General features: G+C 66.0%; 56 protein-coding genes, 1 pseudogene and 1 riboswitch (2 of these 58 cut by a window edge). Of the genes and pseudogenes, 35 read left to right on the top strand and 22 right to left on the bottom strand.

Features of this window, described 5'->3' with window-relative positions; all coding sequences use genetic code 11:
- The 7 genes from KW845_RS09125 to KW845_RS09095 all read right to left on the bottom strand — a co-directional run.
- Nucleotides 1–194: the start of a putative DNA-binding domain-containing protein gene (locus KW845_RS09125; RefSeq protein WP_218368917.1), read on the bottom strand. It extends 622 nt beyond the left edge of the window; 194 of the gene's 816 nt are visible here — the first part of the coding sequence; the start codon lies at nt 192–194; the stop codon falls past the left edge of the window.
- The gene (locus KW845_RS09120) at nt 187–1,059 is read right to left on the bottom strand and encodes a DUF692 domain-containing protein (RefSeq protein WP_218368916.1); all 873 of its coding nucleotides are present in this window, start codon (nt 1,057–1,059) and stop codon (nt 187–189) included. The genes KW845_RS09125 and KW845_RS09120 overlap by 8 nt, the downstream gene beginning before the upstream one ends.
- Before the next feature lie 67 nt (nt 1,060–1,126).
- Nucleotides 1,127–1,621 carry an EF-hand domain-containing protein gene (locus tag KW845_RS09115; RefSeq protein WP_218368915.1) on the bottom strand — a complete coding sequence of 165 codons (495 nt, stop codon included), beginning with the start codon at nt 1,619–1,621 and terminating at the stop codon, nt 1,127–1,129.
- Between the two features lie 74 nt (nt 1,622–1,695).
- On the bottom strand, nt 1,696–2,328 hold the full coding sequence (locus KW845_RS09110) for a DoxX family membrane protein (RefSeq protein ID WP_218368914.1): 633 nt from the start codon (nt 2,326–2,328) through the stop codon (nt 1,696–1,698).
- The gene (locus tag KW845_RS09105; protein WP_218368913.1) at nt 2,328–2,768 is read right to left on the bottom strand and encodes a DUF4148 domain-containing protein; all 441 of its coding nucleotides are present in this window, start codon (nt 2,766–2,768) and stop codon (nt 2,328–2,330) included. Before KW845_RS09105 ends, KW845_RS09110 begins: the two co-directional genes overlap by 1 nt.
- Before the next feature lie 190 nt (nt 2,769–2,958).
- Nucleotides 2,959–3,477: a thioredoxin family protein gene (locus KW845_RS09100; RefSeq protein WP_218368912.1), complete on the bottom strand. Its 519-nt coding sequence runs from the start codon at nt 3,475–3,477 to the stop codon at nt 2,959–2,961.
- 18 nt (nt 3,478–3,495) lie between these two features.
- Nucleotides 3,496–4,185, bottom strand: coding sequence for a cytochrome c biogenesis CcdA family protein (locus KW845_RS09095; RefSeq protein WP_218368911.1), 690 nt, complete (start codon nt 4,183–4,185; stop codon nt 3,496–3,498).
- A gap of 218 nt (nt 4,186–4,403) precedes the next feature.
- Between KW845_RS09095 and KW845_RS09090 the strand changes: the two genes are divergently transcribed.
- Nucleotides 4,404–5,138: a response regulator gene (locus KW845_RS09090; protein WP_218368910.1), complete on the top strand. Its 735-nt coding sequence runs from the start codon at nt 4,404–4,406 to the stop codon at nt 5,136–5,138.
- 11 nt (nt 5,139–5,149) lie between these two features.
- Complete coding sequence (locus tag KW845_RS09085; protein WP_218368909.1) at nt 5,150–6,475, top strand: ATP-binding protein; 1,326 nt, start codon at nt 5,150–5,152, stop codon at nt 6,473–6,475.
- Nucleotides 6,476–6,578: 103 nt separating this feature from the next.
- Here KW845_RS09085 and KW845_RS29715 read toward each other — a convergent pair.
- Nucleotides 6,579–6,746: pseudogene (locus KW845_RS29715) on the bottom strand (Hint domain-containing protein); the annotation flags it as partial.
- 255 nt (nt 6,747–7,001) lie between these two features.
- Here KW845_RS29715 and KW845_RS09075 point away from each other — a divergent pair.
- A complete protein-coding gene (locus tag KW845_RS09075; protein WP_218368908.1) occupies nt 7,002–7,370 on the top strand; it encodes an EF-hand domain-containing protein in 369 nt (122 codons plus the stop codon).
- Nucleotides 7,371–7,565: 195 nt separating this feature from the next.
- Nucleotides 7,566–8,609, top strand: a complete 1,044-nt coding sequence (locus tag KW845_RS09070; RefSeq protein ID WP_218368907.1) for a LacI family DNA-binding transcriptional regulator — start codon at nt 7,566–7,568, stop codon at nt 8,607–8,609.
- Here KW845_RS09070 and KW845_RS09065 read toward each other — a convergent pair.
- Both KW845_RS09065 and KW845_RS09060 read right to left on the bottom strand, forming a co-directional pair.
- Nucleotides 8,576–9,919 carry an Nramp family divalent metal transporter gene (locus KW845_RS09065; protein WP_218368906.1) on the bottom strand — a complete coding sequence of 448 codons (1,344 nt, stop codon included), beginning with the start codon at nt 9,917–9,919 and terminating at the stop codon, nt 8,576–8,578. The genes KW845_RS09070 and KW845_RS09065 overlap by 34 nt on opposite strands.
- 85 nt (nt 9,920–10,004) lie before the next feature.
- A complete protein-coding gene (locus KW845_RS09060) occupies nt 10,005–10,874 on the bottom strand; it encodes a TauD/TfdA family dioxygenase (RefSeq protein WP_218368905.1) in 870 nt (289 codons plus the stop codon).
- A gap of 174 nt (nt 10,875–11,048) precedes the next feature.
- Here KW845_RS09060 and KW845_RS09055 point away from each other — a divergent pair, with 174 nt between their 5' ends.
- From KW845_RS09055 to KW845_RS09030, 6 genes are all read left to right on the top strand, one after another.
- On the top strand, nt 11,049–11,648 hold the full coding sequence (locus KW845_RS09055; RefSeq protein ID WP_218368904.1) for a hypothetical protein: 600 nt from the start codon (nt 11,049–11,051) through the stop codon (nt 11,646–11,648).
- Nucleotides 11,649–11,698: 50 nt separating this feature from the next.
- Complete coding sequence (locus KW845_RS09050; RefSeq protein ID WP_218368903.1) at nt 11,699–12,466, top strand: GntR family transcriptional regulator; 768 nt, start codon at nt 11,699–11,701, stop codon at nt 12,464–12,466.
- Nucleotides 12,466–13,314 carry a sulfite exporter TauE/SafE family protein gene (locus tag KW845_RS09045; protein WP_218368902.1) on the top strand — a complete coding sequence of 283 codons (849 nt, stop codon included), beginning with the start codon at nt 12,466–12,468 and terminating at the stop codon, nt 13,312–13,314. The genes KW845_RS09050 and KW845_RS09045 overlap by 1 nt, the downstream gene beginning before the upstream one ends.
- Nucleotides 13,311–13,613, top strand: a complete 303-nt coding sequence (locus tag KW845_RS09040) for a DUF1634 domain-containing protein (protein WP_218368901.1) — start codon at nt 13,311–13,313, stop codon at nt 13,611–13,613. Before KW845_RS09045 ends, KW845_RS09040 begins: the two co-directional genes overlap by 4 nt.
- 62 nt (nt 13,614–13,675) lie before the next feature.
- Nucleotides 13,676–14,926: a kynureninase gene (gene kynU, locus KW845_RS09035; protein ID WP_218368900.1), complete on the top strand. Its 1,251-nt coding sequence runs from the start codon at nt 13,676–13,678 to the stop codon at nt 14,924–14,926.
- A 179-nt stretch (nt 14,927–15,105) separates the two neighbouring features.
- The gene (locus KW845_RS09030; protein WP_218368899.1) at nt 15,106–16,956 is read left to right on the top strand and encodes an ATP-binding protein; all 1,851 of its coding nucleotides are present in this window, start codon (nt 15,106–15,108) and stop codon (nt 16,954–16,956) included.
- Here KW845_RS09030 and KW845_RS09025 read toward each other — a convergent pair.
- The 3 genes from KW845_RS09025 to KW845_RS09015 are packed head-to-tail and all read right to left on the bottom strand — an operon-like array spanning nt 16,946 to nt 19,227.
- Entirely contained in the window at nt 16,946–17,629 is a 684-nt protein-coding gene (locus tag KW845_RS09025) for an Hpt domain-containing protein (RefSeq protein ID WP_218368898.1), read from the bottom strand. The two genes, KW845_RS09030 and KW845_RS09025, sit on opposite strands and share 11 nt — an antisense overlap.
- A gap of 42 nt (nt 17,630–17,671) precedes the next feature.
- On the bottom strand, nt 17,672–18,298 hold the full coding sequence (locus KW845_RS09020) for a response regulator transcription factor (protein ID WP_218368897.1): 627 nt from the start codon (nt 18,296–18,298) through the stop codon (nt 17,672–17,674).
- On the bottom strand, nt 18,295–19,227 hold the full coding sequence (locus tag KW845_RS09015; RefSeq protein WP_218368896.1) for a LysR family transcriptional regulator: 933 nt from the start codon (nt 19,225–19,227) through the stop codon (nt 18,295–18,297). The genes KW845_RS09020 and KW845_RS09015 overlap by 4 nt, the downstream gene beginning before the upstream one ends.
- 166 nt (nt 19,228–19,393) lie before the next feature.
- On the opposite strand from KW845_RS09015, the gene KW845_RS09010 reads away from it, so the two are divergent.
- Both KW845_RS09010 and KW845_RS09005 read left to right on the top strand, forming a co-directional pair.
- Nucleotides 19,394–20,011, top strand: a complete 618-nt coding sequence (locus KW845_RS09010; protein ID WP_218368895.1) for a nitroreductase family protein — start codon at nt 19,394–19,396, stop codon at nt 20,009–20,011.
- Nucleotides 20,012–20,022: 11 nt separating this feature from the next.
- Nucleotides 20,023–20,931 (top strand): EamA family transporter, encoded by a 909-nt coding sequence (locus tag KW845_RS09005; protein WP_218368894.1) that lies wholly within the window; start codon nt 20,023–20,025, stop codon nt 20,929–20,931.
- Here KW845_RS09005 and KW845_RS09000 read toward each other — a convergent pair.
- From KW845_RS09000 to KW845_RS08990, 3 genes are all read right to left on the bottom strand, one after another.
- On the bottom strand, nt 20,873–21,595 hold the full coding sequence (locus KW845_RS09000; RefSeq protein WP_218368893.1) for an SDR family oxidoreductase: 723 nt from the start codon (nt 21,593–21,595) through the stop codon (nt 20,873–20,875). The genes KW845_RS09005 and KW845_RS09000 overlap by 59 nt on opposite strands.
- Nucleotides 21,596–21,603: 8 nt before the next feature.
- Nucleotides 21,604–22,584, bottom strand: a complete 981-nt coding sequence (locus KW845_RS08995; RefSeq protein ID WP_218368892.1) for a tripartite tricarboxylate transporter substrate binding protein — start codon at nt 22,582–22,584, stop codon at nt 21,604–21,606.
- A 67-nt stretch (nt 22,585–22,651) separates the two neighbouring features.
- Complete coding sequence (locus KW845_RS08990; RefSeq protein ID WP_218368891.1) at nt 22,652–23,476, bottom strand: TauD/TfdA family dioxygenase; 825 nt, start codon at nt 23,474–23,476, stop codon at nt 22,652–22,654.
- A gap of 114 nt (nt 23,477–23,590) precedes the next feature.
- Between KW845_RS08990 and KW845_RS08985 the strand changes: the two genes are divergently transcribed.
- The 3 genes from KW845_RS08985 (at nt 23,591) to KW845_RS08975 (ending at nt 26,740) form a co-directional block, all read left to right on the top strand.
- Entirely contained in the window at nt 23,591–24,505 is a 915-nt protein-coding gene (locus tag KW845_RS08985; protein ID WP_218368890.1) for a LysR family transcriptional regulator, read from the top strand.
- A gap of 107 nt (nt 24,506–24,612) precedes the next feature.
- Entirely contained in the window at nt 24,613–25,704 is a 1,092-nt protein-coding gene (locus tag KW845_RS08980; protein ID WP_218368889.1) for a tartrate dehydrogenase, read from the top strand.
- A 112-nt stretch (nt 25,705–25,816) separates the two neighbouring features.
- On the top strand, nt 25,817–26,740 hold the full coding sequence (locus KW845_RS08975; protein ID WP_255592626.1) for a tripartite tricarboxylate transporter substrate binding protein: 924 nt from the start codon (nt 25,817–25,819) through the stop codon (nt 26,738–26,740).
- A gap of 9 nt (nt 26,741–26,749) precedes the next feature.
- Here KW845_RS08975 and KW845_RS08970 read toward each other — a convergent pair whose 3' ends face one another.
- Nucleotides 26,750–27,667, bottom strand: a complete 918-nt coding sequence (locus tag KW845_RS08970; protein WP_218368887.1) for a LysR family transcriptional regulator — start codon at nt 27,665–27,667, stop codon at nt 26,750–26,752.
- A gap of 126 nt (nt 27,668–27,793) precedes the next feature.
- Here KW845_RS08970 and KW845_RS08965 point away from each other — a divergent pair, with 126 nt between their 5' ends.
- The 13 genes from KW845_RS08965 to KW845_RS08905 all read left to right on the top strand — a co-directional run bounded on the left by KW845_RS08965 (nt 27,794) and on the right by KW845_RS08905 (nt 41,908).
- Entirely contained in the window at nt 27,794–28,303 is a 510-nt protein-coding gene (locus KW845_RS08965; RefSeq protein ID WP_218368886.1) for a sigma-70 family RNA polymerase sigma factor, read from the top strand.
- Nucleotides 28,282–29,268: a FecR domain-containing protein gene (locus KW845_RS08960; RefSeq protein WP_218368885.1), complete on the top strand. Its 987-nt coding sequence runs from the start codon at nt 28,282–28,284 to the stop codon at nt 29,266–29,268. The genes KW845_RS08965 and KW845_RS08960 overlap by 22 nt, the downstream gene beginning before the upstream one ends.
- Nucleotides 29,269–29,380: 112 nt before the next feature.
- Nucleotides 29,381–31,987 carry a TonB-dependent receptor gene (locus KW845_RS08955; protein ID WP_218368884.1) on the top strand — a complete coding sequence of 869 codons (2,607 nt, stop codon included), beginning with the start codon at nt 29,381–29,383 and terminating at the stop codon, nt 31,985–31,987.
- 70 nt (nt 31,988–32,057) lie between these two features.
- Entirely contained in the window at nt 32,058–33,110 is a 1,053-nt protein-coding gene (locus KW845_RS08950; RefSeq protein ID WP_218368883.1) for a hemin-degrading factor, read from the top strand.
- 21 nt (nt 33,111–33,131) lie between these two features.
- Complete coding sequence (locus tag KW845_RS08945; RefSeq protein ID WP_218368882.1) at nt 33,132–34,010, top strand: hemin ABC transporter substrate-binding protein; 879 nt, start codon at nt 33,132–33,134, stop codon at nt 34,008–34,010.
- Entirely contained in the window at nt 33,997–35,001 is a 1,005-nt protein-coding gene (locus KW845_RS08940) for an iron ABC transporter permease (protein WP_218369967.1), read from the top strand. The genes KW845_RS08945 and KW845_RS08940 overlap by 14 nt, the downstream gene beginning before the upstream one ends.
- A complete protein-coding gene (locus KW845_RS08935; RefSeq protein WP_218368881.1) occupies nt 35,001–35,789 on the top strand; it encodes a heme ABC transporter ATP-binding protein in 789 nt (262 codons plus the stop codon). The genes KW845_RS08940 and KW845_RS08935 overlap by 1 nt, the downstream gene beginning before the upstream one ends.
- 74 nt (nt 35,790–35,863) lie before the next feature.
- Nucleotides 35,864–35,955, top strand: a riboswitch (TPP riboswitch).
- Nucleotides 35,956–36,025: 70 nt separating this feature from the next.
- The gene (locus tag KW845_RS08930) at nt 36,026–37,108 is read left to right on the top strand and encodes a long-chain fatty acid--CoA ligase (RefSeq protein WP_218368880.1); all 1,083 of its coding nucleotides are present in this window, start codon (nt 36,026–36,028) and stop codon (nt 37,106–37,108) included.
- Nucleotides 37,105–38,568 (top strand): acyl-CoA reductase, encoded by a 1,464-nt coding sequence (locus tag KW845_RS08925; RefSeq protein ID WP_218368879.1) that lies wholly within the window; start codon nt 37,105–37,107, stop codon nt 38,566–38,568. Before KW845_RS08930 ends, KW845_RS08925 begins: the two co-directional genes overlap by 4 nt.
- The gene (locus tag KW845_RS08920) at nt 38,565–39,329 is read left to right on the top strand and encodes an ABC transporter ATP-binding protein (RefSeq protein WP_218368878.1); all 765 of its coding nucleotides are present in this window, start codon (nt 38,565–38,567) and stop codon (nt 39,327–39,329) included. Before KW845_RS08925 ends, KW845_RS08920 begins: the two co-directional genes overlap by 4 nt.
- Complete coding sequence (locus KW845_RS08915) at nt 39,326–40,090, top strand: ABC transporter permease (protein WP_218368877.1); 765 nt, start codon at nt 39,326–39,328, stop codon at nt 40,088–40,090. The genes KW845_RS08920 and KW845_RS08915 overlap by 4 nt, the downstream gene beginning before the upstream one ends.
- A gap of 20 nt (nt 40,091–40,110) precedes the next feature.
- Entirely contained in the window at nt 40,111–41,127 is a 1,017-nt protein-coding gene (locus tag KW845_RS08910) for an ABC transporter substrate-binding protein (RefSeq protein ID WP_218368876.1), read from the top strand.
- A 13-nt stretch (nt 41,128–41,140) separates the two neighbouring features.
- Nucleotides 41,141–41,908 carry a 3-oxoacyl-ACP reductase gene (locus KW845_RS08905; protein WP_255592511.1) on the top strand — a complete coding sequence of 256 codons (768 nt, stop codon included), beginning with the start codon at nt 41,141–41,143 and terminating at the stop codon, nt 41,906–41,908.
- A 99-nt stretch (nt 41,909–42,007) separates the two neighbouring features.
- Here KW845_RS08905 and KW845_RS08900 read toward each other — a convergent pair whose 3' ends face one another.
- Nucleotides 42,008–43,174 carry a mandelate racemase/muconate lactonizing enzyme family protein gene (locus KW845_RS08900; protein ID WP_218368874.1) on the bottom strand — a complete coding sequence of 389 codons (1,167 nt, stop codon included), beginning with the start codon at nt 43,172–43,174 and terminating at the stop codon, nt 42,008–42,010.
- A gap of 130 nt (nt 43,175–43,304) precedes the next feature.
- On the opposite strand from KW845_RS08900, the gene KW845_RS08895 reads away from it, so the two are divergent.
- Both KW845_RS08895 and KW845_RS08890 read left to right on the top strand, forming a co-directional pair.
- The gene (locus KW845_RS08895) at nt 43,305–44,213 is read left to right on the top strand and encodes a LysR substrate-binding domain-containing protein (protein ID WP_218368873.1); all 909 of its coding nucleotides are present in this window, start codon (nt 43,305–43,307) and stop codon (nt 44,211–44,213) included.
- Between the two features lie 66 nt (nt 44,214–44,279).
- Nucleotides 44,280–46,088 (top strand): ABC transporter ATP-binding protein/permease, encoded by a 1,809-nt coding sequence (locus KW845_RS08890; protein ID WP_218368872.1) that lies wholly within the window; start codon nt 44,280–44,282, stop codon nt 46,086–46,088.
- Here the strand turns inward: KW845_RS08890 and KW845_RS08885 are convergent.
- Nucleotides 46,016–47,515, bottom strand: coding sequence for an amino acid permease (locus tag KW845_RS08885; protein WP_218369966.1), 1,500 nt, complete (start codon nt 47,513–47,515; stop codon nt 46,016–46,018). The genes KW845_RS08890 and KW845_RS08885 overlap by 73 nt on opposite strands.
- 77 nt (nt 47,516–47,592) lie before the next feature.
- On the bottom strand, nt 47,593–48,513 hold the full coding sequence (locus KW845_RS08880; protein WP_218368871.1) for a LysR family transcriptional regulator: 921 nt from the start codon (nt 48,511–48,513) through the stop codon (nt 47,593–47,595).
- A 79-nt stretch (nt 48,514–48,592) separates the two neighbouring features.
- Between KW845_RS08880 and KW845_RS08875 the strand changes: the two genes are divergently transcribed.
- The 4 genes from KW845_RS08875 to KW845_RS08860 are packed head-to-tail and all read left to right on the top strand — an operon-like array spanning nt 48,593 to nt 52,357.
- Nucleotides 48,593–49,525: an alpha/beta fold hydrolase gene (locus KW845_RS08875; protein WP_218368870.1), complete on the top strand. Its 933-nt coding sequence runs from the start codon at nt 48,593–48,595 to the stop codon at nt 49,523–49,525.
- 25 nt (nt 49,526–49,550) lie between these two features.
- A complete protein-coding gene (locus KW845_RS08870; protein ID WP_218368869.1) occupies nt 49,551–50,432 on the top strand; it encodes an alpha/beta fold hydrolase in 882 nt (293 codons plus the stop codon).
- A 37-nt stretch (nt 50,433–50,469) separates the two neighbouring features.
- A complete protein-coding gene (locus tag KW845_RS08865; protein WP_218368868.1) occupies nt 50,470–51,444 on the top strand; it encodes a tripartite tricarboxylate transporter substrate binding protein in 975 nt (324 codons plus the stop codon).
- A 52-nt stretch (nt 51,445–51,496) separates the two neighbouring features.
- Complete coding sequence (locus tag KW845_RS08860; RefSeq protein WP_218368867.1) at nt 51,497–52,357, top strand: polysaccharide deacetylase family protein; 861 nt, start codon at nt 51,497–51,499, stop codon at nt 52,355–52,357.
- Nucleotides 52,358–52,376: 19 nt separating this feature from the next.
- Here KW845_RS08860 and KW845_RS08855 read toward each other — a convergent pair whose 3' ends face one another.
- Nucleotides 52,377–53,249, bottom strand: coding sequence for an aldo/keto reductase family oxidoreductase (locus KW845_RS08855; RefSeq protein WP_218368866.1), 873 nt, complete (start codon nt 53,247–53,249; stop codon nt 52,377–52,379).
- A gap of 96 nt (nt 53,250–53,345) precedes the next feature.
- Here KW845_RS08855 and KW845_RS08850 point away from each other — a divergent pair, with 96 nt between their 5' ends.
- Nucleotides 53,346–54,242, top strand: coding sequence for a LysR family transcriptional regulator (locus KW845_RS08850; protein WP_218368865.1), 897 nt, complete (start codon nt 53,346–53,348; stop codon nt 54,240–54,242).
- Between the two features lie 204 nt (nt 54,243–54,446).
- Here the strand turns inward: KW845_RS08850 and KW845_RS08845 are convergent, their stop codons facing one another.
- Nucleotides 54,447–55,086, bottom strand: partial view of a hypothetical protein gene (locus tag KW845_RS08845; RefSeq protein ID WP_218368864.1) — the 3' portion only. Its footprint extends 596 nt past the window's final position; the window shows 640 of its 1,236 coding nt (coding positions 597–1,236); the start codon falls outside the window, past its right edge; the stop codon is at nt 54,447–54,449.

Here is a 55,086-nt window from a genome sequence, read left to right as displayed (position 1 = left end):
TGTTGCGGGCCCAGCAGCGACACCAGTACGGGAAAGGTGCCGCCCAGCATCGATGTCAGGTTGGCGGGGATCAGTTCGCGATAGACGCGGACCCGCGCGGCTTTCATGCAGGCCGGTGGCGGATGCCGCAACGGGTCGCGCAGGTGCCGGGTCAGCGCCCGCTGTTGGTCGTGCAAAGACGGCAGGCTAGGCACGACTGGCCTCTTGCGTATCGGCCAGCGCCTGCTGCTGCAGTTCGCGTATCAGGCCCAGTTCGGCAACCAGCTCGGCATAGGGCGGGAAATTGAAATCGCGCTCCAGCACAGTGGGCTGCACGCCGAAGCGCGCATGGGCATGCCGCAGCAGCGACCACACGGCCGGTTTGACGGCGGCGCCGTGGGTATCGATCTTCAGGTCTTCGGCCTGATCGTAATGGCCCGCGACGTGATAGCCCGCCACGCGGCCGGGCATCAAGCGGTCCAGGAATTCGTGCGGGTCGAAGCGATGGTTCACCGCATTCACGTAGACGTTGTTCACGTCCAGCAGCAGGTCGCAATCGGCCTCTTGCAGCACCGCATTGACGAACGCGGCCTCGTCCATATCCTGGCGCGGCGCGGCATAGTAGGACACGTTTTCCACGGCCAGCCGTCGTTCCAGGATGTCTTGCGCCCGCCGGATGCGCGCAGCGACGTGATGCACGGCTTCTTCGGTGAACGGCAGGGGCAGCAGGTCGTACAGGTGCGCGTCGTCGGTGCAATAGCTCAGGTGTTCGCTATATACCGGCACATGATGGTGATCCAGGAACACCCGGATATCGCGCAACAGGGCTTCGTCCAGCGGCGCGGTTCCCCCCAGCGACAGCGACAGGCCGTGGCAGTAGATGGGATAGCGTTCGGCCAGGCGGCGCAGCGCCCTGCCATGCGCGCCGCCGACGTCCAACCAATTCTCGGGGGCCAGTTCCAGGAAATCGAAATCGCCCGCCGGCGCGGCCTGCAGGGGCTGGAGCAGCGCACGGCGCAGGCCCAGCCCGGCCTGGGCGCGCACCTGGGGTTCGGATGGATGCACTGCGGGTTGCAGCATCGGGATACCTTTGCGGAAGAGCTTGCCAAGGCAGCCGGCGCTGCGGTCAGCCTTGGCGGGGAAAAGATCAATCGGGAATCTTGCTGAACAAGCCCTTGGGCATCGGTTTGCCATGGGCGGCGTAAGTGACGCGCAAGTATTCGTGGGCTTCCAGCTCAGAGATTCTTCCGTCGCCATCGGTATCGAGCTTGGCGAACTGGTCGGCGCGGGTCGGAGCTACTTTCAAGAACTCGGCGCGCGAGACGAAGCCGTCGCCGTCGGCATCGGTCTTGGCAAATGAAGCGTCACCGCATTTTCCCTCGCCGCACTTGCCTTCCCCGCACTTGCCCTCGGCCTCGGTGCTCTTGGCGCTGCCGCTGCCGGCCGTGGTGGCTACATCGCCACCGCACTTGCCTTCGCCGCACTTTCCTTCGGCGGGCTGGGCATCGCCGGCCGCGACCAGGTAGCCTTGCGCCAGTGGCTGCATGGCGAATGCGCTGCCGCTCAGCAGCACGCTGCCGGCCAACACGGCACCGATCATGCCCAGGGCGGTCTTGCGGGGGGACGTGGTAATGCTAGACATAGACTTCTCCATTGATGCACGGCAACGTGCGTGTTGTGTGCCACACCATGTGGCGGTTGAATAAACTCATTCGTTCATCGGGGCCGCAGGGCCGCCAACAGCACGGCCAAGCCGGCGGTAAACAGGGCGGCGCCGACCCACGGCAGCAGCAACGCCAGTGGCAACCCCAGCAGTACCAGCGTCGCGCTCCAGCCCCAGGGGCCGCTTGCCATACCGGCTTGCAGGCGGTGGCGGCCGATGAGCTGGTCCAGGCTGAAACGCCCGGCACCGTTGAGCATCAGTGGCAACAGCATCACCAGGTACAGCAGCGGCAGTTTGTAATTGCCGAAACCCTTGTTGGTGATGGCGTAGCCTTGCCACAACTCGCCCAGGCTGGCCCAAGCACCCGGCCAGTGCACGGCGTAAGTGGCCACGATGCTCAGTACCCACAACGAGTAAGCGGCCAGGCGCGTGCCCAGGCCCAGCAGCAGCGCCAGGCTGCCCAGCAACTCGAACCAGGTCGCCAGCGACCAGTTCAGGTTGGCGCCCAGCACCGAAAAGGGCCAGGGAAAGCGGTCGTCCAACTGGGCGAACCAGTTGGCCCCCTGCAACTTCTCGCGGCCGGACTCGAAGAATTCCCAAGCCAGGATCAGGCGCAAGCCCAGCGGGGCCAACCAGTGGCCCACGCTATCGAGCGGCGCCGGCGTCAGTCGGGCGGGCGTGGGCATTACTTGGCTGCCACGCTGCGGTTGGCCTGCTGCTGCGCCAGCGTCTGCCGATAGGCGTCAAGCTTGCCGCGATACTCGGCGCTGTAGACATCGGGGGTCTGGTTGCCGCGCCAGGCGTCGGCCAGGCCGGCCGCGCGCCATGCCGCCAGGTCGGCCTGGACCTGGGCCCGCGACAGCGTCGAGGCCTGGGCCTGCTGCGCCTGCCCTTGATATGCCGCGAGCTTGTTGCGGTACGCAGTGCTGTAGAAGTCGGGCGTCTGCTCGCCACGCCCTTCATCGGCCAAGCCGGCCGCACGCCATGCCGCCAGGTCGGCCTGGACGACGGCACGGCTCAAGGTGGAATGCGTCGGCGGCACGTAGGTTTCTTCATCGGCCTGGGCGGCGGTACCGGCGGCCAGGGTGGACAGGGCGATGGCGATAAGGGCGAATTGCTTTTTCATGGTCGGTCTCGATAAAAAGAGGTTGAAGTGAAGGCAATACAAAGTGCGGCTTGAACCGGCTGGACCTCACGTCTGTCGTGCTGTCCATGGATGTCATTACAAGGGGCTGGCGTATCCGGGGCATGTCGCGAAACAGGGGGTTTGAGAGCACAACGTATCTGCGGCGGGCGCAGATACAGTGCGAAAAAAATCAGCCAGGCTGCGCCAGCAGGCGCTGGATCTCGGCCTCGGTTTCCTGGTAGTTGCCTTCGCCGAAATGCCGGTACGCGATGCGCCCTTGCTTATCTATCAAGTAGGCCGCGGGCCAATACTGGTTGCGGTAGGCATCCCAGGTGGCATAGCGGTTGTCTTGCGCGACCGGATACTTGATGCCCAGGCGGTCCAGCGCCTTGAGCACATTGCTCGTGGAACGCTCGAAGGCGAACTCGGGCGTATGCACGCCCACCACCACCAGCCCCTGGTCTTTGTACGCCTGGTGCCAACGGGTCACGTAGGGCAGCGTGCGGATGCAGTTGATGCAGGTGTAGGTCCAGAAATCCACCAGCACGACTTTGCCGCGCAGCGACTGCAGGGTCAGCGGTTCGCTGTTGAGCCATTTCTCGATACCGGTGAACTCGGGCGCGGCAACGGGGGCAGGCTGGGGCGCGGCCTGCGCGGCGGAAACAAACAACAAGGAAACGGCGGCGAATGATTTCAGCGTGGCAAACATTGATGAGGTCCTTGCAAGTCAAAGGAACAGGTTGGCGATCCAGGCATAGGCCAGGATGTCGTACTGGAAATGGATGGCCAGGGCGGTCAGCACCAGCAGCAGCCCGAAACCCTGCTGCAGGCGGTGGGTATGGCGGGTCACCCAGCCCACGTGGCTGGCGATGGCCTTGCCGCCGTAGGCGATGGCCAGCATGGGAATGCCGGCGCCAATGGCGTAAATCATCAACAGGGTGCTGGACTGCCCGACGTTCTGGGCCTTGGCCGCCAGCACCAGGATCGAGGCCAGCACCGGCCCGGCGCACGGTGTCCACACCGCACCCAGCGACAAGCCAAGCAGGAAACCGCCCGCATTGCCGTTGCCGGCCTTGCCCGACAGCAGCGCCACGCGCTGCAGCGGCCCGCCGATCCGGGCAATCAGCCAGTCGTACGGCCGCGGCCAGATGCGCGCCAGGCCGAACAGGACCAGCAGGGCAATCGAGGTCGAGCGCACGGCCTGGTGCACCGATTCGTTCAGGTTCGACAGCAGGCTCAGGGCGATGCCCAGGCCCGCAAAGGCCGTCACGAACCCCGTCACCACGAACAAGGGGCGCAGGCGGGTCGAACGTTCGACGGAGCTGCCCAGCAATATGGGCAGCAGCGGCAGCACGCAAGGCGAGGCGATCGTCAACACGCCTGCCAGGAGCGCGATGGGGGCATTGATTAGGTCCATGGCGGTTCTTCCGTTATCAGGAAGCGCCATTCCACCCGCGCCACGTATCCGCTCTGTGCCGCGAATACATCAATTTTTCAAGGTCTTGTATCGCCTGCGGCGGCATACACAGTACGACACACAAGGGGCTCCCGGCCCGGTTTGCATTGGCTAAAATTCGCCCCGTAGCAAGGTGCCGCCAGCCGGCGGCCGCCGACCCCTTATGAAGGCAGCCACAGATGGATCAAGCCGATCACATCATGATCGTTGACGACGATCGGGAAATCCGGGAACTGGCCGGCAATTTCTTGAAGAAGAACGGGCTGGAAGTCACGTTCGCCGCCGACGGCAGGCAAATGCGCTCGCTGCTCGAAAGCATGACGGTCGACCTGATCGTGCTGGACATCATGATGCCGGGCGACGACGGCCTGGTGCTTTGCCGGGAATTGCGCAGCGGCAAGCACCGCAAGATTCCGGTGGTACTGCTGACCGCGCGCAGCGACGACATGGACCGCGTCATCGGCCTGGAAATGGGCGCCGACGATTACCTGGTGAAGCCTTTCGTGGCGCGAGAGCTGTTGGCGCGCATCAAGGCGGTGCTGCGCCGCACGCGCATGCTGCCCCCCAATTTCCAGGTAACCGAACCGGGCCGGCAGATCAAGTTCGGCGACTGGCGGCTGGACACCACCGCGCGCCACCTGCTGGATACGCAAGACACCGTCGTGTCGCTAAGCGGTGCCGAATACAGGCTGCTGCGCGTCTTCCTGGACCATCCGCAGCGCGTACTGAACCGCGACCAGTTGCTGAACCTGACGCAAGGGCGCGACGCCGACATGTTCGGGCGTTCGATCGACCTGCTGGTCAGCCGCCTGCGCCAACGGTTGCGCGAAGATGCCCGCGAACCCATGTACATCAAGACCGTGCGCAGCGAAGGCTACGTGTTCTCGGCCGCCGTCGAAGTGCTGGAAGCGTAATACCCGCCCCTATGTCTCTATTCCGCCTGAAGATATGGCCACGCAAGCTGGTCACCCGCCTGTTCCTGATCTTCCTGGTGGGACTGGTGCTGGCCCACACCTTGTCGTTCGCGCTGCTGTTCTACGAACGCTACGACGCTACCAAGTCGATGATGCTGGGCGACCTTGAGCGCGACGTGGCCATCGCCATCGACATCCTCGACCGCTTGCCGGCCGATGAACGCGCCGACTGGCTGGCCCGCTTGTCCAGCGGGCACCGGCAGTACATCCTGGGGCCGGGCACGGCGGACCAGCCCTTGCGCCTGGAGGCGGCGCGCACGGCTGCCCAATACATTGAATATGCCTTGCACGATTCCCGTCCCGTGGTGTTCCACGCCATGGCGAACAACGACCGCCATATCCAGGCCCGCGTCACGCTCAGCGACGGCAGCCCGGTGGTGCTGGACATCCACCTGACCATGCCACCCATGGCCGTATGGCTACCCGTGGTGCTGAGCATGCAACTGATATTGCTGGTGGCCTGCGCCTGGATGGCGGTGCGGCTGGCGGTGCAACCCCTGACCCGGCTGGCCCGGGCCGCCGATAGCCTGGACCCCAACCAGGCCGCCCCGCGCCTGGATGAACAAGGCCCGGCCGAAGTGGCCCACGCCGCCACCGCGTTCAACGCCATGCAAGACCGCATCGCCAGCTACCTGAAAGAACGGATGCAGTTGCTGGGCGCTATCTCGCACGACCTGCAGACGCCCATTACGCGGATGAAGCTGCGCGCCGAGTTCATGGACGAATCCACCGACAAAACCAAACTGACCCAGGACCTGGGCGAAGTCGAGCGGCTGGTGCGCGAAGGCATCGAATATGCGCGCAGTGCGCACGGCACCGAGGAAAAACCCGTACGCATCGACCTGAACGACTTCCTGGACAGCCTGGTGTGCGACTACCAGGACACCGGCCAACAGGTCAACCTGTCGGGCCGGCATGGGCAGCCGATACTGACCCGCCCCCATGCGCTGCGGCGCGTGCTGGGCAACCTGATCGACAACGCGCTGAAGTTCTCGGGCGCGGCCGAGGTCAGCGTCCGGGCACACGCGGGGCAAGGCGTCTCTGTGTTCGTGCAGGACCGCGGCCCGGGCATCCCCCGGGCGGAACTGGATGCCGTGCTGCAACCCTTCTATCGAGTGGAAAGCTCGCGCAACCGCGATACGGGCGGCACCGGCCTGGGGCTGGCCATCGCCCAGCAACTGACGTCCGCCCTGGGCGGCAACCTGGTGCTGAGCAACCGCGAAGGGGGGGGCCTGTCGGTAGAGGTGCGGATGCCCGCCGGACACATGGCGGGCTGAGTGTTCGACGGCTGGCGTGATTCTGGAACATGGTCCGGTTGCCGGCATCGAAATAGCTTTCCGCGGCCGCCCCTTCGGCCAGCACCATGCCGTACTGTTCCAGCTCGATGTGGTAGTACTCGATTTCCTCGACCGAAGTGTCTTGCGTGATGTTGACGCCATTCACCAGCAGTTCGGCCGCGATCAGGTAGCCATCGACGTGCAACTGGTGAGCGGGGGATATCCGCAGTTCACGCCGGGGCAGGTTCTCTTCCAGGGCGTCCTTCTGCACCACCACCGGATAGGCCTTGTGACGACGGTCGGCCGGAATGTAGCGAAAGCGCAGCCGCGCCGAAAGGACAAAGCCCGCCGAAGTTTCACGACACGGTCGGCCGAATGACAATAAAAGTTACCATGTGTTGACAAACGCTTCGTCATTCATGTCTATGGGGATCCGAGTGATATCCTCGATTCACTTTTCCGTACGCTGGCGGGCGGCATGATGCGTTGTTGCTCCCGCCGGCATCTGATCGATGGGAATATCGCCATGAAGAAAGCCATTGCCACCGCCATGTGCCTGTTTCTTGGGAGCGTCGGCGCCGTCCATGCGCAGCAAAGCTCGGTGCCCCGGATCCACCATTCCCAACTGGAACCCCTGGATACCGACAAGAGCGGGGCCGTCAGCAAGGGGGAATACCAGACCTTCATGGGTCAGGCCTTCGCCCAACTCGACGCCAATAGCGACAAGCGCCTGAGCCAGAACGAGCTGTCGAGCGTGGTGAGCCAGGAACAGATCGTGGCGATGGACACCAGCCGGGACGGCAGCGTGGACCAGGCCGAGTTCATGAACCAGGTCATGACCGATTTCTCCACCTCGGACAGCGACGGCGACGGCCAGCTTCCCCTCAAGCCTTAGCGCCCGACACGCTCGCCGGTCGGCTTGGCCCCGGTCGCACAGGCCTGCGGCAAAGCCGGCAAGGCGCCGCCCGCCTCCGGGACAAGGCCGCAGGCCGGCCGACGCACCGGCCTGTCGTGTCTTGCTTTAATCTCCAGTTTCAGCGAGCGCCTCCTTCAGGCGCTCTTCCACGTTGTCCCATCCTGGTGTTCCGCCATGACCCGAAAACTCACCAGCCTGGACATCGCGCGGCTGGCAGGCGTATCGCAAAGCACGGTATCGCGCGTGTTGCGCCAGTTGCCGAACGTGGATGACGATACCCGCGAGCACGTGCTGCGGGTCATACGCAAGCACCGCTACACGCCGAATGCGGCGGCGCGCAGCATGAAGACCAACCGCAGCGGCAACGTGGCGGTGGTGGTGGCGAATCTGGACAACCCGCTATACCCCGCCCTGCTGCATCACCTGGTCGAGCAACTGGCGGGGCACGGCTTGCGCGCCACGGTGTGGGAGCCCGCCGCGGGGCTGGATGCCGAGACGGCCCGCGCCATTGCCGAAAGCCCGGTGGACGGCGTGATTTTCGCCACGGCGGTGGATGCCGCCCGGCTGGAACACGAAGTCATCGCGCAGGCCAAGCCCGTCATTCTGATGAACCGCAGCCTGTCCTCCGCATCGTTCGATGCCGTGGTCAGCGACAACCATGCCGGCGGCGCGATGGTGGCCAGGTTCTTCGCGCGTTCGGGCAGGCGCAATATCGGCCTGATCTCGGGGCATTCGCCGGCCAGCACTATCACCGAACGCAAGCGCGGCTTCATGCGTGAAGTGGCCCGGCACAAAGGTGCAATGCAGTGCTGGACGTCAGAACTCGAATTCGATGCGTTTACCTACGCGAACGGCTATCGCGCCGCGCGCGAGCTGCTGGCGCGTCAGCCGGCCATCGACGCCCTGTTCTGCAGCAACGACATCCTGGCCATCGGCGCGCAAGACGGCGCGCGGGCCGCGGACCGCCAGGTGCCCGCCGACCTGTGGGTGGTGGGCTACGACGACATCCCAATGGCCGGTTGGGACGCCATCGGCCTGACCACAGTGCGCCAGCCGCTGGAAACCATGACCGCGCTGGCCGTCGAACGCCTCGTCCAGCGCATTGCCCAGCCCGGCCTGGCCCCACATACCATCAAGCTGCCCAATGAACTGATCCTGCGCGGCTCCACGGCCACCGCCGGTGCTCAGCCAGCCAGCATTGCCCTGAACGTCACGTAAGACCCCCAGATCGCCAACAGCGTCAGCAACACCAGCACCACGGTGTGGAGCTTGTTGCCGGCCAGGTCGCCCATGAGATCCTTGCGGTTGACCAGCACGATCAGGCCGATCGACACCAGCGGCATCAACACGATCTGCGCGGCATTCACGAATACCGTCAGCCAGATGAACCCCGGCATGCCCGGGACAGCCCAGGCCAGCGGCAGGATCGCCACCAGGAAGTACGCGGCCCGGAACAGTGGATCCTTGGTGGGCGTATCGCGGTATTGTTCCTTGCGCGCCGGCGCGACACAGTACAGGCATTCCATCGCCATCTTGGGAAACCCATGGGCGTAGCCGATAACAGAACTGAAGCAGGCGCACAGCACGCCCAGGTAGATGATGATCTCGCCGGCCCGGCCGGCCACCTGCCCCAGCAAGTGGGCCAGGTCGTTGAAGTTCTCGATGGTGATGCCGCGCGGATGCAGCACTTCCGCCCCCATCACCCAGACCGCCAGGTCCAGCACGATAATGACGAAAATGCCGAACAGCAGATCGTAGCGCTGCACGCGCCGGTGCTCGGGCCGGATATAGCCCTTTTCTTTCATGAAGGTGGGGTACAGCAGATTGGCCAGCGAGCCCCCCACGGCGCCGATCAGCGACACCACGATGATGATGGCGCCGAATGCGCCGACCTGGCTGGGCGTTTCGAACGCGAAGGTGCCCCGCACGATGGCGCCCACGTCGGGCTCGGCCATGATGGCGCCGCCCACCAGGCTGGCCGCCAGCACCACCAGGATCAGTTTCTCGACGTTCTCGAGATAGCGATAGACCGCCTTGCCCGTGATGACCACGGCCAAGATCACCGTGAACACGCTCCACAGCAGCACCGATCCGCGCTCACCGGCAAGGTGATACAACGCTTCGCCCGAACCGCGGATCGTGTACGACTCGTAGAAATGGCCCAGCACGATCCCGCCGACGCCCAGCAGGACGGGATAGTACTTCCACACCTGCGCATAGCCTTCGAAAATCGTATGCCCACGCGCGTTCATCAATTGGTAGTTGGCGATGATGCTGACCAGGAAATAGCGCACCAGCAGCGCCAGGGCCAGCCCCCACATCAAGGCATAGCCATAGTGCGCGCCCGCCAGGGCGTTGTCGACCAGGTCGCCCGCGCCCAGCCAGGTCAGCACCAGCACGATACCCGGCCCGAACGATTTCACGTATCCCCAGAACGAATCGGGAATCGCTGCGCCCATCTCGGAAGGCGGGCCGGCGGGACGGGCGTTGATGGAAGGCTGCCGTACTGCCGTTGGATCTGCACTCATGCTTGTCTCTTCCCATGTCGTTATGAATTCTGTGCAGCGCTGGCGGCGCGGTGTCGTCCCGCGCCGGGTCTTTCGATGCAGCGTGTCAGGCGGTGGCAGGCTCGAGGTCCAGCGTCGTGGTGCGGCGCAGTTCGCGCCGGTATTTCTTGTCGTCGAAACGGGTCCCGCGGTGCATGGTGGCCCGGTTGTCCCAGATCACGAAATCGCCCGGGCGCCAATCGTGGCTGTAGACCCGTTCGCGGCACGTGGCGTGCTCGGTCAGGTCGCGCAGCAATGCGCGCCCTTCGGGCACGGGCCAGTCGACGATGTGCGCGGCATGCGAGGCCAGGTACAGCGAACGGCGCCCGGTATTGGGATTGGTGCGCACCAGCGGATGCACGGCGCCGGGCAATTTGTGCTGTTCTTCTTCCGAGAATTCGAAGCCCAGCACGTGGCGCGAATACACGATGGAATGAAAGGCGCGCAGCGGTTCGATCAAGGCCTTGGTTTCGTCATCCAGCATGTCGTAGGCACTGTACATGTCGGCGTATTCGGTATCGGCCCGCACGGGCGGCACCACCTTGCACGACAGCATCGAATAGCGGCCGGCCGGGTCCTGGAACGACGCATCCGTATGCCAAAGGCGGTTGCTTAGCGAGCTGACGCGGCGCTTGTCGTTCTCGTGCAGCAGTTCGCCCTGGTTATCGAGGTTGGAAATGTCCGTCAGGGCATCGCTGCCGAAGCGGTTTTTCTCCAGCACCGACAGCGAGGTCTTGGTATGCAGCACGCCGTCGAAGCGCTGCGAGAATTCCAGTTGTTCTTCGTTGTCGAGCGGCTGGTCATGGAAGACCAGCACCCCGTACCGGTCCATGCCGGCGCGCAGTTGCGCCAGCTCGTCTTCGTCGGCGCGGCGCAGGTCGACGCCCGAGACCTCGCCAACGAAACAGGGGTGGAGTTGCGTGATCGAGAGTGCCATGGAGTCTCCTGCGTTTTCTGATTGATAGCGACCAGCCAGCTCGATGACTACGTAATCATTATTGAAATCACCATGGCGCCATGTCAATGAGGAAGATTGCTACCGATTGATTCCGGAAAGGCCTGTCCCGCCCCTACAATCGCTGTCAACGACGATCCTCTCTTGCGAGGCCTCATGGACGTAGATGTGGCGTTACCCGTCAATCGCGACGTGTTTGTGCATATACGCATCATCCTCGGCATGGTGCTGGGGTTGAGCCTGACCCGCCTGGTGAGTGGAATGGCGCGTTTCGTGCAGCATCCCCGGCGCGGGCAGGTCTACCCGATCCATATCGGCTGGGTCGTCTTCATGCTGCTGTCCCTGGTGCATTTCTGGTGGTTCGAGTTCGGCCTGTCGACCCTGCGCCACTGGACGTTCGAGATCTACCTGTTTCTCATCCTGTACACCATTGTGTTCGCGATGCTGTCGGTGTTGCTGTTTCCCGACCAGATCGACGACTACAAAGGGTATGCGGACTACTTCCAGTCGCGCCGCCGATGGTTTTATTCGTTCCTGGCGATGATTTTCGTACTGGATGTGATCGACACGTGGATCAAGGGGCCCGAGCATTTTCACGCGCTGGGGCTGGAGTATCCCATTCGCCAGGCCGTGTTCGCGCTGTGTTCGCTGGTGGCGGTCTTCACCCCCAGCCAGCGTTTCCAGGCGGTTTTCGTGACAGTGGGGGTGGTGTACCAAGCAACCTGGATTTTTCGGCAGTTCAACGTGCTGAACTAAGGAAAAGGCCTGGCTGTACATTATGACATCATGATGTCATAATGCCGCCCATGCCAATCCAGCTCGCCGATTCCCTGCCCCTTTATGCCCGCATGGAGCAGACGCTTGCCACCGAAATCGCCGCCGGCGAGCTTGCGCCGGGCGACCGCCTGCCGGCCGAGGACGCCCTTGCCGCCCGCTTCGGCGTCAGCCGCATCACGGTACGCAAGGCGGTGGAAGGCCTGGTCGCCCGCGGCATGCTGGAAATCCGCCGCGGCAAAGGCACTTATGTCCTGCAACCCAAGATTCGCCAGGAACTGACCGAGCTCAGCGGCTTTGTGGAAGACATGCAGGCGCTAGGCCGCACACCCACGGCGCGACTGCTGGACAAGCGCGTGGTGGCGGCCGGCAAAGACGTCGCCGCCCGGTTGGGCCTGCCAGTGGGAACGCGGGTCTACCGCATCGAACGCGTGCGGCTGGCCGACGGCCTGCCGGTCTCGTTCGACGAAACCTATCTGCCCTTCGAGATTGGCCGCAAAGTGGTCAAGCACGACCTGGAAGCCGAACCGATTTTCACGCTGCTGGAAGAAAAATACGGCCTGCCGCTGGTCGAGGCCGAATATCAGCTGGAAGCCGTGGCCTGCGACCCCCACGTCGCCCAGGGGCTGTCGATTGCGCCAGGCAGCCCCGTGTTCCGCATCGAACGCACGTCGTACTCGCTGGACGACCGGCCGGTGGACTACGAACGGCTGTACTACCGCGGCGACCTGATCCGCTTCGTGACCCGCCTGGCGCGCCGTCCCATGGCCGCCCGGCGCAAGACTGCCCGGGGCGGCTGATGGACCTGCCCTATTCCCTGGGCCTGTTCGCGGCCGCGTTCGGCGCCAGCGCGCTGGGCGGCGTGCTGGGCATGGCCAGCGGCATCTTCATCGTGCCCGCGCTGACCCTGTGGGCGGGGGTCGACCTGCGCATCGCCATCGCCGCCAGCCTCGTCTCGGTGATCGCCTGTTCCTGCAGCAGTGCCGCCCCCTTCTTGAAGCACCGGCTGACCAACATCCGCCTGGCACTGGTACTAGAGGTAGCCACCACGCTGGGGGCCCTGACAGGCGTCTTCCTGATCGGGCTCGTACCGGCGGCTTATCTGTACGGGCTGTTCGCCGTGGTGCTGGCGGTGTCCGCCCGGCAAATGATGGCCCGCCGCACGGATCCGGTGGACAGCGCGGCAGACGGGCTGGCAACCGCGCTGCGCCTGCATGCCAGCTACCCGGACCACGCGTCGGGGCGCCAGGTGGCCTACCAGGTCAGCCGGGTACCCATGGGCTTGTCGCTGATGTACGGGGCAGGCCTGATCTCGGCCCTGCTGGGCATCGGCAGCGGCGTCCTGAAGATTCCCGCCATGGATACGGCGCTGCGCCTGCCGATCAAGGTGTCATCGGCCACCTCGAATTTCATGATCGGCGTAACGGCGGCGGCCAGCGCGGGCGCCTACTTCATGCACGGCGACATCGACGTGGCCATTACCGGGCCGGTGACGCTGGGTTCGGTGGCCGGGGCCCTGCTGGGGGCGCGCCTGCTGATGGGCCTGCCGGCCGACAAGCTGCGGTTGTTCTTCGTGGTGGTGCTGGCGATCCTGGCGATACAGATGCTGGGCAGTGCATTCGGCGTGCAATGGGCCAGCCCGGCATGAACCGGCCGGACCCCACCCAATGGCGCGAGCGCCGCATTGCCGCGCTGCTGCGCCATGGCACCTGGATCGCGTCGGGCTTGATCGCCGTCGGCCTGCTGGCCCAATGGCTATGGGACGCGCCGCCCTTGAGCCTGGCCACGGTCCAGGCCGGCATCGTGGTGTTCATTGCCCTGCCGGTACTGCGCGTGGCACTGATGCTGGGCATGTTCCTGCATGAGCGCGACTATTTATACAGTGCGCTGGCAGTGGCGGTGCTGGCGATCATCGGTGCCGGGTTCGCGGCGGGCATGCTGGCCTGAGCGCAGCCGGGGCTTCCTGGCGATGCCGATGCTGCTAGTATTTACCGCAACAAGGAGACCGCATGCCCACCCGCGAAGACTGCCTGCACGCCGATCGCAACGACCCCCTGGCGCCATTGAAACAGCAGTTCGAATTGCCGCCCGGTGTCATCTACATGGACGGAAATTCGCTGGGTGTGCTGCCCCGCACGGCGGCGGCGCGCAGTGCCGCCGTCATCGGCCAGGAATGGGGCAACGGCCTGATCCGCAGCTGGAACACCGCCGGCTGGTTCGACCTGCCCGCGCGCCTGGGCGACAAGCTGGGGCAACTGATCGGCGCCGGCCCTGGCCAGGTGGTGGTCACCGACACCACATCGCTGAACATATTCAAGGCCCTGGCGGCCGCCCTGCGCATCCAGCAGCACGCTGCGCCGCAGCGGCGGGTGATCGTGTCCGAACGCGACAACTTCCCCACCGATCTGTACATGATCCAGGGCATGATCGACCTGCTGCAGCAAGGCTACGAAATGCGCCTGGTCGACGAACACCTGCCCCTGGAACAGGCGCTGGACGACTCGGTGGTGGTGCTGCTGCTGTCGCACGTGAACTACCGCACCGGCTATATGTACGACATGGCCGCCGTAACCGCGCAGGCCCATGCACGGGGCGCGCTGGCCATCTGGGACCTGGCGCACGCCGCTGGCGCGGTACCGGTGGACCTGGCCGGCGCCGACGCCGATTTTGCGGTGGGCTGCACGTACAAGTACCTGAACGCGGGCCCGGGCGCCCCGGCCTACATCTGGGTGGCGCCCCGCCATACGGCCGATTTCTGGCAACCGCTGTCGGGCTGGTGGGGACACCAGCGGCCCTTCGACATGGCGGTCGCCTACGAACCGGCCGGCGGCATCCGCCGCTATCTGTGTGGCACGCAACCCATCGTGTCGCTTGCCCTGGTGGAATGCGGGCTGGATATCAGCCTGGCGGCCGATATGAACGAAGTGCGCAAGAAATCGCTGGCCCTGGGCGACCTGTTCATCGACCTTGTGGAAAGCCGCTGCGCGGGCCACCCCCTGACACTGGTCACGCCGCGCGAACATGCCTGGCGCGGCAGCCACGTCAGCATCCGCCATCCCGACGGCTACGCGGTCATGCAGGCCCTGATCGCACGCGGCGTCATAGGCGACTATCGGGAACCCGAGGTGCTGCGCTTCGGCCTGACGCCACTGTACCTGGGTTATGCCGACGTCTGGGATGCCGTCGACATCCTGAAAGACGTGCTGGAAAGCGCCGTGTGGAAACAGCCTGAATTCTCGCAACGCGGCGCCGTGACCTGACGGCCGCGGCAATTGCGGCTGCAGTCGTGGTGGCCCCCAACAGGGGGAATTCGGATATTTCGACAAAAGTTTCAGAGATTTCATAGCAAAGGCCCGCCAGGACCTTCCTAGACTGTCGATGCTATCCGCCGCCCCATATCGGTACGCAGCAAAGCCCCTCTTCCTTTTCTTTTCTGGTAATGCCGAGCAAAGACAAGCTTGACGCCGAAACCCTAGCCCCCGTCCATTCCCAGAAATTTCCCCAGCGCGCACCCCATCATTGCCGCAGCCTGGTTGCCGTGATCGGCTCGGGCATCCCGTTGCACCCGGCGGCGGCGCGGCCGTTGCCGCTGCCGGCTTCACCCTGGTGGCTGGGCCCGCCGTCCAGCATGTTCCTGCTGGCCATCGTGGGCGTGCTGGCGTGTGTGGTGCTGCTGCTGTGCTGCCTGGCACGCCGCCAGCAGCAAATGCTGAAGGCCGCCAAAACGGTGGCCCTGCTGCAGGCCAGGTCGCTGGATGCCATCCCCATGCCGGTATACATACGGAGCAGGAACCTGAGGCTGGTGGCCTGCAACGCCGCGTATTCGCACGCCTGCGGCGAGCCGCACGAGATGCTGCGCAATGCGTCGGTCGAGGCCTGCATGCGGTTGCTGGGCGTGGACACCGCGCTCCTCGACATGCTGAAGCGAGACTACCGGCATGTCATGCGCAGCGGCGAACTCGTCACGTCCGAGTACCCTGCGGTCGTGCGAGGGCAGCAACTGAACTGGCGGCACTGGATTGCACCGATGCGCAACGAATCGGGTGAAATCGTCGGCATCGCGGCGGGATGGCAAGACGTGACCGACTACCACAACACCCAGAACCAACTGGCCGACGCACGCGATCGCGCCGAAGCCGCGAACCGCGCCAAATCCACGTTCCTGGCGTCCATCAGCCATGATATCCGCACGCCCATGAATGCGGTCATGGGCATGCTGGAACTGACCTTGCTGCAACCGACGCTGCCTCGCACGGCGCGGCAGAACCTGACAACCGCCCTGCAATCCGCCAAGTCGCTGCTGGCACTGATCGGCGACCTGCTGGACCTGGCCCGCATCGAAGCCGGCAAGCTGCACCTGCGCCCCGGCCCCACGGCCCTGCGCGATCTGGTGCACGAAGTGGCGGGCGTGTTCGCCCCGATAGCGACGGGCAATGGCATCAGGGTCCATGTGCGCGTACGAACCGCAGTGGCGGCAATGCACCGCGCCGATCCGCTGCGGCTGAAACAGATATTGAACAACCTGGTGTCCAACGCCGTGCGCTTCACGCGGCAAGGCCGGATAGATATAGACCTGCGCGCCATGCCGCAGGAAAGCGGCTTCCAGTGGGTGGAGTTTTCTGTCCGCGACACCGGCCTGGGCATTCCCGCGCACGCCCTGCCCACGTTGCTGGATCCCTTCGTGCAGACCCATCCTGAATTCGACCATCGCGGCACCGGGCTGGGGTTGTCGATTTGCAGGCGGCTGGTCGGCGCGATGGGCGGCTCGATACGCATCAAGAGCGAAGTCGGCCAGGGCACACTGGTGGCCGTACGCTTGCCGCTACCCGTGGCCACCTCTACCGGCCTGTGCCTGGCAGGCACGGCCAGCAGCCGCAGGCCGCCGATCGCGGCAGCCGACGCGTCGCGCCTGCCCATCCTGGTCGTGGACGACCAGCCCGGCAACCGCCAACTGCTGCGCCACCAGTTGGAAAAGCTTGGCCACGTCGTGGTGTGCGCCGAAGACGGCGTTCGGGCCCTGGAAGAGATAGGCAGGCAGGCGTACAAGCTGGTCATTTGCGACTGCAATATGCCGCGCATGGACGGCTACGCGTTCGTCGGGCGGCTACGCGCGCAGCCTGGCGCCAATAGCCGGATTCCGGTGCTGGCGTACACGGCCGGCATCCAGGCGGAAGACCAGCGGCGGGCAAGCGCCGCGGGCATCAATGCCGTGCTGACCAAGCCCGTAGGCATGGCCGACCTGCGCATGGCCCTGGATGCCCACTTGCAGGCCCCCGGCCTTAGCCGATAAGAGCGGCCAATGCGTCCGACAAGCGTTGCACGGCCGGTTGGTAGATGGCGGCCAGCGCGCGCAGCGGCTCGGCATGACGTTGTTGCGCCAGCACTTCCATGCGCTGGCTGAGCTTGGCCAGCGATACGGCGCCGGTCATGTGGGCCGTGCTCTTGATGCGATGCGCGTAGCTTTGCGCGGTGCCCCAGTGCTGGGCGTCGCATGCCTGGCGAAGACCGTGCAGGTCGGATTGATTGGTGGCAAGCAGGGTATCCAGCAACTGGGCCGTGGCCACCGTATCGCCATCGACCAGGCTGCTGACGCGCAGGCCTATGGCGCGGCATTCTTCGGCCAGGGGCAGCACCAGGTTCGCCCCGGCCAGGGCAGCGGCCACGGCCGTTTCGCAGATCGGCTCGGAAAGGTGGGTTCCGGGTGGCGGCGTATTTGAAGCAACGGCCCCCGCCGTCAGGCAAACGGCGCTGGCCAGGCCGGCTTGGCGCCACTGATCGACGCTGGGCGCGGCTTGCCCCGGTTCTAGCCTGGCGATGGCCAGGATGTGGTTGTGCTGGCCGGGGACCACATCGCGCAAGCTGCCGACCTCATGCACGGCCAGGCTCAGCCATGACAGCATGCCGGCCAGGCCGCTATCGGCAGCCCAGCCCGGCCAACGAGAAACGACCAGGGCGCTATGCATACAGGCGGGGATCAGCGTGGCGGTAGTACGGCACGACGCACGCTACAAGGAAATGTGGTGCCTGCGCGTGAAGTCGACCAGGTCCACCAGCGAGACCACGCCCAGCTTGGCCATCAGGCGGGTCTTGTAAGTGCTGACGGTTTTGTTGCTGATGAACATGGCGTCGCCGATCTCTTTGTTGGACATGCCGCGCGCCAGCATTTGCATGACCATGATTTCCTTGTCAGACAGGCGCTCGAGTTTCTTGGTTGCCTCGATTTCGGCGCCCGCATGCGCATCGGCGCCGAAATCGGGAAAAATGGTGTAGCCCGCCAGCACCACTTCGATGGCGCGGACGATCTCGGGTATTTCATTCACCTTGCCTATGTAGCCTTGCGCGCCGGCGGCCTTGACGCGGGGCGCGAACAGGCTGGGATCTTGGGCAGAAACCGCCAGGATGCGCACGCCGGGATGGATGGCCTTGATGCGCGGGATGACTTCCAGGCCATTGATGCGCGGCAGTTCGATATCAAGAATGACCAGCCCGGGCATGTGCTCGCGCACAAGCTGGACGGCGTCCTGGCCATTGCCGGCCTCGACGATTTTGCCTACCCCCAGTATCTGCGACAGCTGTTGCCTGACCACCAGGCGCAGCGGAGGATGATCATCGACGACAAGTACGGTGGTCACGAACTGGATTTATCCATCGTCAGTACGGGGCCGCGATAGGCATCCGATTGCAGTTCGCCGATGGCGAAGTCGACAAAGGCACGTACCTTGGCCGCGACGTGGCGACGCGATGGATAGACCGCGTAGATGTAGGTGTCGACCATGGCCCAGTCGTTGAGCGCGGTACGCAGCCGCCCTTGCGCGAGGTCTTCTTCGACATAGGTGCGGGGCACCAGGCTCAGGCCGAAACCGGCACGCAGCGCATCGCGCACGGCCAGGCTGGAATTGACCTGATAGCGCCCGCGCACAGGCACGCGCACGGTTTGGCCGTTGCGGTGGAAGGTCCATTCGTCGGCGTGGCCCGACAGCGTGAAGCGCAGGCAGTTGTGATTCAACAGCGAATCGGGAGTGTCGGGCATGCCGTACCGCTGGAAATAGGCGGGCGAGCCGCACAACACGTGCGGCAGCACGGTAAGGGGGCGCGCGACCAGGGTGGAGTCTTCGAGGTGGTCGGTGCCACGGATGGCGACGTCGAAGCCTTCCTGGATGATGTCGACGCGGCGGTCTTCCAGGTGCAGGTCGAGCGAGAGTTCGGGATAGGCCTGCAGAAAGGCGGGGATGGCAGCCGACAGGCGGGTAAGCGTAAGCGACATGGGCGCGCTGACCCGCAACACCCCGCTGGCCCTGACCTGCATGCAAGCCAGCGAGCGGCCGGCTTCGTCGAGGTCGTCGAGAATGCGGCAGACTTGTTCGTAGTACAGCGTGCCGGCCTCGGTGAGGCTCATGCGGCGAGTGGTGCGGTTCAGTAGCCGCACCCCTAGATGGGATTCAAGTTCGCTGACATTCTTGCTGACCGCGGCGGGCGACACCTGCAATTGGCGGGCGGCGCGCGCAAAGCTGCCTAAGTGGACAACATTGCGGAACACGCGGAGGGCCGTAAGGTGTTCCATCTATTATTTACTCATAGATGATAGTGAATCAACTTTTTAGGACATTATCAATTATAAGTAGATCAAGTACGCTTGTATCAGAGCAGTCAAAAAAATCGGACCAACGGCAATACTCACCACCATGACGTTGCCGTACCCCCTTCCCCGTCGAACAAGAGCAGACCTGATGGAAAACGCACTGATCGCCGCTATAGAACAACGCACCTCGGCCAATTACTTCGACCCGGCGCACCGGATCGCGCCGGCCCAGCTCGAGCGGCTGGCCGAGTTGGCCACGCGTGCGCCCACTGCCTTCAATCTGCAGAACTGGCGCTTTATCGCCGTACATACGCCGGCCGCCAAGGCTCGCTTGCGCGACCTGGCCTGGGGCCAGGCAAAAGTGGCCGATGCCGCGGTGACATTCGTGGTGGTGGGCGTACTGGCGCGGCACGATGCATTGGCCCAGCGCCTGGCGCCATCGGTGCAGGCGGGTTTCATGCCAGCCCGGATGGTGCCGGCATGGGAAAGCGCAGCGCGAGGCCTGTACGAAGACCAGCCCTGGCAACAACGTGACGAAGCGGTGCGCAGCGCCGCGCTGGGGGCGTCGACCCTGATGCTGGCCGGGCAGGCGCTGGAATTGGCGTCTTGCCCCATGAGCGGCTTCGATGCAAAAGGCGTGGCGCGCGAGTTCGGCCTGGCCGCCGACGAAGTGCCGGTGATGCTGGTGGCGATGGGCCGTGCGGCCGCAGGCAATTGGCCGCAAAAACCGCGCCGCCCGGTCAGCCAGGTACTGGAACTGGCTTGAGGATTCCCCCCTTGAATCGCGGCGCGGATGTGCTTGCCACCGCCCTGGCCCCGGCCATCTGGGGCAGTACTTATATTGTGACGACGGGGCTGCTGCCGGCCGGCTACCCGCTGACAGTCGCCATGCTGCGCGCCCTGCCGGCCGGCATCCTGTTGCTGCTGTGGGCTCGCCGGCTGCCCCACGGAATCTGGTGGGCGCGCAGTTTCTTGCTGGGCGCGCTGAATTTTTCGCTGTTCTGGGCCATGCTGTTCGTTACGGCATACCGGTTGCCTGGCGGCGTGGCGGCCACCCTGGGCGCGATCCAGACACTGATCGTGATCGGCCTGGCCCGGTTGCTGCTGGGCGCGCCGGTACGCGGGCTGTCTGTGATCGCCGCGTTGGCGGGCATCGGCGGCGTGGCGCTGCTGGTGCTGACACCCGACGCAGCCCTGGACCCGATCGGCATCGCTGCCGGACTGATAGGCGCGATGGCCATGGCCTTGGGCACGGTGCTCAGCCGCCGCTGGCAACCACCGGTGCCGGCCCTGACTTTCGCGGGCTGGCAACTGACGGCGGGCGGCCTGGTGCTGGTGCCCTTCGTGGCATGGCTGGAGCCGCCGCTGCCGACACTGACAGCAGCCAACCTGGGCGGCCTTGTTTACTTGGCGGTGATAGGCGGCGCCTTCACTTATGCGTTGTGGTTCCGCGGGCTGGCACGGCTGGGCCCGGCGGTGGTGGCCTCGCTGGGTTTCCTGAGCCCGGTGACCGCGGTGGTGCTGGGCTGGAGCCTGCTCGGACAACACTTGAACGCCCTGCAACTGGCCGGCATGGCCATCGTGATAGGCAGCGTATGGCTGGTGCAGCGCGTGCAGGCCGGCACGCCTATAGCGGCGCCACCCCCACCGACAGGCCCCCGCAGGCATACAGAACCTGCCCCGTGACGAAGTGCGCGTCGCCCGACAAGAAGAAGGCGATGGTTCCCGCGATGTCTTCGGGCTGGCCCAGGCGCCTGAGCGGAATGCGCTGCTCGAGTTCTTGCCGCTGCTGCGCGCTCATGGGATTGTTGTTGCGATACAGCTCGGTCAGCACCGGGCCGGGCGCTACGGCATTGACCGTGATGCCGTGCACACCCAGTTCGAGCGCCCAAGTCCGCGTGAACCCCAGCAAGCCGCTCTTGGCCCCGGCATAAGCAGTGCGACGCGGCATGCCCAGCGCTGCCCGGCTCGCGATATTGACGATGCTGCCCTGCCCGCTCTGGATCATTGCCGGCAGGCAAGCCTGCACGCACTGCATGGGTGCGCGCAGGTTCACCGCCAACAGGCGGTCCAACTCGTCGGGCCGGGTTTCCTGCAAGGTATGCGACGTGGTCAAGCCCGCATTGTTGACGATGCTATCGACCGGGAACTGGGCGGCGATGCTGGCCAGCACATCGGCTGTAGCGGCGGCATCCGCCAGGTCGACCTGGAAGAAATCGCCCGGGAAACCTGCCGCGGGCGCGCTACGGGCCAGGCCAATGACATGATGGCCGTCGGCCGCCAGGCGCTGGGCGGCGGCCAGGCCGATGCCACGGCTTGAACCGGTGATCAAGGTCACGCGGGGGTTCATGGTGGCCTTCATTCGACTTGCGCGCCCGACTGCTTGACCACGCCAGCCCATTTTTCGACTTCGCCGCGCACGAAGCCGGCAAAGGCCGGCGCCGCATTGGGCGGCTTGGGCAGCGCCACGCCGCGCTGGTCGAACACCTTGCGCACCGTGTCGCTGGCCAATGCCTTGTTCACCGCCTGGTTCATCTGCTGCACGATGGCCGCGTCGGTGGCGGCAGGGGCGAACAGGCCAAACCACGACTGCACCGAGAAATCAGGCAGGCCAGACTCAGCCAGCGTGGGAATATCGGGCGCCGACGGCGACCGGTCTGCCGTGGTGACACCCAGCGCGCGCAGCTTGCCGGCCTGTACGTTGGGCAACACGGTAGGCATGTTGTCGAAGATGGAATCGACCTGGCCGCCCAGCAGGTCGGTCATGGCCGGCCCGCTGCCGCGATAGGGCACGTGCAGGATGTTGGTCCCTGTTTGCAGCTTGAAGAGTTCGCACGACATATGGATGGCCGAGCCCGTGCCCGATGACGCACAGGTCAGCTTGCCGGGGTTGGCCTTGGCATACTCGATGTAGTCCTGCACGCTCTTGACGGGCAACGCGGGGTTGACCACCAGCAGGTTCGGCACCGTGCCCAGCAGCGCCACGCTGGCGAAGTCCTTCACCACGTCGTAGTTCAAATGCTTGTAGAGCGTGCGGTTGATGGCGTTGGCGGTCGAACCGACATAGAACGTATAGCCATCGGGGGCCGCGCGGGTGACGATCTCTGCGCCGATGTTGCTGTTGGCGCCGGTACGGTTCTCTACCACGAAGGTCTGCCCCGTCTGTTCGCTGAGCGCCTGGGCCAGCGTGCGTGCAATGATGTCCGTCGTGCCGCCGGCGGCGTAGCCGACGATCCAGGTTACGGGGCGGGCGGGCCAGGAACTGCCCTGCGCGGCGGCGGGACCCGCAGCCTGCATGGCCACGGCCAGTCCGCAAAAGATGGCGAATCTTCTGAACATGTCTTCTCTCCCTGGTGCGTTTTGATTATGGGTATGGCCGCTGTTCGGTCGCGCGCGGCTGACGCGGTCAGGCAGGGACGGCGCCCTGGATGGTAATGCGATGCATGGCGCGGCGGCGCCCCGGATAGTCGTTGATGGCGTAATGCATCGTGCAGCGGTTGTCCCAGAACGCCATTGAGCCCTCGCGCCAGCGGAACCGGCAGGTGTTCTCCGGTTTGGCACTGTGCTGGTACAAGAACTGCAGCAGCGGCAGGCTTTCTTCGCGCGTCATGTTCTCGAACGAATACGTGAAGGGATGATTCACGAACAGGCATTTGCGGCCGGTTTCTTCATGGGTACGCACGACCGGATGCACGCTGGCGATCGAACCAACGTCTTCGCGCAGCTTGGTCGAGCGAGTGCTGTTGCGTATCTTCGAGTTGGCCGACAAGAAGTCATTGGAATGCACGGCGCGCAGGTTTTCCAGCTTGGCTTTCAGGCCATCGGACAGCGTGTCATAGGCGCGATACATGTTCGCCCACAATGTATCGCCGCCCACATCCGGTATTTCACGGCCATACAGGATCGAGCCCAGCGGCGGCGTGGGATGGTAGGTTTCGTCGGTGTGCCAGGTGTCGCCGATGATGTCCTGGTCGGTGGGCTCTTTCACCACCGGCATGATCTCGGGGTAGTCGTCCAATGTGCGGTACACCGGCGTCATGCTGATTTCGCCGAAGCGGCGGGCAAATGCGATGTGCTGTTCGGGGGGCAGGGTCTGTTCGCGAAAGAAAATGACCTGGTGATCCAGCAATGCCTGCCTGATGGCGGCAATCTGCGCGTCGGGCAAATCGCGCGACAAATCGACATTGAGCAACTCGGCGCCAATGACGCCGGTCAGTTTGCGTACTTCCATGCCTCTCTCCTGAGTCCGTATGCGAATCTTGTTGTGGCCGGGCCAGTGTAGGAGCCAGGTATTATTAATGTCTAATACAGTTTTAATCTGTTATTGATAGGTAAAAATAGAATAATGATCGACTTGAAACGCCTGCGATATTTCGTGGCGGTGGCCGAAGAAGCCCACTTCGGGCGTGCCGCGAATCGGCTGGGCATCAGCCAACCGCCCTTGAGCGAGCATATCCAGGCACTGGAAACCGCCTTGAATGCCAGGCTGCTGTTTCGCACGACGCGTTCAGTAAGCCTGACCGTGGAAGGCGAAGCACTGCTCAAGCACGCACGCGCCATTCTTCACGATACCGATCGCTGCCAGGAAATCGTCAATGCCTCGCGCCAGCAGGACATCGAGTCGCTTACGCTGGGCATCTTGCATGCGCATACCTATACCTTCCTGCCTGGGTTGCTGCGCAGCTATTTCTCGCGCCACCCCGCCCACCGCGTTCATCTGGTCGAATACTCGACCACTGAACAGAAAGGCAAGCTGCTGGAAGGCGCAATCGATATCGGCCTGGTGCGCGAGCCTATCTATCATCCGTCGCTGCGTACGCAACGGTTGTTCTCGGAGTGCTACGCCGTGGCGGTACCCACCGCATGGGACATTGCCCGCAAGAAAGCCCTGTCGGTACGGGACCTGGGCGGGCGCAGCATGATCGGCTATCCCAGCCATGACCATCGTCGCAGCACGCAAAGCCTGTTCCGGGATTTTTTTCACCAGTATTCGGTGAACCCCTCCGATCGTTTCGAGGTGAAGACCATGCATGCCGCGTTGGCGCTGGTTGCCGCCGGGCGCGGGTTCGCGCCGGTACCCCGTACGCAAATGGCGCTGCAACTGGCAGGCGTGACCTACCGGCCGTTTCGCGAGCCTTCGCCAGAATTGTCCGTAGGCCTGGCCTGGCGCGAAGACAAGGCCTCGCCGCCGGTGGCCGAATTCGTCAGGATCTGCCAGGCGCACTTCGCCGACGGGCGCCACAACGCGGACGGGCGTTAACCTGAAGTTAAAGATGCTTTGAATCGGCCGCGCGCCTGCGCGGCGATGCGCTGGTTACAGTGCCCGACAAGCAAGCCGGCGACGGTCGCCGGCCAGGAGTCGGGCATATGAAGACATACCGCATCGCAACCATTCCGGGCGACGGCATCGGCAAGGAAGTCATCCCCGCGGGCCGCCAGGCCATGCAGGTGCTGGCCGAGGCCGACGGCTCGTTCACCTTCGAGTTCCACGATTTTGATTGGGGCGGCGATTATTACCGCCGCCATGGCGTGATGATGCCGGCCGATGGGCTGGACAGCCTGCGCGACAAGGACGCCATCTTGTTCGGCTCGGCGGGCGACCCGGACATCGCCGACCACATCACCCTGTGGGGCTTGCGGCTGAAGATCTGCCAGGGCCTGGACCAATATGCCAATGTGCGGCCCACACGCATCCTGCCCGGTATCGACGGGCCGCTGAAGCGCTGCGAGCCCGGACAGCTGGATTGGGTGATCGTGCGCGAGAACTCGGAAGGCGAATATTCCGGCGTGGGCGGGCGCGTGCACCAGGGGCAACCGATCGAAGCCGCCACCGACGTGTCCATGATGACGCGCGCCGGCGTCGAACGCATTCTGCGTTTCGCGTTCCGCCTGGCACAGTCGCGCCCGCGCAAGCAACTGACGGTGATCACCAAGTCGAATGCCCAGCGCCACGCGATGGTGATGTGGGACGAGATCGCGCTGGAGATCAGCCGCGAGTTTCCCGATGTGCACTGGGACAAGGAACTGGTAGACGCCGCCACGGCGCGGATGGTCAACCGCCCCGCCTCGCTGGACACCATCGTGGCCACCAACCTGCACGCCGACATCCTGAGCGACCTGGCCGCGGCGCTGGCTGGCAGCCTGGGCATCGCGCCCACTGGCAATATCGATCCGGAACGGCGCTATCCGTCGATGTTCGAACCGATCCATGGCTCGGCCTTCGACATCATGGGCAAGGGCCTGGCGAACCCCATCGGCACATTCTGGTCGGTGGTGATGCTGCTGGAACACCTGGGTGAACACCAGGCGGCGGCGCGCATGATGCAGGCCGTGGAAAACGTGACGGCCGATCCGGCGCTGCATACGGGCGACCTGGGCGGCAAGGCGACTACCGCGCAGGTCACGCTAGCGGTTTGCCGCTACCTGCAAGAGGCGGCGGGCCAGGCACGCGCGGCCTGAGCCTGCCTTGCCCTGACGCGCCATTCATCAATAAGAAAGAGGAGACATCATGAAACTTGCGAAGAACAGCCTGCGCGGCGCGCTGACCGGCGTGCTGTGCGCCACGGGCATCATGCTGGCGGCAGGCGCGGCGGCGCAGCCGTACCCGACCCGGCCGGTCAGCCTGGTGGTGCCGTTTCCGGCCGGTGGCACCACCGACGCGCTGGCGCGCGCGCTGGGGGATGAGCTGGCCAAGAGCCTGGGCCAGCCGGTGGTGGTGGAAAACAAGCCCGGCGCGGGCGCCACGCTGGGCGCCGACTATGTGTCCAAGGCCCGGCCCGACGGTTATACGCTGCTGATGGGCGCGGTGCACCACACCATCGCCACCAGTGTGTACCAGGGCTTGAAATACGACTTCCAGAAAGATTTCGCGCCCGTCACCACGGTGGCGCTGGTGCCGAACATCCTGGTGGTGAATCCCAAGGTGCCGGCCCGCAACGTGCAAGAGCTGCTGGCGCTGGCGCGCAAGACGCCGGGCAAGCTGACCTTCGGATCCAACGGCATGGGCACGGCGCAGCACTTGATCGGCGCGCAGTTCCAGGACCTGGGCGGCGTCACGCTGCTGCACGTGCCCTACAAGGGCAGCGGCCCGCTGACCACCGACCTGCTGGGCGGCCAGATCGATATGTCGTTCGACACCATCACGCCCGTGCTGCCGCACATCAAGTCGGGCAAGCTGCGGGCCCTGGCGGTCACCACCGACCAGCGCTCGGCCGCCTTGCCCGACGTGCCCACTTTGCAGGAATCCGGACTGAAGGGCTTCAATATGGGCACCTGGTTCGGCGTGCTGGCGCCGGCCGCCACGCCGCCCGAAGTGGTGGCGCGCCTGAACGCGGAAATGGTGAAGATCATCAAGTCGCCCGGGTTCGGCCAGCGCATGGCCGAGATCGGCGCGGTGCCGGTGGGCGACAGCAGCGCGCACATGGCGCAGCAGATCAAGGACGATACCGGGCGCTACGCCAAGCTGGTGAAACAGGCCAACGTGGCGATCAACTGAACCCGGCGGCTACCAGGCGGCGTCGGCGCCGCCTTGCCGCCTGTCCTGGAAGTAATCGACCAGGAAATCGATGAACACGCGCACCTTGGCCGACAGGTGGTTGCGTTCGGGGAATACGGCGTGGATGTCGGCCGGCGGTAGCGCGTAGTCTTGCAACAGCAATTCCAGCCGGCCCGACCGCACATAGCGCGCCAGATCCCACTCGGCGCGTTGCAGGATGCCCAAGCCGGCCAGGCCCCAGGTCAGCGTGACTTCGCCGTCGTTGCTGCTGAGCAGCCCCCGTACCTTGACCGTCTCGCTGTGGTTGCCCTGGGTGAAGCGCCACAAGCCGTACGTATCGTCGTTCTGGCGCAGCACGATGCACTGGTGGCGCGCCAGGTCTTGCGGCACCTGCGGGTAGCCATGGACTTTCAGGTAATCGGGTGAGGCGCATACCAGCCGCCTGTTGGGCGCGATGCGCCGGGCGATCAACTGGGTATCGGGAATATCGCCAAAGCGGATCGCCACGTCGAAGGCGTCTTGCACGAAGTCCACCGGCGCGTCGGTCAGTTGCAATTGCACCTGCACTTCCGGGCAGCGGCGCGCGAACAAGGCGATGGCCGGCGCAATATAGCTGCGCCCGAATCCCAGCGGCGCATTGACTTTCAGGCGCCCGCGCGGCTGCGCCTGGCGGCTGGCCATGAGTTGGTCCAGGTGCTCGATATCGTCCAGAATGCGGCGCGCATTTTCCAGGTACAGCTCGCCTTCGGCCGTGAGACTGATGCGGCGGGTATTGCGGTTGAGCAGGCGCACGCCCAGGCGGCCTTCGATCTGTGCCAGCCGCTTGCTGACCGCGGCCGTCGTCACGCCCATTTCACGCGCGGCCGCCGAAAAGCTGCCCGCGCGCACCAGTTCAACCAGCAATTGCAATTCTTGGGACTGGCCCATGGCATTTGGCATCTTGCGGGGGATGGCGGCCATGGTAGCCCAAAGCCCGGCGCAAACAGAGGTTGCATCTCTGCTCAATTTATTTAGAATGAGAGTGGTTTTCATTTTCATTACTGAATAGGCCTCATGTCGACCTCCCTGCCGGCGCCCCAGGACGCCGTACACGGCCTGTATCGCGACCATCACGGCTGGCTGGATGGCTGGCTGCGGCGCAAGCTGGGCAATGCCTGCGATGCGGCCGACTTGGTGCAGGACACGTTCGTGCGGGTGCTGCGCCACCGCGCCGAACTGGCCATGGTGCGCGAGCCGCGCGCCTACCTGACCACCATCGCCAAGCGCCTGCTGCTGAACCACTACCGGCGCCGCTCGCTGGAACAGGCCTACCTGGAAGCCCTGGCGGCCCTGCCCGAGCCGCGCGCGCCATCGCCCGAGCAACGGTTGCTGATCCTGGAAGCCCTGCACGAGATCGACGCCGTGCTGCACGCCCTGCCGCAGCGGGTACGCGAGGCTTTCCTGCTGGCGCAACTGGAACGGATGCCCTATGAAGACATCGCGCAACGGCTGAATGTGTCGGTGCGCACCGTGCAACGCTACATCGTGCAGGGCTACGAGCAATGCATTCTGGCAACGTCCTAGGGCAGGCCGAGCCGCCGGTGGATCGCGGCGTGGCGCGCCAGGCCGCGCGCTGGCTGATGCGGCTGGGGTCGGGCCACGCCACCGCCGCGGATGTACGTGCCTGCGATCGCTGGCGCGCCAGCGATGCGGAACATGAACGCGCCTGGCAGCGCGCCCAGTCGCTGAACCGCGCGTTCGGCCTGGTGCCGCCGGCGGTGGGCATGGCGGCCCTGGGCCGTGCCACCGACAAGCCGCGCCGGGCGGTGCTGAAGGCCATGGTGGCGCTGATCGTGGCGCCCCCGGTGGCCTGGACCGCCTGGCAGTCGGCGCCCATGACACGCTGGCGGGCCGATTACCGCACCGCCGCCGGCGAACGGCGCGAACTACGCCTGGCCGATGGGTCGCGGCTGCTGCTGAACACGTCCACGGCCGTCGACGCGGAATTCAGCGATGCCACGCACGCGCTGTGGCTGCGCGAAGGCGAGATCTATGTCGAAACCGCCAGGCCGGCCGGCCCGCCCCTGCAGGTGCAGACCCGGCTGGGGTCGATCCATGTGCGCGATGCCGCGCAGTTTGCCGTGCGCCTGGAATCGCAGCGCTGCCGGGTGGACGTGGCATCGGGCCAGGTGGAACTGCGGCCGGCACAGCCGGATGCGCCGGCCGCATGGCTGGGCCCGGCCCAGCAAGCCACGTTCGACGCCGGCGCCGTGTACCCCTGGCGCCAGTCGGATCCACGCGGCCCGGACTGGCTGCGGGGCGTGCTGCATGCCGATGCGATGAGGCTGGACGCGTTCGCGGCCGAATTGGCACGCTACCGCCCCGGCCTGGTGCGCTGCGATCCCGCCGTGGCGGCATTGCGCATATCGGGTGCCTTCCAGTTGGACAACACCGACGGCATCCTGCAGGCGCTGCCCGCCTTGCTACCGGTACAGGTGCAATACCGGACAGCGTACTGGGTGACGCTGGGTCCGGCGGACCAGGCCTGAGCATCCCCAAAAAAAATTCACCGCATCGTGTCCGGTTCTTCTTCGCCAAGGGTCATGGAGAACAAAGGCAGCGTGCTGCCTGCACTCGACGACCCCTTCCGACAGGAACCCCATGCCTGCTCTACACGCCCCCCGCCGGTACGATCCGCATCCGTTGCATCAACGCACGGCATTGGCTGCCGCCGTACGCGGCGCAATGCTGGCCATCGCCCTGATGGGCGGCCTGGGAATGGCGGCCGGCCCCGCGCGGGCACAAACCGCCCAGGCGGCCCCGCCGCTGCGCACCTACCAGGTGCCGGCCGGCGAACTGGGGGCGGCGTTGGCCCGCTTTGCCGACCAGGCGGGCATCACGGTGCTGTTCCAGCCCGACGCGGTGCGCGGCCGGCACAGTGCCGGCCTGCAAGGCGCGTATCCCGTGCCGGAAGCGCTGCGCCGCCTGCTCGACGGAACCGGCCTGGCGGCGCGCGAACGCGGCAATGGCGCCTACGTGCTGCTGCCCCAGGAAGCCGCCGTGACCCAACTGGCGCCGGTGATGGTCGAGGCCGAGGCACCGCGAACCGAGCCGGCCTGGACCAGCACGACCACGCGGCAGGAACTGGACGGCAGGCAGGTACGCAACTGGGAAGACGTGGGCAAGCGGCTGGATGCCGGCGTGAACTTCAACCGGCAGAACAACAGCATCAATATCCGTGGCGTGGACGGCGACCGCGTGGCCACCCGCATCGACGGCATTCGCCTGCCCTGGCTGGACGACGGCGCGCGCGGCGTGAAGGGCGGCCTGAATGCCGTGAGCTTCGATACGCTGTCGCGGCTGGACATCGTGCGCGGCACCGACTCGGCTTCGGTGGGATCGGGCGCGCTGGGCGGCGCGGCCGAATTGCGCACGCTGGATCCGGACGACCTGCTGCCCGACGGGCGCGACTTCGGCGCGCTGCTCAAGGGCGACTACGATTCGGCCGACACCAGCCGAGCCGCCAACGCCGCGCTGGCCGGGCGCCTGCAAGCCAACACCACTTGGCTGCTGCAGGCCGGCATCCGCAAGGGGCACGAGCTGGACAATCGCGCCGACCAGGGCGGCTACGGCCCCGCGCGCAGCCGGCCCGATCCCGAAGACTATACGCAGCGCAATGTGTTGCTGAAGCTGCAGCAGCGCATCGACGGCGGCCACCGCTTCGGCCTGACGGGCGAGTTGTTCCGCTACGACTCGGACAGCGACAGCAAGTACCTGCAAGGGCCGGACACCAGTTACCTGGAAGGCGAGAACAGCGCCACCGAGAACATCGAGCGCAAGCGGGTGTCGCTGGACTACGAATACCAGGCGCCGCGCGCCGGCGGGCCCATCGATACCGCACGGGCGGTGGTGTACTGGCAGCGGCTGCGGCTGGACAAGGGGCTGGACGCGATGCGCAGCGTGGATGCACGCGCGTCCATCATTCCCGGCGACCCGTTCCGCTATGGGTTTCCCAGCGGCGCCTACGGACGCGACAACTCGATCCAGGAAACCCTGTTCGGCGTGAACGGCGAGGCCACGCGCCGCGTCGACGGCAGCGTGTCGCAGTTGTGGACCGTGGGCGCCGAATGGATGGGCAACCGCACCGAACAATATTCGGGCGGCTACGACAACTGCCCCGACGTGCCCGCCGGCCTGCCGGCGCCCTTCGGACCGCGCGCCTGCGACATGCTGCACACCAACCAGGCCGACATGCCGCGCGTCAAGGGCAGCCAGTGGGCGGTGTGGGCGCAGAACGAGATCGGCTTTGCCGAGGGGCGCTACACACTGATGCCCGCCTTGCGCTACGACCATTACGAGCAGAAGCCGCAGGCCACCGACAGCTACGACAGCAATCCGAATGCCGGCGGGCTGCCGCCGTCGTCCAGCGGCGGACGGTTCTCGCCGCGCCTGCTGGGCACCTGGAAGGCGCGCGAGCAGGTGACGCTGTATGCGCAGTACGCATACGGCTACAAGGCGCCCAGCGCCACCGAGCTCTACACCAACTACGGCGGGCCCGGCACTTACTTGCGCGTGGGCAACCCGTACCTGAAACCCGAATCCAGCCGCGGCTGGGAACTGGGCGCGCGGCTGGGCAACGAACAACTGGGCGGCGCGCTGTCGTTCTTCGACACGCGCTACCAGGACTTCATCGACAAGCAGGTGCCGCTGGGACCGGACTCGCCGCAATGGCAGGACGGCTGGGCCGGACAGTACCCCCTGGGCGTAACCGGCGTGGTCAACCGCGCCCGGGTGCGTATCTACGGCGCCGAGGCCTCGGCGCACTGGCGCTTCGCGCCCGGCTGGCGCACCTGGGGCTCGCTGGCCTGGACAGTGGGCAAGGACCAGGGCACCGGCCAATACCTGAATTCCGTACCGCCCTTGAAGGCGATCCTGGGCCTGGGCTACGAACGCGATCGCTGGGGCGTGGACGCCATGCTGACCACCGCCACGCGCCGCAACAAAGTCGAATACCCCGACGCGGCCGCCGACGCACCCAACCCCGACTTCCGCGCGCCGGGCTATGGCGTGGTGGACTTGATGGCGTATTGGAAACCCGCCGCCGTGAAGGGGCTGCAGGTGCGCGCCGGCGTCTTCAACCTGCTCGACAAGAAGTACTGGGAAGCCATCAACGTTCCCACCGCAGGCGCAGTGGTGCTGCCTCGTCCGGTAGACTGGTACACCGAACCTGGGCGCAGCGTGCGCATTTCATTAACCTATCAATACTGAACCGCGCCGGCATGTTGCGGCCCGGGTCGAAAGGCCGTTCGCCGCGCCCGGACACAGGAGAGCAATCCCCATGAGCAATACCTCTTATACCGAACTGGCCGCCGAGCTGCGCGCCCGCAACGACGCCCTGGCAGCGGCGCAGCCGGGCCAGCGCGCGCGCAACCTGGCGCAGGCGCTGGGCGTATCCGAAGCGCAATGGGTGGCTGCGCAATGCAACGGCGTGCGCGCCACCGCCCTGACCGGCGCCGAATCGCCGCAGGCGATTTTTCGCGAACTGGGCACGCTGGGCGAAGTGATGGCCCTGACGCGCAACGAATGGTGTGTGCACGAGCGGCATGGCCGCTATGAATCGATCCAGGCCGAAGGGCCGGTGGGCCTGGTGCTGGGCCCCGATATCGACCTGCGCGTGTTCTTCAGCGGCTGGGATACTGCCTGGGCCGTCGAGCACGACGGCCGGCACAGCCTGCAGTTCTTCGACCGCGCCGGCGTGGCGGCACACAAGGTATACCGCACCGATGCGACCGACGCGGCAGCCTACGATGCGCTGGTGGCGCGCTTTGCGGGCGAACCCGCCTGGCCCGAGCCCCAGCCCTGGCCGGCCGGCGACGAGGCCGGTACCGTCGACGACCAGCAGGCCCTGCGCACGGCCTGGCTGGCCATGCAGGACACGCATGAATTCTTCCCCATGCTGCGCAAGTTCAAGGTGTCGCGGCTGGCGGCCCTGGACGCGGCCGGCATCGACCTGGCGCAGCGCGTCGAGGCCGACACGGCCGAACGCATGCTGCAGGCCGCGGCCGAATCGGGTCTTTCGATCATGTGCTTCGTGGGCAACCGCGGCATGATCCAGATCCACACCGGGCCGGTGGCCAATCTGCGCCGCACGGGCCCGTGGTTCAATGTGCTGGACCCGCGCTTCAACCTGCACCTGAACACGCAGGCCATAGCCTCGGCCTGGGTGGTCAGCAAGCCCACCAGCGATGGCTGGGTGACGTCGCTGGAACTGTATGCGGCCAGCGGCGACCTGATCGTGCAGTTCTTCGGCGAGCGCAAGCCCGGCAAACCCGAGCTGGCCGAATGGCGGCGCCTGCTGGGCAGCCTGTGCCCGCAACCACTGGCCGCCTGACGGCCGCCACCGAGGAGCATCATGGCAGCAAGCCTGTTGAGGACTGTCGGGGCCGTCTTGGCGGCCGCCTGCGTGGCCGCGTCGGCGCAGGCCGCGCAAGACGCGCCGGCAGCGCGCGTGGTGTCGCTGGGCGGCACGGTCACCGAGATCGTCTATGCGCTGGACCAGGGCGACCGCCTGGTGGGCGACGACCTGTCCAGCCTGTATCCCGAGGCGGCCACCAAGCTGCCGCGGGTGGGCTATTACCGGGCGGTGCCGGTCGAAGGCGTACTGGCCCTGAGGCCCGACCTGGTGCTGGCATCCGACCAGGCCGGGCCGCCCACCGCCATCGCCCGCCTGAAAGAAGTGGGCGTGCCGGTGGCGGTCGTGTCCGACCAGCCCACGGTGCAATCGCTGGATGATCGCATCCGGCAGATCGCGCAGGCGCTGGGCGTGCCCGAACGCGGCGAGCAATTGGCGGGGTCCGTGGACGCCGCGCTGCGCGATGCGCGCGCCCTGCCCGAATCGCATGCCCGCGCGGTGCTGATCATGAACCGCACCGGCACGCCGCTGGGCGCGGGTAGCGGCACGGCGGCATCGCTGGTGATGGAACTATCGGGCCTGGTCAATGTGCTGGCCGACCAGCAAGGCTACAAGCCCTTGTCGGCCGAGGCCCTGGGCGGGCTGGCGCCGCAGGTGATCGTGGTACCGCGCATGTCGCTGGAAGCCGCCGGCGGCATGCAGAAGCTGCTGGCCATGCCGGGCGTGGCCAGCACGCCGGCCGCCGCCAACGATTGCATCGTCGTCATGGACGACCTGCTTGCGCTGGGCACTGGGCCACGGCTGCCGCAGGCCATCCGCGCGTTGAAGGAGACCGACTGTGTCGCTCGCCAGGGCCAGCCGTCTCGTGCGGCCAGCTAGGCGCGCCGCGCCGCCCGCCGTATTGGCGGGGCTGGGCGCGGCCGCCCTGCTGGTGGCATTGCTGGCCGCCCTGAGCGGCGCGGTGCATATCCCGCTGGCCGATGCGCTGCGCGTGCTGGCCACCGGCGCCTCGCAGCCCGACGATACGTTGTGGCGCAATGTGCTGCTGGACATCCGCCTGCCGCGCGTGCTGTTCGCCGTCGTGGCGGGCGCGGCGCTGGCCATTGCCGGCGCCGCCATGCAGGCGCTGTTTCGCAACCCGTTGGCCGAGCCGGGCCTGGTGGGCATCTCGGCCGGCGGCGCGCTGGGCGCGGTATCGGCCATCGTGCTGACCACCGGCGGCTTTGCCGTGACCGCGCCCGCGGCCTTTGCCGGCAGCCTGCTGGCCACGGCCGCCGCCTATGCGGTGGGCCGGCGCGTTTCCGGCGTGGCCGGCCTGCTGCTGGCCGGCATCGCCATCAATACCGTGGCAGGCAGCCTGATCGGCTTGCTGACCTACATGGCCTCGGATGCCCAATTGCGCGACCTGACTTTCTGGAGCATGGGCAGCCTGGCCGGCGCCAGCTGGCCGTTGCTGGCCTTCCTGGCGCCCTGGACGCTGCTGTGGTCGGCCTGGCTGATGCGCCAATGGCGCGCCATGAACGCCCTGTTGCTGGGCGAGCGCGAAGCACAGCACCTGGGTTTCGCCCTGATCACCGTGCGCTACAAGCTGGTGCTGGCCACCGCCCTGATCGTGGGCCCGCTGGTGGCCGCCACCGGCGGCATCGGTTTCGTGGGGCTGGTGGTGCCGCACCTGGTGCGCATGACCCTGGGCGCAGATCACCGCTGGCTGCTGCCGGCGTCGATGCTGGCCGGCGCGCTGGCGCTGACCCTGGCCGACTGGCTGGCGCGCATCGTGGTCATTCCGGCCGAACTACCCATCGGACTGGTCACCAGCCTGGTGGGCGGGCCCTTCTTCTTGTGGCTGCTGGCGCGGGGGCGCCGATTCTGATGAGCCTGCGCACCCTCGATCTTGCCCTGTCGCGCAACGGCGCGCGCATCTTGTCCGGTGTATCGCTGGCGATCGAACCCGGCCACGTGCTGGGCTTGCTGGGCGCCAATGGCGCGGGCAAGTCGACGCTGCTGGCCGCGCTGGCGGGCGAACTGCATGCCGACAGCGGCGCCATCGAACTGGACGGTACCGCCCTGAGCGGCCTGCCGCTGCGCCGCCAGGCGCGACAGCGCGCGGTACTGCCGCAAAAGCCCTCGCTCAGTTTCGACCTGGGCGTGCACGAAGTGGTGGCCATGGGCGCCTATCCATTTCCCGAGCTGGGCCCGGTGGAAGTGGAAGAACTGGTCGACGCGGCCCTGGCCCTGGCCGGCGTGCCGCAACTGGCGCAGCGGCGCTACCCCGAGCTGTCGGGCGGCGAGCAGCAGCGCGTGCAATTCGCCCGCGTGCTGGCGCAGTGCCAGGCACAGCGCGATGCGCAGGTGCCGCGCTATTTGCTGCTGGACGAACCGATTTCCAGCCTGGACCCGAAGCACCAGATCGAACTGCTGCGCACCACGGCCGGCCTGGCCCACGAGCAGGGCCTGGGGGTGCTGGTGATCGTGCACGACGTCAACCTGGCGGCGCGCTGGTGCGACCGGCTGGTGATGCTGGGCGGCGGCACGGTGGTGGCCGATGGCGCCCCCGATGCAGTACTGACGCCGGCCAACCTGCGCGCGGTGTATGACATCGAAGCCGATGTCCTGCCGCACCCCACCCTGCCGGGGCGATTGCTGGTGCTGCCCCGTTGACAGGGATGCGCGGCCCGCGCCTGGCCGCGCCACTGCCGGGGCCGTCCGGTAGCCCGCCATTGCGGGTTAACATGGTGCTTGCTCCGGGGTGCACGCCAGTGCTGAGATTCAGACCCGCGAACTTGACCCGGTTCATGCCGGCGTAAGAAGAGCATCGACCTCGACAGGGCCGTATCCACGCGCCGCTGGCACAGGCGGGCTTCGGAGCTTCCACGCACAGGAATCCACCAAAGCCCATGAACCACGTCGAACCGCCGGTCGCGGACATTCTCGAACTCATCGCCCAGGACAGCTGCACCGACGCGCAATTCGACCAGATCGCGCTGCGCCTGTTCGCCTACCAGTATGGCGCCAACGCGCCCTACCGCAGCTTTTGCCAGCGCCGGGGCGCCACGGTGCGCACCGTGAAAACATGGAGCGACATCCCGGCCGTGCCCATCGACGCCTTCAAGGCGATGGAGCTGCGCTGCGAGCCGCCTTTGCCGACCGAGCGCGTGTTCATGACCAGCGGCACCACCCGCGCCGACACGCGCGGACGCCACTTCCACCCGCGGCTCGACGTCTACGACCTGTCCATGACCCGCAACTTCGCGCGACGCGTCATGCAAGGCGTCGAGCGCCTGCCGATGGGCCTGCTGTTCCCGGACGAAGCCACGATGCCCAACTCGTCGCTGGCGCATTACCTGGCGCTGGCGAAATCCGCCTTCGGCAGTCCCGACAGCCGCTATTTCGTGTCCCCGCAGGGCATAGACCTGCAGGGCTTGTGGCAACGGCTGGAACAGGCCGAGCAACTGGGCGAGCCCTATGCCCTGCTGGGCGCGAGCTATAGCTTCGTGCATGTCATCGACGCGCTGCGCAAGGAAGGCCGGTCGTTCCGCCTGCCGCCGGGCAGCCGCATTCTCGATACCGGCGGCTACAAGGGGCAGTCGCGCGAATTGCCGCTCGAGGCCTTTTATTCGTCGCTTTCCGAATTGCTGGGCGTGCCGCGCGAGCTGTGCATCAACATGTACGGCATGACAGAACTGAGCACGCAGTTCTACGACGATGGCAATGCCATCGTGCCCTCGGTCAAGTCGGGGCCGCATTGGATACGTTCGCGCCTGGTCGATCCTGCCACGGGCTGCACGGTGCCGGCTGGCGAACGCGGCATCCTGGTGCACTGCGACCTGGCCAACTTCAATTCGGTCTGCACCATCCTTACCGAGGACGTGGGCCTGCCGGCCGACCGCGGCTTCTTGCTGCTGGGGCGTGCCGAGGGCGCCCAGGCCAAGGGCTGCTCGCTGGCGGTCGAAGCATTCATCCGGACCGCCACGCCATGAACGTGCCCAGAATCGAAGCGGGCTACCTGCCGGGGCTGGCGGCAGCCGACGTCCAATGGCAGGTACTGCCGTTCGCGCAGGGCAGCCAGCGGATCGAGGTGGCGGTGCCGGTGCTGTCGGCCCCGCAAATGGATGCGCTTGCCGAGCGGGTCCGGCGCGCCAGCGCCCAGCACCTGAAGACCATGCCGGTGTCCGGGATCATCGCGGTCATCGATCGCGCCATTGCCCGGCTGCTGGACCGCGACGACCCGTACCGCCGCCAGGCCGACGCGCTGCTGCCGCTGGTCAGCGGCTATGACGCCGAGATGGTCCGCCTGGGGCTTACCGGTTTTTTCAAGACCTTCCGCGCCCCGCAACTGCACCGTTTCGTGGCCGAGGATTTCGCCAATCCCAAGGTGCTCGACGGTTTCCAGCCGACGGCCAAGGGCGGTGCGGTGCGGGCCCATGGGCCGCAACTGCTGGTGCACAGCTGGGCCGGCAACGTGCCCGCGCTGGCGCTGTGGAGCCTGGTCTGCGGCCTGCTGGTCAAGGCCGGCAACATCGGCAAGCTGCCCAGCGCCGAGCCGCTGTTTGCCGGCTGGTTCGCGCGCCTGCTGGCCGAAGTGCATCCGCCGCTTGCCGATTGCCTGGCCGTGGTGTGGTGGCGCGGCGCCGGCGATGCGGACGCCGAGGCGCTGTACGCCCAGGCCGACACCGTGGTGGCCTATGGCGGCAATGATTCGCTGCAAGCCATCCAGCGCCGCCTGCCCGTGACGACGCGCTTTCTTGCGCATGGGCACAAACTCGGCTTCGGGGTGGTCAGCGCGATGGCGCTTGACGCGTTGAAGGCGCCCGCCCTGGCGCGGCGCGCCGCGTGGGATGTAGTGCGCTATGACCAGCAGGGCTGCTATTCGCCGCATGTCTTCTATGTGCAGCGCGGCGGCCAGGTTGCGCCACGCGAGTTCGCCGGCTACCTGGCGGGCGAACTGGCCGTCCTGCAGCGGCGCTTTCCGCGGCGCGCCCTGGACCTGGAGGAATCGGCGGCGCTGGCGAAATGGCGGCAATCTGTCGAATGGAAGCAGCCGGCTGCCGAAGGCCAAGACCCTTTGATCGGCGATCCCGCTGCGGCATGGAGCGTGGCCTACACCGACGGCCCCCAGGCCCTGGCCCCCACGGCGCTACAGCGCAGCATCGTGGTCGCCGGCGTCGACGCGCTGGACGAAGTGGCGCCCGCCGTGGCCGGCGGCGGGGTTTTCCTGCAATCGGCCGGCATCGCCGCCACGCCAGGCGAGCTGTACCGCCTGGCCGAGCAGTTGGGCGCTGCGGGCGTCACCCGCATCAGCGCCATCGGCTCGATGAGCGTGCCCGAAGCCGGCTGGCACCACGATGGCCGCTTCAACCTGCTCGACTTGGTCCGCATGACCGAGATCGAACAATCGGCCGAATCGGCGGCCGAGCCCTTTGCGCCCTACGAACCATGAGCCCGGCGCCGGACATCCCCTTTCTCGATATCCAGCAGGCGGCCTACACCTACCCTGGCCGGCCGCCCGTCGTGGCCGGCATCGACTGGCAACTGCAGGCCGGCGGTTTCCATTGCCTGGTCGGGCGCAGCGGCTGCGGCAAGACCACACTGCTGAAGCTGGCCGCGGGCCTGCTGCAACCGCAGGCCGGGCATATCCGCCGGTGGGATGGCACGGCGGCCGCGCCCGGCCCGCAGCTGGGCTATGTGTTCCAGGCGCCCACCCTGCTGGAATGGCGCCGGGTCATCGACAACGTGCTGCTGCCCGTGTCGTTGCAGCGCCGGCCGCTGGCTGCCGACCTCGAGCGCGCGCAGGCCTTGCTGGCCATGCTGGGGCTGTCCGACCATGCCCGGCACTATCCCCGGCAGTTGTCCGGCGGGCAGCAAAGCCGGGTGGCGCTGGCACGCGCCCTGATTCTCGAGCCGGCGCTGTTGTTGCTGGACGAACCCTTCGCCGCGCTGGATGCCATCACGCGCGGCGAGCTGCAGGACGACCTGTTGCGGATGTGCCGTGTGCGCAAGACCACCGTGCTGTTCGTCACGCATGACATCGGCGAAGCGGTGTACCTGGGCGACCGCGTCGGGGTCATGCACCAGGGGCGCCTGCTGGCCGACATCCCGGTGGACCTGGGCGCGCCCCGCAGCCAGGCCATGCGCCACGGCGCGGCCTTCAACCAATACTGCTCCCGGATATTCGAAACCATGACAGAGGCTCGCGCATGAAACCGACGCTGAACACCCGCGTCCTGGCCGGCGTGCTGCTGGTGATCCTGGTAGGGATGTGGGAACTGACCGTGCGGCAGGCCGGTATTTCCGCGCTGGTGCTGCCGGCGCCCTCGGCCGTGGCCCTGACGCTGTGGACCAGCCTGTCCACCGGTTATCTCTGGCCCCATATCGGCACGACCCTGGCCGAGATGCTGCTGGGCCTGGCGCTGGGCGGCATCGCGGGCCTGGCCATGGGCGTGGCGCTGGCCGAATCCGCCCTGCTCGACCGCGTGCTCAAGCCCTACGTCATCGTCAGCCAGGTGGTCCCCAAGCTGGCCCTCGCGCCGCTGTTCGTGCTGTGGTTCGGATTCGGCATGGCGCCCACCGTGGTGATGACCGCGCTGATCTGCTTTTTCCCCTTGATGGAAAACACCTTGACCAGCCTGCGGCAGGTCGACCCGAACCGGCTGCAACTATTCCGCATGCTGGGTGCATCGCGTGGCCAGACGTTGCTGCGCCTGAAGCTGCCCGCGGGCCTGCCAGGTATTCTGGCGGGGCTGCGCGTGGCGCTGGTGCTGGCCCTGGTCGGCGCTGTCGTGGGCGAATTCATCGGCGCCAGCCGCGGGCTGGGCGCGGTCATCATCGCCTCTCAGGGCATGATGGACACGCCGCTCATGTTTGCGGCGCTGGCCGCCATCGCCGCCATCGGGCTGCTGTGCTATCAAGCCATGCTTATGGTAGAGCGGCGCCTGCTGCGTCCCTACACTGACCATTCATGACATTCACCAGGATTCGCCCCATGGTTCCGTCTTCCCGCCGCCGTGCGCTGCTGACCGCTGCCGCCAGCCTTGCCGCGCTATCGATCGGCCCTTCCGCGGCGCGCGCCCAGGCGGCGGCCTCCGGCAAGGTCACCCTGGCCGGCTGGAGCAAGCCCATCGCCGAAATCACCAACCTGCTGGCCGAGCCCGACAAGGGCTTTTTCAAGGCGCAGGGCCTGGAACTGGTCTACTTGCCTGGCGCGGGCGGCGGCGACGCCATCCGCAACATCCTGAGCGGCCAGGCCGACGTGGCCTTTACCGATCCGGGTTCTCTGTTCATGGCGCTGGACAAGGGCGAAAAGCTACGCGCCATCTATGACATTTATCCGCAGAACGTCTTCAACGTAGTGTCGCTCCAGTCCGCCAACATCGCGCGGCCGGCGGACCTGAAGGGCAAGCGCATCGGCGTCTACAGCTTGTCCAGCGGCACGCGCCAGAACCTGCTGGTGATGCTGCATCAGGCCGGGCTGACCGAAGCGGATGTGGAAATCGTGGTGACCGGCGTCCTGAACTTCGCGCCCCTGCTGCAGGGCCACGTCGACGCCACCGCGGCTACCGACACCGGCCTGCTGGTGGGCAGGCGCCGGGGGCTGGGCAAGGTCAATGTGATGCAGGTGCGCGACTACCTCAACGTCTCCAGCGACCTGTTCGTGGTGCGCGAACAGGTCTACCAGCAAAGGCAGCCGCTGCTGCGCGCGTTTCTCAAGGCCTACCGCGACAGCGCCGCCTGGATGATCGCCCAGCCGGAAGAAGCGGCAACGCTTGCCGCCAAACGCGCGATCGACGGCACCGACCGGGACATCAATCTGGAGGTGATCCGGCTGCGCAACATCGCCGCCCAGGCGCCGGCCGGCCCCGGCGGTGCCGCGCGCGCGCTGGGCGCGTTCGACCTGGCGCTGCTGCAGCAGGCGGCCGACGCCTATCGCGCGCTGGGCCTGATCCAGCACCCCATCGATGTGGCCAGCGTGGCCGATGCCAGCCTGCTGCCGGCGTCCTGATATGAGCGCAACCATGCAATTCACAGGCAAGGTAGTACTGGTCACAGGCGCTAGCCGTGGCATAGGCGCCGAGATCGCGCGCAGTTTCGCGCGGGAAGGCGCGACGGTCGTCGTCAATTACCTGAGCAATGCCACGGCGGCCGATGCCGTGGTGGCGCAATGCCAGGCCCTGGGCGGCGACGCCTGGGCCGTGCAGGCGGATGTCGGCTCGCCAGAGGCCGTGCGCGCCATGATCGACGCCATCGTGCAAGAGACCGGCCGGCTCGACGTCGCGGTCAACAACGCGTTACGGCACTATGCATTCGATCCCAGGCGGCGCACCGCATTCGACCACCTGAATTGGCAAGACTACCAGGCCCAGTTCGATGGCGCGGTCGGCGCCGCCTTCAATGTGTGCCGCGCCGCGCTACCGCACTTCCAGCGGCGCGCCCAGGGCTGCATCGTGAACATTGCCAGCAACCTGGTCGAGCACCCGGTCGTGCCGTACCACGACTACACCACCGCCAAGGCCGCGCTGGTGGCATTCAGCCGCAATCTTGCGGCTGAACTCGGCCCCTTTGGCATCCGCGTGAATTGCGTGGCGCCGGGCCTGGTCTATCCGACCCAGGCCAGCGGCGCAACCCAGGAATCGTTCCGCGAATCGCTGATTGCCGCCACGCCATTGCGGCGCATCGCCAGGCCCGAGGACGTCGCCGGGCCGGTGATGTTCCTGGCGTCCGACTGGAGCGGCTTCATGACCGGCCAGGTGTTGTTCGTGGACGGCGGGCTGGTGATGCGCTGAAGAAAAGTACGCAGCATACAGTCTCGAGCCAGGAATCAGGCACCTGAATCGCGCTCTCGATGGCGATGCCCGCAACACCAGCAAGACGCGCTTGCCAAATCAACTCGCCAAGGCTTTCATCTCGGCATACAAGTCTGCTTTCCCCTCGAACCCGATGCCCGGCAGTTCGGGCAAGGTGACAATGCTGTCGCGCACCTGCACGCCATCCGGAAACCCACCATAAGGCTGGAACAAATCCGGGTACGATTCATTTCCCCCCAGGCCCAGGCCGGCCGCGATGGCCAGGGACATCTGGTGGCCTCCGTGCGGAATGCAGCGCGTGGCCGACCAGCCATTTTCCTTCAGCATGTCCAGCGTGCGCAGGTATTCCACCAGGCCGTAACTGAGCGCGCAATCGAATTGCAGCCAATCGCGGTCGGGGCGCATGCCGCCGTAGCGGATCAGGTTGCGGGCGTCCTGCATCGAGAACAGGTTCTCGCCGGTGGCCATCGGCTTGACGTAGTGCTTGGCCAACTCGGCCTGCAAGGCGTAATCCAGCGGATCGCCCGCCTCTTCGTACCAGAACAGGTCGTACTGCGACAGCGCCTTGGCGTATTCGACCGCGGTCTTCAGGTCGAACCGGCCATTGGCGTCGACCGCCAGGCGCTGGCCCGGGCCCAGCAGCTTCAGCACCGCTTCGATGCGCTCGCAGTCTTCCGCCAGCGACGCGCCGCCGATTTTCTTTTTCACCACCGAATACCCGCGGTCCAGGTAGCTTTGCATTTCGCGCCGCAGGCCGTCCAGCCCCTGGCCCGGCCAGTAGTAGCCACCCGCCGCATAGACGAAGACGTCGCGGTTGGCACGGCCATCGCCGTAGCGCTCGGCCAGCAGCTGGTACAGCGGCTTGCCTTCGATCTTGGCCACCGCATCCCACACCGCCATGTCGATGGTGCCCACGGCCACCGAGCGTTCGCCGTGGCCGCCGGGTTTCTCGTTGGTCATCATGGCGGCCCAGATCTTGTGCGCATCGAGATTGTCGCGTGCGTCGTCGCGCAGGCTGGCCGGGTCGGCCTCCAGGATACGCGGGGCGAAGCGGTCGCGGATTAGGCCGCCCTGGCCGTAGCGGCCGTTTGAATTGAAGCCGTAGCCCACCACGGGCTTGCCGTCGCGCACCACATCGGTCACCACCGCGACCAGGCTGAGCGTCATCTTGGAAAAATCGATGTACGCGTTGCGGATATTGGATTTGATGGGGCGGGTCGATTCGCGGATGTCGACGATTTTCATGAGCGATGGCTCCGGCAATGACAGGGGCGGCGCCGGCGTGCCGGCGGATGATGCAGCGTATTATCGGGGCCGTGCGGCGGGCTTGCCCAATGCCGTTTTTCTCTGCTTTCATGCTTTGTAGGCATCGCCCATGAACCTGTCCTGGCTGGAAGACTTCCTGGCGCTGGCCGCCAGCGGCAATTTCTCGCGCGCCGCGCAAGAGCGCCACATGACGCAGCCGGCGTTCAGCCGCCGCATTCGCGCCCTGGAAGAGTGGCTGGGCGTAGCGCTGTTCGACCGCAGCACGCACCCGGTTTCCCTGACGGAAACCGGCGACTGGTTTCGCACGACGGCGCAGGAAATCCTGGGCCGCGTGGCACGCGTGCCCGACGAAGCGCGCGCCGTGGCCGCCGCCGGCTCGGCCACGCTGCGCTTTGCCGCCACCCACGCCCTGTCGCTGACCTTCCTGCCGCAATGGCTGCGCGGCCTGGAATCGCGCACGACCATCGGGCCGATACAGCTGGTGTCCGACATGCTGCAACAATGCGAGGCCTGGATGCAGCAGGGCCGGGTGCAGTTCCTGCTGTGCCACACCCATGCGCAGGCACCCGGCCGCCTGGATGCGCCCGCTTACCGTTCGCTGAAAATCGGCACCGATACGCTGGTGCCGGTGTGCGCGCCCGACCGCGCCGGGCGGCCGCGCCAGGCCTTGTCGGCCAACGCGCGCAAAGCCGTGCCCATGCTGGCCTACAGCGCCGAATCCGGCCTGGGCCGCCTGGTGCGCGCCCTGCTGGGACCGGCCTTGCAGCAGGCCCGGGTCGAGCCCGTCTTCACGGCCCACCTGGCCGCCGTGCTGAAGAGCATGGCGCTGGACGGACGCGGCGTGGCCTGGCTGCCGCTCAGCATGGTCGAAACCGAACTGCACCAGAAGCGCCTGGTGCAAGCGGGCGACGCATCATGGCGCCTGGCCGCCGATATCCGCCTGTTCCGCCCCGATGCCGCGCTAGCCCCGGCGGCCGAGGCATTCTGGCGCGCCGTGCTGGCCGCGCACGAGCAATAGCCAATAGCGGGAACTATTCTTTTGTGCGGCATCTAATTCACAGAAGAACAACACGCGCCGCACTTCATGGACCTGGACTGGCATCAGCAACTCGGCAGCAGCCTGCTATGGCTGCTGGCCAGTTTTGCCATCGCGGGTGCCGCCTCGGCGGCCCTGGCCTGGGCACTGGCGCGCGGCACGGCCTGGGGGCGCCAGTTCTGGCGCCTGGCCTGGCCCTACCTGACGCCACGCCGCAGCTGGCGCCCGTTGGCCAGCCTGGCGCTGCAGCTGCTGCTGACGCTGGCGGCGGTGCGAATGACAGTACTGTTCTCGTACTGGTACAACGGCTTCTACAACGCGCTGCAGGCGCTGAACAAAAGCGCCTTCTGGGCCATGCTGGGCGTGTTCGGCATCTTGGCCACGGTGCACGTGGCGCGCGCCCTGGTCGACTATTACGTGGGCCAGGCCTTCGAGATCGACTGGCGCACCTGGCTGAACGCGCACCTGACGCAAGATTGGCTGGCGGGCAACGCGTATTACCGCGGCCAGTTCCTGGACGCGCCCATCGACAACCCCGACCAGCGCATCGAACTGGACATCGCGGCCTTCGTGACCGGCTCGCGCACGCTGGCGCTGGGCGCGGTCAGCGCCGTCGTGTCGCTGGTGGAATTCACCGCAATCTTGTGGACCCTGTCGGGCCCGCTGCAACTGGGCAGCCTGGAAGTGCCGCGCGCCATGGTGCTGCTGGTGTACCTGTACGTGATCCTGGCCACGCTGCTGGCCTTCAAGGTGGGGCGGCCGCTGATCCGCCTGAATTTCCTCAGCGAACAACTGACGGCCAACTTCCGCTATGCACTGGTGCGCCTGCGCGAAAACGCCGAGAACATCGCCTTCTACCAGGGCGCGCAAGTCGAACGGCAGACCCTGGCCGCGCGCTTTGCCGCCTACATCGCCAACTTGTGGGCCCTGATACGCCGCACCTTGAAGTTCGATGGCCTGAACCTGGCCGTCAGCCAGCTGGCGGTAGTGTTTCCCTTCATGCTGCAGGCGCCGCGCTTTTTCAGCGGCGCCATCAAGCTGGGCGATGTAATGCAAACCTCGCAGGCCTTCGGCCAGGTACAGGATTCGCTGTCGTTCTTTCGCACTTCGTACGACACCTTCGCCCAGTACCGCGCCACCCTGACGCGGCTGGACGGGTTCCAGCAAGCCAACCGGCAGGCGCGCAAGCTGCCCGGCGTCGATATCGACACACTGGCCGATGGACTGCAGATCCAGGGCATGAACGTGCAGCGGCCCGACGGCCAAGTATTGCTGCACGACCTACACCTGCAACTGGCGCCCGGGCAAGCCTTGCTGATCAAGGGCCCGTCCGGCAGCGGCAAGACCACGCTGCTGCGCGGCCTGGCCGGCTTGTGGCCCTATGCGCAGGGGCTGGTGCGGCGCCCGGTGGGTGCGCAGGCATTGTTCCTGTCGCAGCGGCCCTACCTGCCATTGGGCGACTTGCGCACCGCCATCGCCTACCCTGCCAGCGCCACGCCGGCCGACGATGCACGCTTGAAAGAAGTGCTGCAACAGACGCAACTGGCGCACCTGGCGGGCGCGCTGGACCAGCCGGGCGACTGGGCGCGCATCTTGTCATTGGGCGAACAGCAGCGCCTGGCGTTTGCGCGCGTGCTGTTCAACCGGCCAGCCATCGTGTTCATGGACGAAGCCACCTCGGCTACCGACGAAGGGCTGGAGCATGCGTTGTATGGCTTGCTGCGTACCCAGTTACCGGAATGCATGGTGGTCAGCGTGGGGCATCGCAGTACCCTGGATGCGTTTCATGACGTGGGACTAAGCCTGGATGGGCGGGCGGGTTGGTCGCTGCGAAACGGAAACGTCATGTCCGGGTAGCGCACGAAACGCGAACCCCGCGCCAGGCGATAACCGGCCCAGATCAGCAAAAACAAGGGAATGCCGACATAGGTTGCCCCGGCGCCCACCCAGTCGATGCGGTCTTGCAAGAAGGCCTGGTAGTTCTGGCCCAGCGTGATGACCAGGCAAAGCACGAAGGCGAAGATCGGCCCGAAGGGAAAGAACGGCGATACATAAGGCAGCTCGACCAGCTTGCCGCCCTGCGCCAGGTAGCCGCGACGGAAGCGGTAGTGGCTGATGGCGATTCCCAGCCAGGCGATGAAGCCCGTCATGCCCGAGGTATTCAACAGCCAGATATAGACCTGGTTGGGGCTGAACACGAACGACAGGAAGCACAGCGCGGCCAGCGCCGTGGTGGCCAGCAGCGCCAGTACCGGCACGCCGCTGGCCGACACCCGGCCGAACACGGCCGGCGCCTTGCCTTCGCACGCCAGGGCGTAAAGCATGCGCGTGGCGGCGTACATACCGGAATTGCCCGCCGACAGTACTGAAGTCAGCACCACGGCGTTCATCACGGACGCGGCCGCCAGCAGGCCGGCCCGGTCGAAGATCAGCGCAAAGGGGCTGACGCTGATGTCGGTGACGTCGTTGCGCAGCAGTTGCGGATCGGTATAAGGGATCAGCAGGCCGATCACGCCGATGGCCAGCACGTAGAAGAGCAGGATGCGCCAGAACACCTGCCGCACCGCGCGCGGGATATTGCGCGCCGGATCCTTGGATTCGCCCGCGGCAATGCCGATGAGCTCGGTGCCCTGGAAAGAAAAGCCCACCACCATGGCAACGCCGATCATCGCCGCGAAGCCGCCGGCAAAGGGGGCCTCACCCAGTGTCCAGTTTTGCCAGCCGCCGGTTTCGCCGCCGCGGATAATGCCCAGCAACATCAGCACGCCCAAGGCGATGAAGACCACCACCGCGATCACCTTGATCAGGGCAAACCAGAATTCCGCCTCGCCGAACCCGCGCGCCGACAAGGCGTTCAGGCCAAAGGTAATGGCCAGGAACAGCGCGCTCCAGTACACGCCCGGCACATCGGGAAACCAGTAGGCCATCACCAGTTGCGCCGCCACCAGGTCCACAGCCACGGTCACGGCCCAGTTGTACCAGTAGTTCCAGCCCAGGGCGAAACCGAAGCCCGGTTCCACATAGCGCGAGCCATAGGTCGAGAAAGAGCCGGCCACCGGCATGGCGGCAGCCAGTTCGCCCAGGCTGGTCATCAGGAAATAGACCATCAGGCCGATCAGGGCATAACCCAGCAAGGCCCCGCCAGGGCCGGCTTGCGCGATGGTATTGCCGGATGCCACGAACAAGCCGGTGCCGATAGAGCCGCCCACGGCGATCATGGTCAAGTGGCGGGCGGCCAGGGTGCGCCGCAAACCGCCGGGCGTGGACACATCCTTGCTGGGCATGCCGGCGGCGCGGCGGTTTTCGGATTCGGCCAAGATAGTGGTTTCCTTTGAATAGCGAGACACCGCGCTACGGGTCGTTAGCCAGGGGCGCCGCGGCGCCTGGGCGCGCTGCGGCCCGGGCAGCACGCCAGAAACGCCCGCAAGATAGGCGAACCATCGCCCTTGCGCCACGCGATGGCAATGTCGGCCGCGGCGTAGTCTTCCTTGATCGGGCGATACGCAACCTTGCTGCCATACAGGTGCTCCATGGATTCGGGCACCACCGCCACCCCCGCGCCCGCGGCCACCATGCCCAGCACCGATTCCATGGGTTCGGCTTCCTGGACCACGTTGGGCACGAAGCCCGCGCGCCGGCAGGCTTGCACGGTCAAGCGCCCGAAACCGCGCCCCTTGGTCCAAGGCACCATGATGAAATCCTGGCTGGCCAGGTCGCGCAACGACAGCTTGCGGCGCGTTGCCAGCCCATGCCCTGCCGGCAGCGCCGCCAGCAGGCGCATGCGTATCAGCTTGCGCGTTTCGAGCTCGTCGTTATCCATGGGCAGCACCACCAGGCCCACGTCGATGCGGCCTTCGAGCAGCGCGGCATGGTGATACGCCAGGTTAAGCGGGTTCAGCACCAGTTCCACTTCGGGATGGTGGCGGCGGAATAGCGCCAGCGTGTCGGGAAACACATGCGCGGCCGTACCGCCCAGGCCAACGGATATCTTGCCCACCTGCCCCGCCGCGACACGCCGCGTAGACACCACCGCGGCATTCGCCGCCGCCACCAGGGCGCGCGCCTGGTCGTAGAAATGCTGGCCAGCGCTGGTAAGCCGCACATACTGCTTGGAACGCTCGAACAGCTGCGTGCCGATCTCGGCCTCGAGCAGCATGATCTGGCGGCTGACCGGCGGTTGCGACACATGCAGCAAAGCGGCGGCGCGCGTGAAGCTGAGTTCTTCGGCAACGGCCAGGAAATACCGAAGCTGGCGCAGTTCCATGTAATACCTTTTTAGCATTACTGTGGTGCCAATTATATATTGGACGATTTACGGCGCTGTTCTTAATCTGGCCTGGACTCGACACAGGACCGACGACATGACACAGCCAGATCCGCAGCCCGCCGTTGCCGCCACGCGCCACGCCATGCCCGAAGGACGCTGGGTGGACGTGGCCGGTGTGCGTACCCGCTACTTCGAGGCCGGTACGGGCGAACCCGTAGTGTTCATCTATGGCGGCAATTTCGGCATGGCCGACGGCGCCTCCAGCGCCTACACCTGGAGCCTGAACCTGCGGCCCCTGGCCCAGGCCGGCTATCGCGCCATCGCCTTCGACAAGCTGGGCCAGGGGGAAACCGGCAACCCCGCACGCGACGACGACTACACCATGCAGGCGGTGGTGGACCACGCCGCCGCCTTCCTGCGCGCCCTGGACCTGCCGCCCGTGCACCTGGTGGGCCATTCGCGCGGCGGCTACGCGGCCACCCGCCTGACCTTGCAGCACCATGATGCCGTGCGCACGCTTACCATCGTCAACAGCGGCACACTGAGCCCGGGCGTGGGCACCAACGAGGTCGTGCTGTGCAACCCGCCGCATCCGCGCGGCAGCCGCGAGGCGGTGCGCTGGGTCTATGAGAACTACAGCCATGACCCTGGCGTGGTCACCGAAGAATGGATAGATGCCGTCATGCACATCCTGTCTTTGGAGAAGTACCGCCACACAGTGCAGAAGATGGCAACCGAAGGGCTGGCCGAACGCGTATTCCTGCCGGAACTGGCGCACCAGAAAGGCCAGACCCTGCGCTGGCTGGACGAAGGCCGGCTGCAGCGCCCAGTGCAGATCGTATGGGGCTACAACGACCGCACCGCGGTGCTCGAGCGCGGCCTGGAACTGTTCCGCATGGTGTCATGCCAGCAGCGCGATGCGCAGTTCCATGTCATCAACGAATCCGGCCATTTCCCTTTCCGCGAGCATCCCGCGCAGTTCAACGCCTTGCTTGCCCGCTTCTTCGGCCTGCAGCGTGCGCAGTGAAGGTGATTCCATGAATGGTGCATCCATGACCGCCCTTGCCCTACATTCCCATACCCTGACAATCGACGGCCTGGCCGTCCGCATCCTGCGCGACCGCGAGTCCGACACGGCCACCGTGTTCGTGCATGGCGGCGCGCCGGGCCTGACGCCGTACAGCAGCGGTGCCCATATCTGGGGCCCGGCGCTGGGGCGCTTTGCCGAAGACGGCGCGGTGCTGGCGCTGGACCTGCCGGGCTTCGGCGGCAGCGACGCATCCGATGCGCCGTACAGCATCGACGCCATGGCCGACCATGTCGACGCCGTCGTGCGCGCCACCGGCGTGCGCCGCTGCCACCTGGTGGCGCACGACACCGGCGGCCTGGCCGCGCTGCTGCTGGCCTGCCGCCAGCCAGGCTATATCGAAGCCGTCAGCGTGGTGTCCTCGGTCGCGGCGGCCCCGACCGGGGACGGCGTCGAGAACACGGCGCTGGCCTATCCGCCGCAACCCTTGGGGTCGCGCGAATCCCAGCGCTGGGCGCTGGAACGCCTGTCTTATTCGCATCATCACGTGCAAGACGTGCTGGACGATTGCGTGCAGGCCGCACAGCAAGCCCCGCAACAGGCGGCCGCCGCGCGCATGGCCGACCCGGCCACCCGGCAGGCCTGGAATAGCTCGGTGGCTCGCGCCAAGGTCCGCCTGTTCGAACAGTGCCGCGGCCCGGGCGTACCCGTGCCGGTACAAGTGGCGTGGGGCACCCACGACCCCACCGGCACCGTCGACCAAGGATTGTGGCTATACCGCATCCTGGCGCAACGCCAACCCGTGACGCATTTCCATCTGATCAACCGGGCGGGCGCATTGCCCTTCCGCGAAGAACCCGGCGCCTTCCACAGCATCATTTCGGCGTTCTCGGACGCCGTGCGCTGAACCAGCGGCTACCAGCCGCACACAAGGGGAATACACCATGAAGCGATTACTGGGAGCCTGCCTTGCCCTGACATCCGCCCTGCTTGCGCCACCCGGCGCGGCGGCGGATTTTCCCGACCGGCCGATACGGCTGGTCATGCCGTTCAGCCCGGGCGGCCCCACCGACATGGTGGCGCGCACTCTTGCGCAGCATGCCGCGGAGCGCCTGGGCCAATCCATCGTGGTGGAAAACCGCGCGGGCGCCAACGGCATCATCGGCACCGGCGCGGTGGCCAGCGCGCCGCCGGACGGCTACATGCTGCTGCTGGCGCCGACGTCCCACACCATCAACCCCAGCCTGTACAAGAAGCTGCCCTACGACACCGTGCACGATTTCGCTTCGGTGATCTACGTGGGCAACTCGCCCGGGCTGGTGCTGGTGGTGGGCAACCAGGTGCCGGCCAAGTCCGTGCAGGAACTGGTCGAACTGGCCAGGAAGCCCGGCACGTCGATCGCCTACGGATCCGCCGGCAACGGCAACCTGCTGCACCTGGCAGGGGAATACTTCAACCGCGCCACCGGCTCGCGCATGCTGCACGTGCCGTACAAGGGCGCAGGCGCGATCATCGCCGGCCTGTACTCGGGCGAAATCCAGGCAGCCTTCCTGGGCCCCCCGCAAGCCGCCGAACTGATCCAGGGCGGTAAGCTGCGCGGCCTGGCCGTGACCAGCCCCAAGCGCATCCCGCAATTGCCCGACCTGCCCACCATCGCCGAATCCGGCTATGCGGGCTACGACTTCGACGGCGGCATCCAGGCGGCCATCTACGCCCCGGCCGCCACGCCGCCCGCCGTGATCGCCAAGCTGAACGAGGTGTTCAACGCCGTGCTGCAAGAGCCGGAGATTCGCGAACGCTTTGCCACCCTGGCGCTGGATATCGGCGGCGGCCCGCCGTCCGTGCTGGACCAACAAGTGGCCAGCCGCATGGAGCTTTATTCCGGCCTGGTGCGCCAGGCCGGCATCCAACCCGAGTAAGCGTCTTTTCAACAACGGCCGCCCGCAAGCGGCGGCCGCCACAGGGCACACCATGAGCAAACCTGCTTCCCGCTACCCTCGCGACTGGCAATGGCCTGGCGGCCAGCACATCGCGGTCTCGGTCTCGCTGGCCTTCGAATCCTTCGTGAACCACAGCCAGATCACGCTGGAAAAAACCGCCAACAAGACCGACCATTTCTCGCTGAGCTATGCCGAGTACGGTGCCAAGGCGGGCATCTGGCGCCTGATGGACCTGCTGGACGAGTTCGGCATCAAGAGCAATGTCTCGACCAACGGCCTGGCGGCCGAGCGCCACCCGCATGTGATCCGCGCCCTGGTCGAGGCCGGCCACGAAGTGGCGGGGCATGCCTGGGCCAACGACGTGCTGATGCGCGACGACGACCCCGCGGCCGAACTGGAAGAAATCCGCCGCTGCACGCGCGTGCTGACCGAAACCGCCGGCCGCGCGCCGCTGGGCTGGACCAGCCCAGGCAGCGCCGGCTCGGCCAATACGCTGGACTTCCTGAAGCAGGAAGGCTACCTGTGGAACGCCGACGATGCCAGCGACGACCTGCCGTTCGTCCGGCAGACCGCGCATGGCCCCATCGTGATCATGCCGCGCACCAACTTGCCGCACAACGACCTGTGGATGTGGGTGTGGGGCCGCAACCCGCCCGGCATCATCTGGGACGGCTTCAAGGACACTTTCGACGAGCTGTACCGCGAAGGCCAGGCCGGCCGGCCCAAGTGGACCGAGATCACCCTGCACGCCCACATGGCGGGCCGCCCCACGCTGATCCCCACCCTGCGGCGCTGCCTGGAATATGCGCGCGGGCACGCAGGGGTGTGGTGGGCCACCAAGTCCGAGATCGCGGCGTGGACGCAGTCAAGGGCGGCACGCGTGCCCGCATAGCTTTGGTTGCCGCGCAGCCCTATTCCTGCGCGGCAACCCGATCCAACGCCGCCATCGCATCGGCCGGCAACGCCAGCGCGCCGGCAGCAAGGTTTTCCTGCAAGTGCGCCAGCGACGACGTACCTGGAATCAGCAAGATATTGGGCGAGCGCTTCAACAGCCATGCCAGTGCCACCTGGATAGGTGTTGCGCCCAAGCCTTGCGCCACCTGCGACAGCCCCGACGATTGCAGCGGACTGAAACCACCCAGCGGAAAGAACGGCACGTAGGCAATTCCATCGCGCGCCAGGGCGTCGATCAGCGCATCGTCATCCCGGTGCACCAGGTTGTACTGGTTCTGCACGCACACGATCGGACACACGCCCCGGCCCTCGGCCACCTGCGTGGCGGTCACATTGCTTAGGCCGATGTGCCTGATCAAGCCTTGCTGCCGCAGGCGCGCCAACACCGCCAGCGGCGCCTCGATCGAGCCTTCGGCGGGGCCATGGATGTCGAACATGATGCGCAGATTCACCACATCCAGCACATCCAAGCCCAGATTGCGCAGATTGTCGTGCACGGCCTGCGTCAGGGCCTGGGGCGAATACGCCGGCAGCCAGCTGCCTTTGTCGTCGCGCACCGCACCGACCTTGGTCACGATAGTCAGGTCCGGTCGATAGGGGCCAAGCGCTTCGCGTATCACCTGGTTGGTAATGTGCGGGCCGTAGAAGTCGCTGGTGTCGATATGCGTCACCCCGCCCTCTACCGCCGCGCGCAGCACCGCCACGGCGGCAGCACGATCTTTCGGCGGGCCGAATACCCCCGGGCCGGCAAGCTGCATGGCGCCATAGCCTATACGGGACACCTTGCGTTCGCCCAGAAGATACGTGCCAGCCTGATCGACATGGTTCATGAAAATCACCTTGAAAGATTGGAAGCCCAGCATAGGTCTTGACTCGCTGCGCGATAAGTCCGCACAATCCGTACAGTTTGTGCGGAAATCCAAACAATGAAAACGAACCTGAGCGACCTGAATGCGTTTGTCGCCGTCGTGGCTGCCAGGGGATTCCGTGGCGGCGCCCGGCAAAGCGGCGCCAGCGCGTCAGCCGTCAGCGAAGCCGTCCGCCGCCTGGAAACCCAGCTGGGCGTACGGCTGCTGCACCGAACCACCCGCTCTGTCGTGCCCACCGAGGCTGGCCAACGCCTGCTGGAGCGCCTTGCCCCGGCGCTGAACGAGGTCGAGGCGGCACTGGATGTGGTCAATCATTTTCGCGACCGGCCGGCCGGAACGCTGCGCCTGAACGTTCCCGTCAGCGCCGCGCGGCTGGTACTTCCGGCCATCGTGCCAGGCTTTCTAGCGGCCTACCCCGACATTCTTTTGCACGTGGTGGCCGACGACAGCTTTGTCGATGTGCTGGCAGAAGGCTGCGATGCGGGCATCCGGTATGACGAGCGGCTGGAACAGGACATGATTGCCGTGCCCATCGGCCCCCGCGTGCAGCGCTTTGCGTGCGCGGCGGCGCCTGATTATCTGGCGCGTCGTGGGCGCCCTCAGCATCCTAGTGAAATCCTGACCCACCCTTGCCTGCGCTTCCGCTTTGACAGCGGCGTCATGCCGCTGTGGGAATTCACGCGGGGGGATGAGACCGTGAAGGTGGACCCGCCTGCGAAGCTGATTGTGCAGGCTGGCGCCGCGGTTGACCTAGCGGTCGAGGCGGCGATTGCGGGGGCTGGGGTTATTTATCTGTTTGAGGACTGGCTTCGGCCGTATCTGGAACGTGGGGAATTGGAACCCGTTCTGGAGCCGTGGTGGCCGGAGTTCTCGGGGCCGTTTCTTTATTACCCCGGCCGGCGGCTTTTGCCGGCGCCGTTGCGGGCGTTTGTGGATTATGTGCGGGGGGTATAGGGGGTGGGGGGTTGCGTCTATGGGACGCTTGCCGAAGCCCAGCTAGCTAGGGGTGGGGTGGTGTGAGGTTCCGATTCGCCCAGGATGGCCGCGCGTGACTGTCCGCTTTCGACCCAAAGCGGAAGTTCAACCCGCGAACTAAGGTACAGCGAACCGGACGCTCAGATTGCGAAGGCTCGCTAGGCACCTAGTCGGGGACTCAGGTTAGTCAGATTTGTTGTCGCGAAGAATCGTCAAATACGAGCGTTTCTCCTTATCTCGCCATGTAGCCAGAATGTGTTCGGCCAACGCGGGCACATCAGTGGCCAGGGTCGAGGGCCAAATGTTTGGGTTGTAGTCGAACACACGTAGCATGTGATCGATGTCGAAAATCGCTGAGGTACCCTTCGCTCGAATCAGGCAAACCGGTTTGTTGAACGCAATACGCATGCCGAGTTCAAACAGGACGTTCGGGTTATGTTCGGTCAGATCAACGATCACTAAATCGGCGCTGTCCAGATCGTTGACTATCGTCGACTGAATCACTTCACTGCCTGCCTTCTTCGCAGTGCGAGCATTGAAGTCAGCCTTGACAGCCGCTGGCGTGATGAGATGCTTCAGAACTTCGTCGAAGTAGCCTTGTTCATATTTTCCGGTCTTTTCAGAGAATGGCATAGCGATAAACGCTACCAGTTTTCCGGAATTAGTCGACTCACCAAGGACAATCGAATCGCCACTGTTCGACTTCGACGTGCTGCCAGTCGTAGGCGCCTTGCCTACGACCGGGCTAGAACCGGTGGCGGTCTTCAGATACGCAACATTTTTCTGGAACAGTTGATAGAAGTCGTCCTGAAACTGTTCCTCG

Origin of the sequence: Bordetella sp. BOR01, assembly GCF_019218885.1 — a bacterium.
Taxonomy (GTDB): domain Bacteria; phylum Pseudomonadota; class Gammaproteobacteria; order Burkholderiales; family Burkholderiaceae_B; genus Bordetella_A.
The sequence above is the reverse complement of the archived record's forward strand: the minus strand, read 5'-3'. Positions and strand labels throughout refer to the sequence as shown.

Excerpts from the sequence above, each read along its gene's own strand:
- KW845_RS08900 (WP_218368874.1), bottom strand. The coding sequence starts at position 43,174 with ATGAAAATCGTCGACATCCGCGAATCGACCCGCCCCATCAAATCCAAT.
- KW845_RS09045 (WP_218368902.1), top strand. The coding sequence starts at position 12,466 with ATGGACCTGCCCTATTCCCTGGGCCTGTTCGCGGCCGCGTTCGGCGCC.
- KW845_RS08860 (WP_218368867.1), top strand. The coding sequence starts at position 51,497 with ATGAGCAAACCTGCTTCCCGCTACCCTCGCGACTGGCAATGGCCTGGC.
- KW845_RS08910 (WP_218368876.1), top strand. The coding sequence starts at position 40,111 with ATGGTTCCGTCTTCCCGCCGCCGTGCGCTGCTGACCGCTGCCGCCAGC.
- KW845_RS09085 (WP_218368909.1), top strand. The coding sequence starts at position 5,150 with ATGTCTCTATTCCGCCTGAAGATATGGCCACGCAAGCTGGTCACCCGC.
- KW845_RS09030 (WP_218368899.1), top strand. The coding sequence starts at position 15,106 with ATGCCGAGCAAAGACAAGCTTGACGCCGAAACCCTAGCCCCCGTCCAT.
- KW845_RS08985 (WP_218368890.1), top strand. The coding sequence starts at position 23,591 with ATGATCGACTTGAAACGCCTGCGATATTTCGTGGCGGTGGCCGAAGAA.
- KW845_RS08990 (WP_218368891.1), bottom strand. The coding sequence starts at position 23,476 with ATGGAAGTACGCAAACTGACCGGCGTCATTGGCGCCGAGTTGCTCAAT.
- KW845_RS09070 (WP_218368907.1), top strand. The coding sequence starts at position 7,566 with ATGACCCGAAAACTCACCAGCCTGGACATCGCGCGGCTGGCAGGCGTA.
- KW845_RS09100 (WP_218368912.1), bottom strand. The coding sequence starts at position 3,477 with ATGTTTGCCACGCTGAAATCATTCGCCGCCGTTTCCTTGTTGTTTGTT.
- KW845_RS08935 (WP_218368881.1), top strand. The coding sequence starts at position 35,001 with ATGAGCCTGCGCACCCTCGATCTTGCCCTGTCGCGCAACGGCGCGCGC.
- KW845_RS08875 (WP_218368870.1), top strand. The coding sequence starts at position 48,593 with ATGACACAGCCAGATCCGCAGCCCGCCGTTGCCGCCACGCGCCACGCC.
- KW845_RS08920 (WP_218368878.1), top strand. The coding sequence starts at position 38,565 with ATGAGCCCGGCGCCGGACATCCCCTTTCTCGATATCCAGCAGGCGGCC.
- KW845_RS09055 (WP_218368904.1), top strand. The coding sequence starts at position 11,049 with ATGGACGTAGATGTGGCGTTACCCGTCAATCGCGACGTGTTTGTGCAT.
- KW845_RS08930 (WP_218368880.1), top strand. The coding sequence starts at position 36,026 with ATGAACCACGTCGAACCGCCGGTCGCGGACATTCTCGAACTCATCGCC.
- KW845_RS08850 (WP_218368865.1), top strand. The coding sequence starts at position 53,346 with ATGAAAACGAACCTGAGCGACCTGAATGCGTTTGTCGCCGTCGTGGCT.
- KW845_RS08870 (WP_218368869.1), top strand. The coding sequence starts at position 49,551 with ATGACCGCCCTTGCCCTACATTCCCATACCCTGACAATCGACGGCCTG.
- KW845_RS09110 (WP_218368914.1), bottom strand. The coding sequence starts at position 2,328 with ATGCCCACGCCCGCCCGACTGACGCCGGCGCCGCTCGATAGCGTGGGC.
- KW845_RS08905 (WP_255592511.1), top strand. The coding sequence starts at position 41,141 with ATGCAATTCACAGGCAAGGTAGTACTGGTCACAGGCGCTAGCCGTGGC.
- KW845_RS09025 (WP_218368898.1), bottom strand. The coding sequence starts at position 17,629 with ATGCATAGCGCCCTGGTCGTTTCTCGTTGGCCGGGCTGGGCTGCCGAT.
- KW845_RS08880 (WP_218368871.1), bottom strand. The coding sequence starts at position 48,513 with ATGCTAAAAAGGTATTACATGGAACTGCGCCAGCTTCGGTATTTCCTG.
- KW845_RS08925 (WP_218368879.1), top strand. The coding sequence starts at position 37,105 with ATGAACGTGCCCAGAATCGAAGCGGGCTACCTGCCGGGGCTGGCGGCA.
- KW845_RS09075 (WP_218368908.1), top strand. The coding sequence starts at position 7,002 with ATGAAGAAAGCCATTGCCACCGCCATGTGCCTGTTTCTTGGGAGCGTC.
- KW845_RS08865 (WP_218368868.1), top strand. The coding sequence starts at position 50,470 with ATGAAGCGATTACTGGGAGCCTGCCTTGCCCTGACATCCGCCCTGCTT.
- KW845_RS09095 (WP_218368911.1), bottom strand. The coding sequence starts at position 4,185 with ATGGACCTAATCAATGCCCCCATCGCGCTCCTGGCAGGCGTGTTGACG.
- KW845_RS08855 (WP_218368866.1), bottom strand. The coding sequence starts at position 53,249 with ATGAACCATGTCGATCAGGCTGGCACGTATCTTCTGGGCGAACGCAAG.
- KW845_RS09040 (WP_218368901.1), top strand. The coding sequence starts at position 13,311 with ATGAACCGGCCGGACCCCACCCAATGGCGCGAGCGCCGCATTGCCGCG.
- KW845_RS08975 (WP_255592626.1), top strand. The coding sequence starts at position 25,817 with ATGCTGGCGGCAGGCGCGGCGGCGCAGCCGTACCCGACCCGGCCGGTC.
- KW845_RS08960 (WP_218368885.1), top strand. The coding sequence starts at position 28,282 with ATGCATTCTGGCAACGTCCTAGGGCAGGCCGAGCCGCCGGTGGATCGC.
- KW845_RS08965 (WP_218368886.1), top strand. The coding sequence starts at position 27,794 with ATGTCGACCTCCCTGCCGGCGCCCCAGGACGCCGTACACGGCCTGTAT.
- KW845_RS09060 (WP_218368905.1), bottom strand. The coding sequence starts at position 10,874 with ATGGCACTCTCGATCACGCAACTCCACCCCTGTTTCGTTGGCGAGGTC.
- KW845_RS08885 (WP_218369966.1), bottom strand. The coding sequence starts at position 47,515 with ATGCCCAGCAAGGATGTGTCCACGCCCGGCGGTTTGCGGCGCACCCTG.
- KW845_RS08955 (WP_218368884.1), top strand. The coding sequence starts at position 29,381 with ATGCCTGCTCTACACGCCCCCCGCCGGTACGATCCGCATCCGTTGCAT.
- kynU (WP_218368900.1), top strand. The coding sequence starts at position 13,676 with ATGCCCACCCGCGAAGACTGCCTGCACGCCGATCGCAACGACCCCCTG.
- KW845_RS08980 (WP_218368889.1), top strand. The coding sequence starts at position 24,613 with ATGAAGACATACCGCATCGCAACCATTCCGGGCGACGGCATCGGCAAG.
- KW845_RS08890 (WP_218368872.1), top strand. The coding sequence starts at position 44,280 with ATGGACCTGGACTGGCATCAGCAACTCGGCAGCAGCCTGCTATGGCTG.
- KW845_RS09120 (WP_218368916.1), bottom strand. The coding sequence starts at position 1,059 with ATGCTGCAACCCGCAGTGCATCCATCCGAACCCCAGGTGCGCGCCCAG.
- KW845_RS08945 (WP_218368882.1), top strand. The coding sequence starts at position 33,132 with ATGGCAGCAAGCCTGTTGAGGACTGTCGGGGCCGTCTTGGCGGCCGCC.
- KW845_RS08915 (WP_218368877.1), top strand. The coding sequence starts at position 39,326 with ATGAAACCGACGCTGAACACCCGCGTCCTGGCCGGCGTGCTGCTGGTG.
- KW845_RS09050 (WP_218368903.1), top strand. The coding sequence starts at position 11,699 with ATGCCAATCCAGCTCGCCGATTCCCTGCCCCTTTATGCCCGCATGGAG.
- KW845_RS09115 (WP_218368915.1), bottom strand. The coding sequence starts at position 1,621 with ATGTCTAGCATTACCACGTCCCCCCGCAAGACCGCCCTGGGCATGATC.
- KW845_RS09015 (WP_218368896.1), bottom strand. The coding sequence starts at position 19,227 with ATGGAACACCTTACGGCCCTCCGCGTGTTCCGCAATGTTGTCCACTTA.
- KW845_RS09090 (WP_218368910.1), top strand. The coding sequence starts at position 4,404 with ATGGATCAAGCCGATCACATCATGATCGTTGACGACGATCGGGAAATC.
- KW845_RS08895 (WP_218368873.1), top strand. The coding sequence starts at position 43,305 with ATGAACCTGTCCTGGCTGGAAGACTTCCTGGCGCTGGCCGCCAGCGGC.
- KW845_RS09105 (WP_218368913.1), bottom strand. The coding sequence starts at position 2,768 with ATGAAAAAGCAATTCGCCCTTATCGCCATCGCCCTGTCCACCCTGGCC.
- KW845_RS09000 (WP_218368893.1), bottom strand. The coding sequence starts at position 21,595 with ATGAACCCCCGCGTGACCTTGATCACCGGTTCAAGCCGTGGCATCGGC.
- KW845_RS09010 (WP_218368895.1), top strand. The coding sequence starts at position 19,394 with ATGGAAAACGCACTGATCGCCGCTATAGAACAACGCACCTCGGCCAAT.
- KW845_RS08970 (WP_218368887.1), bottom strand. The coding sequence starts at position 27,667 with ATGGGCCAGTCCCAAGAATTGCAATTGCTGGTTGAACTGGTGCGCGCG.
- KW845_RS08950 (WP_218368883.1), top strand. The coding sequence starts at position 32,058 with ATGAGCAATACCTCTTATACCGAACTGGCCGCCGAGCTGCGCGCCCGC.
- KW845_RS08995 (WP_218368892.1), bottom strand. The coding sequence starts at position 22,584 with ATGTTCAGAAGATTCGCCATCTTTTGCGGACTGGCCGTGGCCATGCAG.
- KW845_RS09065 (WP_218368906.1), bottom strand. The coding sequence starts at position 9,919 with ATGAGTGCAGATCCAACGGCAGTACGGCAGCCTTCCATCAACGCCCGT.